The sequence below is a fragment of the Klebsiella sp. BIGb0149 genome (genome assembly GCF_004362605.1).
Taxonomy (GTDB): Bacteria; Pseudomonadota; Gammaproteobacteria; order Enterobacterales; family Enterobacteriaceae; genus Klebsiella; species Klebsiella terrigena.
Window position 1 is genome coordinate 181,763 of sequence record NZ_SNYG01000005.1, and the last position, 57,671, is coordinate 239,433.

General features: G+C 59.9%; 47 protein-coding genes and 3 tRNA genes (1 of these 50 cut by a window edge). 18 read left to right on the plus strand and 32 right to left on the minus strand.

Annotated features, from left to right (window positions below):
* The 5 genes from eno to rlmD form a co-directional block, all read right to left on the minus strand.
* Positions 1-710: the 5' portion of a phosphopyruvate hydratase gene (eno, locus tag EDF75_RS18195; RefSeq protein ID WP_041146973.1), read on the minus strand. Its footprint begins 589 nt before the window's first position; the window shows 710 of its 1,299 coding nt (coding positions 1-710); its start codon is at positions 708-710; the stop codon falls past the left edge of the window.
* Between the two features lie 80 nt (positions 711-790).
* Positions 791-2,428, minus strand: a complete 1,638-nt coding sequence (gene pyrG / locus EDF75_RS18200) for a glutamine hydrolyzing CTP synthase (protein WP_041146974.1) — start codon at positions 2,426-2,428, stop codon at positions 791-793.
* Positions 2,429-2,652: 224 nt separating this feature from the next.
* Entirely contained in the window at positions 2,653-3,444 is a 792-nt protein-coding gene (gene mazG, locus EDF75_RS18205; protein ID WP_045857532.1) for a nucleoside triphosphate pyrophosphohydrolase, read from the minus strand.
* Between the two features lie 143 nt (positions 3,445-3,587).
* Positions 3,588-5,825 carry a GTP diphosphokinase gene (gene relA / locus EDF75_RS18210; RefSeq protein WP_133600408.1) on the minus strand — a complete coding sequence of 746 codons (2,238 nt, stop codon included), beginning with the start codon at positions 5,823-5,825 and terminating at the stop codon, positions 3,588-3,590.
* 130 nt (positions 5,826-5,955) lie between these two features.
* Positions 5,956-7,296 carry a 23S rRNA (uracil(1939)-C(5))-methyltransferase RlmD gene (gene rlmD / locus EDF75_RS18215; RefSeq protein ID WP_133600409.1) on the minus strand — a complete coding sequence of 447 codons (1,341 nt, stop codon included), beginning with the start codon at positions 7,294-7,296 and terminating at the stop codon, positions 5,956-5,958.
* Positions 7,297-7,353: 57 nt separating this feature from the next.
* Between rlmD and barA the strand changes: the two genes are divergently transcribed.
* Positions 7,354-10,107, plus strand: a complete 2,754-nt coding sequence (barA, locus tag EDF75_RS18220; RefSeq protein ID WP_133600410.1) for a two-component sensor histidine kinase BarA — start codon at positions 7,354-7,356, stop codon at positions 10,105-10,107.
* A gap of 50 nt (positions 10,108-10,157) precedes the next feature.
* On the opposite strand, the gene EDF75_RS18225 is transcribed toward barA, so the two are convergent.
* From EDF75_RS18225 to syd, 8 genes are all read right to left on the minus strand, one after another.
* Positions 10,158-11,297, minus strand: a complete 1,140-nt coding sequence (locus tag EDF75_RS18225) for a glycerate kinase (protein ID WP_133600411.1) — start codon at positions 11,295-11,297, stop codon at positions 10,158-10,160.
* A 70-nt stretch (positions 11,298-11,367) separates the two neighbouring features.
* A complete protein-coding gene (gene gudD / locus EDF75_RS18230; protein WP_133600412.1) occupies positions 11,368-12,708 on the minus strand; it encodes a glucarate dehydratase in 1,341 nt (446 codons plus the stop codon).
* A gap of 19 nt (positions 12,709-12,727) precedes the next feature.
* Positions 12,728-14,068, minus strand: coding sequence for an enolase C-terminal domain-like protein (locus tag EDF75_RS18235; protein WP_133600413.1), 1,341 nt, complete (start codon positions 14,066-14,068; stop codon positions 12,728-12,730).
* Between the two features lie 2 nt (positions 14,069-14,070).
* The gene (gene gudP / locus EDF75_RS18240) at positions 14,071-15,423 is read right to left on the minus strand and encodes a galactarate/glucarate/glycerate transporter GudP (RefSeq protein WP_133600414.1); all 1,353 of its coding nucleotides are present in this window, start codon (positions 15,421-15,423) and stop codon (positions 14,071-14,073) included.
* A gap of 474 nt (positions 15,424-15,897) precedes the next feature.
* Entirely contained in the window at positions 15,898-16,341 is a 444-nt protein-coding gene (locus tag EDF75_RS18250) for a flavodoxin (protein WP_133600415.1), read from the minus strand.
* 2 nt (positions 16,342-16,343) lie between these two features.
* Positions 16,344-17,138 (minus strand): tRNA pseudouridine(65) synthase TruC, encoded by a 795-nt coding sequence (gene truC, locus EDF75_RS18255; RefSeq protein WP_045857518.1) that lies wholly within the window; start codon positions 17,136-17,138, stop codon positions 16,344-16,346.
* The gene (locus tag EDF75_RS18260) at positions 17,138-17,467 is read right to left on the minus strand and encodes a YqcC family protein (RefSeq protein ID WP_133600416.1); all 330 of its coding nucleotides are present in this window, start codon (positions 17,465-17,467) and stop codon (positions 17,138-17,140) included. The genes truC and EDF75_RS18260 overlap by 1 nt, the downstream gene beginning before the upstream one ends.
* A gap of 631 nt (positions 17,468-18,098) precedes the next feature.
* Positions 18,099-18,644 carry a SecY-interacting protein gene (syd, locus tag EDF75_RS18265; RefSeq protein ID WP_133600417.1) on the minus strand — a complete coding sequence of 182 codons (546 nt, stop codon included), beginning with the start codon at positions 18,642-18,644 and terminating at the stop codon, positions 18,099-18,101.
* Between the two features lie 68 nt (positions 18,645-18,712).
* On the opposite strand from syd, the gene queF reads away from it, so the two are divergent.
* The 5 genes from queF (at position 18,713) to EDF75_RS18290 (ending at position 25,442) form a co-directional block, all read left to right on the plus strand.
* On the plus strand, positions 18,713-19,558 hold the full coding sequence (queF, locus tag EDF75_RS18270) for an NADPH-dependent 7-cyano-7-deazaguanine reductase QueF (RefSeq protein WP_133600418.1): 846 nt from the start codon (positions 18,713-18,715) through the stop codon (positions 19,556-19,558).
* 114 nt (positions 19,559-19,672) lie between these two features.
* Positions 19,673-21,040 carry a nucleotide 5'-monophosphate nucleosidase PpnN gene (gene ppnN / locus EDF75_RS18275; protein ID WP_133600419.1) on the plus strand — a complete coding sequence of 456 codons (1,368 nt, stop codon included), beginning with the start codon at positions 19,673-19,675 and terminating at the stop codon, positions 21,038-21,040.
* Between the two features lie 593 nt (positions 21,041-21,633).
* The gene (locus EDF75_RS18280; RefSeq protein WP_133600420.1) at positions 21,634-22,923 is read left to right on the plus strand and encodes an HAAAP family serine/threonine permease; all 1,290 of its coding nucleotides are present in this window, start codon (positions 21,634-21,636) and stop codon (positions 22,921-22,923) included.
* A gap of 57 nt (positions 22,924-22,980) precedes the next feature.
* A complete protein-coding gene (locus EDF75_RS18285) occupies positions 22,981-24,348 on the plus strand; it encodes an L-serine ammonia-lyase (RefSeq protein ID WP_133600421.1) in 1,368 nt (455 codons plus the stop codon).
* A 155-nt stretch (positions 24,349-24,503) separates the two neighbouring features.
* Entirely contained in the window at positions 24,504-25,442 is a 939-nt protein-coding gene (locus EDF75_RS18290; protein WP_095098670.1) for a sulfonate ABC transporter substrate-binding protein, read from the plus strand.
* A gap of 37 nt (positions 25,443-25,479) precedes the next feature.
* On the opposite strand, the gene EDF75_RS18295 is transcribed toward EDF75_RS18290, so the two are convergent.
* From EDF75_RS18295 to ssuD, 8 genes are all read right to left on the minus strand, one after another.
* The gene (locus EDF75_RS18295; protein WP_133600578.1) at positions 25,480-26,703 is read right to left on the minus strand and encodes an acyl-CoA dehydrogenase family protein; all 1,224 of its coding nucleotides are present in this window, start codon (positions 26,701-26,703) and stop codon (positions 25,480-25,482) included.
* Positions 26,704-26,713: 10 nt separating this feature from the next.
* Positions 26,714-28,135, minus strand: a complete 1,422-nt coding sequence (locus tag EDF75_RS18300; RefSeq protein ID WP_133600422.1) for an MFS transporter — start codon at positions 28,133-28,135, stop codon at positions 26,714-26,716.
* Between the two features lie 171 nt (positions 28,136-28,306).
* Positions 28,307-29,185: a MetQ/NlpA family ABC transporter substrate-binding protein gene (locus EDF75_RS18305; protein WP_133600423.1), complete on the minus strand. Its 879-nt coding sequence runs from the start codon at positions 29,183-29,185 to the stop codon at positions 28,307-28,309.
* Positions 29,182-29,880, minus strand: coding sequence for a methionine ABC transporter permease (locus EDF75_RS18310; RefSeq protein WP_133600424.1), 699 nt, complete (start codon positions 29,878-29,880; stop codon positions 29,182-29,184). The genes EDF75_RS18305 and EDF75_RS18310 overlap by 4 nt, the downstream gene beginning before the upstream one ends.
* On the minus strand, positions 29,877-30,896 hold the full coding sequence (locus tag EDF75_RS18315) for a methionine ABC transporter ATP-binding protein (RefSeq protein ID WP_133600425.1): 1,020 nt from the start codon (positions 30,894-30,896) through the stop codon (positions 29,877-29,879). The genes EDF75_RS18310 and EDF75_RS18315 overlap by 4 nt, the downstream gene beginning before the upstream one ends.
* Positions 30,893-32,299, minus strand: coding sequence for an LLM class flavin-dependent oxidoreductase (locus tag EDF75_RS18320; RefSeq protein ID WP_133600426.1), 1,407 nt, complete (start codon positions 32,297-32,299; stop codon positions 30,893-30,895). The genes EDF75_RS18315 and EDF75_RS18320 overlap by 4 nt, the downstream gene beginning before the upstream one ends.
* 40 nt (positions 32,300-32,339) lie before the next feature.
* Entirely contained in the window at positions 32,340-33,734 is a 1,395-nt protein-coding gene (locus EDF75_RS18325; RefSeq protein ID WP_133600427.1) for an FAD/NAD(P)-binding protein, read from the minus strand.
* A 44-nt stretch (positions 33,735-33,778) separates the two neighbouring features.
* Positions 33,779-34,951: an FMNH2-dependent alkanesulfonate monooxygenase gene (ssuD, locus tag EDF75_RS18330; protein WP_133600428.1), complete on the minus strand. Its 1,173-nt coding sequence runs from the start codon at positions 34,949-34,951 to the stop codon at positions 33,779-33,781.
* 271 nt (positions 34,952-35,222) lie between these two features.
* Between ssuD and EDF75_RS18335 the strand changes: the two genes are divergently transcribed.
* On the plus strand, positions 35,223-37,166 hold the full coding sequence (locus EDF75_RS18335) for a sigma-54-dependent Fis family transcriptional regulator (protein WP_133600429.1): 1,944 nt from the start codon (positions 35,223-35,225) through the stop codon (positions 37,164-37,166).
* Positions 37,167-37,322: 156 nt separating this feature from the next.
* Positions 37,323-38,078 carry a flap endonuclease Xni gene (gene xni, locus EDF75_RS18340; RefSeq protein WP_045857486.1) on the plus strand — a complete coding sequence of 252 codons (756 nt, stop codon included), beginning with the start codon at positions 37,323-37,325 and terminating at the stop codon, positions 38,076-38,078.
* 117 nt (positions 38,079-38,195) lie between these two features.
* Here the strand turns inward: xni and fucO are convergent, their stop codons facing one another.
* On the minus strand, positions 38,196-39,344 hold the full coding sequence (gene fucO, locus EDF75_RS18345) for a lactaldehyde reductase (RefSeq protein WP_133600430.1): 1,149 nt from the start codon (positions 39,342-39,344) through the stop codon (positions 38,196-38,198).
* A gap of 27 nt (positions 39,345-39,371) precedes the next feature.
* On the minus strand, positions 39,372-40,019 hold the full coding sequence (gene fucA, locus EDF75_RS18350) for an L-fuculose-phosphate aldolase (RefSeq protein WP_133600431.1): 648 nt from the start codon (positions 40,017-40,019) through the stop codon (positions 39,372-39,374).
* A 566-nt stretch (positions 40,020-40,585) separates the two neighbouring features.
* Between fucA and fucP the strand changes: the two genes are divergently transcribed.
* The 5 genes from fucP to fucR are packed head-to-tail and all read left to right on the plus strand — an operon-like array spanning position 40,586 to position 46,372.
* Complete coding sequence (fucP, locus tag EDF75_RS18355) at positions 40,586-41,896, plus strand: L-fucose:H+ symporter permease (RefSeq protein ID WP_133600432.1); 1,311 nt, start codon at positions 40,586-40,588, stop codon at positions 41,894-41,896.
* Between the two features lie 30 nt (positions 41,897-41,926).
* Positions 41,927-43,702 (plus strand): L-fucose isomerase, encoded by a 1,776-nt coding sequence (gene fucI, locus EDF75_RS18360; RefSeq protein ID WP_133600433.1) that lies wholly within the window; start codon positions 41,927-41,929, stop codon positions 43,700-43,702.
* A 52-nt stretch (positions 43,703-43,754) separates the two neighbouring features.
* Positions 43,755-45,173: an L-fuculokinase gene (gene fucK / locus EDF75_RS18365; RefSeq protein WP_133600434.1), complete on the plus strand. Its 1,419-nt coding sequence runs from the start codon at positions 43,755-43,757 to the stop codon at positions 45,171-45,173.
* Position 45,174: 1 nt separating this feature from the next.
* Complete coding sequence (gene fucU / locus EDF75_RS18370; protein ID WP_095098716.1) at positions 45,175-45,597, plus strand: L-fucose mutarotase; 423 nt, start codon at positions 45,175-45,177, stop codon at positions 45,595-45,597.
* 58 nt (positions 45,598-45,655) lie between these two features.
* A complete protein-coding gene (fucR, locus tag EDF75_RS18375) occupies positions 45,656-46,372 on the plus strand; it encodes an L-fucose operon activator (RefSeq protein WP_041147009.1) in 717 nt (238 codons plus the stop codon).
* Positions 46,373-46,435: 63 nt separating this feature from the next.
* Here fucR and rlmM read toward each other — a convergent pair whose 3' ends face one another.
* From rlmM to gcvA, 3 genes are read right to left on the minus strand one after another with little or no spacing between them, the layout of a single operon-like run.
* Positions 46,436-47,536, minus strand: a complete 1,101-nt coding sequence (gene rlmM / locus EDF75_RS18380; RefSeq protein ID WP_095098722.1) for a 23S rRNA (cytidine(2498)-2'-O)-methyltransferase RlmM — start codon at positions 47,534-47,536, stop codon at positions 46,436-46,438.
* Entirely contained in the window at positions 47,529-47,924 is a 396-nt protein-coding gene (locus EDF75_RS18385; protein WP_041147011.1) for a DUF423 domain-containing protein, read from the minus strand. Before EDF75_RS18385 ends, rlmM begins: the two co-directional genes overlap by 8 nt.
* A gap of 19 nt (positions 47,925-47,943) precedes the next feature.
* On the minus strand, positions 47,944-48,861 hold the full coding sequence (gene gcvA, locus EDF75_RS18390) for a glycine cleavage system transcriptional regulator GcvA (RefSeq protein WP_041147012.1): 918 nt from the start codon (positions 48,859-48,861) through the stop codon (positions 47,944-47,946).
* Positions 48,862-49,295: 434 nt separating this feature from the next.
* Between gcvA and csdA the strand changes: the two genes are divergently transcribed.
* A complete protein-coding gene (gene csdA, locus EDF75_RS18395; RefSeq protein ID WP_133600435.1) occupies positions 49,296-50,501 on the plus strand; it encodes a cysteine desulfurase CsdA in 1,206 nt (401 codons plus the stop codon).
* Positions 50,501-50,941: a cysteine desulfurase sulfur acceptor subunit CsdE gene (csdE, locus tag EDF75_RS18400; protein WP_133600436.1), complete on the plus strand. Its 441-nt coding sequence runs from the start codon at positions 50,501-50,503 to the stop codon at positions 50,939-50,941. Before csdA ends, csdE begins: the two co-directional genes overlap by 1 nt.
* Before the next feature lie 19 nt (positions 50,942-50,960).
* Here csdE and tcdA read toward each other — a convergent pair whose 3' ends face one another.
* Together tcdA and mltA are read right to left on the minus strand one after the other, a co-directional pair.
* A complete protein-coding gene (tcdA, locus tag EDF75_RS18405; RefSeq protein ID WP_133600437.1) occupies positions 50,961-51,767 on the minus strand; it encodes a tRNA cyclic N6-threonylcarbamoyladenosine(37) synthase TcdA in 807 nt (268 codons plus the stop codon).
* Positions 51,768-51,835: 68 nt separating this feature from the next.
* Entirely contained in the window at positions 51,836-52,933 is a 1,098-nt protein-coding gene (gene mltA, locus EDF75_RS18410; protein WP_041147016.1) for a murein transglycosylase A, read from the minus strand.
* A 214-nt stretch (positions 52,934-53,147) separates the two neighbouring features.
* On the opposite strand from mltA, the gene EDF75_RS18415 reads away from it, so the two are divergent.
* The 3 genes from EDF75_RS18415 to EDF75_RS18425 all read left to right on the plus strand — a co-directional run bounded on the left by EDF75_RS18415 (position 53,148) and on the right by EDF75_RS18425 (position 53,471).
* A tRNA-Met gene (locus EDF75_RS18415) sits at positions 53,148-53,224 on the plus strand.
* Between the two features lie 48 nt (positions 53,225-53,272).
* A tRNA-Met gene (locus tag EDF75_RS18420) sits at positions 53,273-53,349 on the plus strand.
* 45 nt (positions 53,350-53,394) lie between these two features.
* Positions 53,395-53,471 (plus strand) — tRNA-Met (locus EDF75_RS18425).
* Between the two features lie 165 nt (positions 53,472-53,636).
* Here the strand turns inward: EDF75_RS18425 and cobS are convergent.
* The 4 genes from cobS to cbiB are packed head-to-tail and all read right to left on the minus strand — an operon-like array spanning position 53,637 to position 57,452.
* The gene (gene cobS, locus EDF75_RS18430; RefSeq protein WP_123708654.1) at positions 53,637-54,380 is read right to left on the minus strand and encodes an adenosylcobinamide-GDP ribazoletransferase; all 744 of its coding nucleotides are present in this window, start codon (positions 54,378-54,380) and stop codon (positions 53,637-53,639) included.
* Complete coding sequence (cobU, locus tag EDF75_RS18435; protein ID WP_133600438.1) at positions 54,377-54,922, minus strand: bifunctional adenosylcobinamide kinase/adenosylcobinamide-phosphate guanylyltransferase; 546 nt, start codon at positions 54,920-54,922, stop codon at positions 54,377-54,379. Before cobU ends, cobS begins: the two co-directional genes overlap by 4 nt.
* Positions 54,916-56,439: a cobyric acid synthase gene (locus EDF75_RS18440; protein ID WP_133600439.1), complete on the minus strand. Its 1,524-nt coding sequence runs from the start codon at positions 56,437-56,439 to the stop codon at positions 54,916-54,918. The genes cobU and EDF75_RS18440 overlap by 7 nt, the downstream gene beginning before the upstream one ends.
* Positions 56,440-56,492: 53 nt before the next feature.
* Positions 56,493-57,452: an adenosylcobinamide-phosphate synthase CbiB gene (gene cbiB / locus EDF75_RS18445; RefSeq protein WP_133600440.1), complete on the minus strand. Its 960-nt coding sequence runs from the start codon at positions 57,450-57,452 to the stop codon at positions 56,493-56,495.
* Between the last annotated feature and the right edge of the window lie 219 nt (positions 57,453-57,671).

Genomic DNA, 57,671 nt, shown 5'->3' on the forward strand with positions numbered 1-57,671 from the left:
AGCTCGTAGCCAGCAGCTTTAACCGCTTCAGCGATAACTGCCAGAGCTTCAGCGTTAGAGCCCAGGTTCGGCGCGTAGCCGCCTTCGTCACCCACTGCAGTGTTCATGCCTTTAGCTTTCAGAACTTTAGCCAGGTTATGGAACACTTCAGAACCCATACGTACGGCTTCTTTCAGGGATTTAGCGCCAACCGGCTGAATCATAAATTCCTGGATGTCGACGTTGTTGTCCGCGTGCTCGCCGCCGTTGATGATGTTCATCATCGGAACCGGCATGGAGTATTTGCCCGGAGTACCGTTCAGCTCAGCAATGTGTTCGAACAGCGGCTGACCTTTAGCAGCTGCTGCTGCCTTGGCGTTCGCCAGGGACACGGCCAGGATTGCGTTCGCACCGAAGTTAGATTTGTTTTCAGTACCGTCCAGATCGATCATGATCTTGTCGATGCCAGCCTGGTCTTTGGCGTCTTTGCCAAGGATTGCCTGAGCGATCGGGCCGTTAACCGCGCCAACAGCTTTCAGTACGCCTTTGCCCATGAAACGGGATTTGTCGCCATCGCGCAGTTCCAGCGCTTCGCGGGAACCAGTAGAAGCACCTGACGGAGCTGCTGCCATACCAACGAAACCACCTTCCAGGTGTACTTCGGCTTCAACAGTCGGGTTACCACGGGAGTCGATGATTTCACGACCGATGACTTTAACGATTTTGGACATTAGATTTTCCTCAGTACAAGTTAAACTAAAACTCCAGACAAACAATGCACCCGGATGGGTGCATTGCCGTTCTAACTCTTTTACTTCGCCTGACGCTTCTGGTACTCGCTTGCCGCTTTCACAAAACCAGCGAACAGCGGATGACCATCACGCGGCGTAGAAGTAAACTCCGGGTGGAACTGGCAGGCAACAAACCACGGATGGTTCGGCACCTCGATGATCTCGACCAACTGATCGTCCCCGGAACGGCCCGCAACGCGCAGGCCCGCATTTTCAATAGGTTTCAACAACATGTTGTTGACTTCATAACGGTGACGATGGCGCTCGGTGATTGTCGGCTCGCCGTACAGCTGGCGTACCAGGCTATCTTCGTCCAGCTGGCACTGCTGCGCGCCCAGGCGCATGGTGCCACCGAGATCGCTTCTCTCGGTACGAACTTCGACGTTGCCTTCTTCATCACGCCATTCGGTAATCAGCGCCACAACCGGGAACTTACAGTCTGGCACAAATTCCGTGGAGTTGGCGTTCTCCATCCCCGCTACGTTGCGCGCGAACTCAATCAGCGCAACCTGCATACCCAGGCAGATACCCAGATATGGAATATTGTTTTCACGCGCAAAGCGCGCGGTGGCAATCTTACCTTCAACGCCGCGGTAGCCGAAGCCGCCCGGGATCAGGATAGCATCTAAATTCTTCAGAATTTCGACGCCGCGCGTTTCCACATCCTGCGAATCAATCAGCTTGATGTTAACGGTCACGCGATTTTTCAGACCGCCGTGTTTCAGCGCTTCAATCACCGATTTGTAGGCATCCGGCAGCTCAATGTACTTACCGACCATACCGATGGTGACTTCGCCTGCCGGGTTAGCTTCTTCGTAGATAACCTGTTCCCATTCGGCCAGGTTTGCTTCCGGACAGTTCAAGCTGAATCGTTTACAAATATAATCGTCCAGGCCCTGAGATTTCAACAGGCCCGGAATTTTATAAATGGAATCGACATCTTTCAGAGAAATAACGGCCTTTTCCGGGACGTTACAGAACAATGCAATTTTAGCACGTTCGTTCGCCGGGACCGCCCGATCGGAGCGGCAGATCAGAATATCTGGCTGAATACCGATAGAAAGCAGCTCTTTTACGGAGTGCTGAGTCGGTTTGGTTTTGACTTCACCGGCTGCTGCCATGTACGGCACCAGGGTCAAATGCATAAACAGGGTATGCTCGCGGCCAATTTCTACCGCCATCTGACGGATAGCTTCGAGGAACGGCAGGGATTCGATATCACCGACGGTACCGCCGATTTCAACCAGCACCACGTCGTGACCTTCGCCACCGGCAAGCACGCGCTCTTTAATCGCATTCGTAATGTGCGGAATAACCTGTACGGTTGCGCCCAGGTAATCACCACGGCGCTCTTTGCGCAGGACGTCGGAGTAAATACGACCCGTAGTGAAGTTATTGCGGCGGCTCATTTTGGTGCGGATGAAACGCTCGTAATGGCCCAGGTCCAGGTCGGTTTCAGCGCCGTCTTCAGTAACGAACACTTCCCCGTGTTGGATAGGACTCATGGTACCCGGATCGACGTTGATGTACGGATCCAGTTTCATCATGGTCACGTTAAGCCCACGGGCCTCGAGAATAGCTGCGAGGGATGCTGCGGCAATGCCTTTACCCAGAGAGGATACGACCCCGCCGGTCACAAAAATATAGTTCGTTGTCATGCTGAACCTGAGAAGTTAGGGTGAAACGATGGAATAACCAGGACGGGAAAGTAGTATACCCGAACACGACGAGCGCCACAAACTTTCATTACTCCGTCTCCTTTCCAGGTCATGACAAACATAGGGAGTGAGAAAATAGCCCCTTTTGGGTAAATGTTTTTGACGCAAATCAAGCGCTTGTCATTTAAAAAATCACACAAATAGCGCTTGATCACGAAAACTCGTTAGAGATCAGTTTCCTGCCGCTTTACCTCTTGCCACACTTCTTCCATGGTATCGAGGTCCACGCCGGTCATCTCCAGCCCGCGCGCGCTCACAATGCGCTCAACTTCGCGGAAGCGACGCTCAAATTTCAGGTTGGCTTTTTGCAGCGCAACCTCAGCTTTGACGCCTAAATGACGGGATAAATTGACCGTCGCAAACAGCAGGTCGCCGACTTCCTCCTCCAGTTTAGCTTCATCTACCACCGCCTGCTGCACTTCGTGCATCACCTCATCGATCTCCTCGTGCACCTTGTCCAGCACCGGGCCGAGCGAGGTCCAGTCAAAGCCCACTCCCGAGCAGCGCTTCTGTATTTTATGCGCGCGCATCAGCGCCGGCAGGCTGTGCGGAATATCATCCAGCGCGGAGTGTTGGGATTTTTCCGCCCGCTCGGCGCTTTTTATCTCTTCCCAGCGCGCCAGCACTTCGCTGCTGGTACCGGCGCTGGCATCGCCGAAGATATGCGGATGGCGGCGCTCCAGCTTGTCGCTGATAGCCGCGCAAACGTCGTCAAAGGCAAAGCGCCCCTCTTCCTGCGCCATCTGGGCGTAGAACACCACCTGGAACAGCAGGTCTCCCAGCTCGCCGCGCAGATCGTCAAAATCTTCGCGGGCGATAGCGTCCAGCACTTCGTAGGTTTCTTCGAGGGTATAGGGGGCAATGGTGGCAAAGGTCTGCTCTTTGTCCCACGGGCAGCCGGTTTCCGGGTCGCGCAGGCGTTGCATAATGCCGAGCAGGCGGTCGATTTGAGTCATGGTGATTCCTTGCAAAATTACGCGTATTTCCCCTCACCCACCCCGTTTAGTCAGAGAGCCGCAGCCCGATGCCGGCAGCGCCGGGGCCGAGCCAGAGGCAACCTCTCCCTGCCGGGAGAGGCTGGTGATGAAAGGGAGAGAAATTAGCCGCCGTGCAGACGGCGGGCATCAATAACGTCCGGCACCTGATTCAGCTTGCCGAGCACGCGGCCCAGCACCTGCAGGTTATAGATTTCGATATTCATATCGATGGTGGCCAGCTGCTGTTTGGTATCGCTGCGGCTGGCAACGCCCAGCACGTTGACCTTCTCGTTGGCGAGGATGGTGGTGATATCGCGCAGCAGCCCGCTACGATCGTTGGCGACCACCCGCACCACCAGCGAGTAGCCCGCCGAATAGCTCTCTCCCCAGACCGCATCAACGATCCGCTCCGGCGCGTGCGACTGCAGCTCCGCCAGCTGATCGCAGTCCGCCCGGTGCACCGAGATCCCGCGCCCCTGGGTGATAAAGCCGACGATCTCATCGCCGGGGATCGGCTGACAGCAGCGCGCGATGTGGTGCATCAGGTTGCCGACGCCTTCCACAACTACCCGACCGTTGTCTTTGCTGCGATTCTGCGGCGCCCAGCTCTTCTGCTGCAGCTGCTTCAGCGCCGCCGCATCCTGCTCGGCAGCGCTCGGCTTATTGAACTGCGCCTGCAGGAAGTTGACCATCTGGTTAAGGCGAATATCGCCGCCGCCGATGGCCGCCAGCAGCTCATCCAGCTCGTTGAAGTTGTAGCGCGGCAGCAGATGCTTTTCTGCGTCCTTGAGGGTGATGCCGAGATGCTCAAGCTCATCGTCAAGGATCTGCCGCCCGGCGATAATGTTTTTGTCGCGATCCTGCTTGCGGAACCAGGCGTGAATTTTCGAGCGCCCGCGGCTGGTGGTAACGTAGCCGAGGTTCGGATTCAGCCAGTCGCGGCTTGGATTGGGCTGCTTCTGGGTAATGATTTCAATCTGATCGCCCATCTGCAGCTGATAGGTAAACGGCACAATGCGTCCGCTGATTTTCGCCCCGATGCAGCGATGGCCGACGTCGCTGTGGATGTGGTAGGCGAAATCGAGCGGCGTCGAGCCGGCGGGTAAATCGACGACGTCGCCTTTTGGCGTAAAGACGTAAACCCGGTCGTCAAAGACCTGGCTACGCACTTCATCCAGCATTTCGCCAGAATCCGCCATCTCTTCCTGCCAGGCGATCAGCTTACGCAGCCAGGCGATACGATCTTCGTAACCGCGGCCGCCGCCCACCGCCGCGCCAGCGCCCTCTTTGTACTTCCAGTGTGCGGCGACGCCCAGCTCGGCATCCTCATGCATCTGGCGAGTACGAATTTGAATTTCTACCGTTTTGCCGCCGGGACCGAGCACCACGGTATGAATAGACTGGTAGCCGTTCGGTTTTGGGTTAGCGACGTAGTCATCGAACTCATCCGGCAGATGACGATAGTGGGTGTGGACTATCCCCAACGCGGCGTAGCAGTCCTGCAGGCGCTCGGCGACAATGCGCACCGCCCGCACGTCAAACAGCTCATCAAAGGTGAGATGTTTTTTCTGCATTTTGCGCCAGATGCTGTAGATATGCTTCGGCCGGCCGTACACTTCGGCCTTAACGCCTTCCGTTTTCATTTCTGAGCGCAGGTGGCCGACGAATTCGTCAATGTAGTGTTCGCGGTCGATTCGCCGCTCGTGCAGCAGCTTCGCGATGCGCTTATATTCGTCCGGATGCAGATAGCGGAAGCAGTAATCCTCCAGCTCCCACTTCAGCTGGCCGATACCTAAGCGGTTGGCCAGCGGGGCGTAGATATTGGTGCACTCTTTTGCCGCCAGCACACGCTCATCTTCAGGCTCGTCTTTGACTTCCCGCAGGTGGGCGATACGTTCGGCGAGCTTGATGACCACGCAGCGGAAATCGTCGACCATCGCCAGCAGCATGCGGCGAATGTTGTCCACCTGTTCTGAGGAGACGGAGTCGGTATGGGTGGCCTTGAGCTGGCGGATGGCCGCCATATCGCGTACGCCGTGGATCAGGGTCACCACCGATTTACCGACGCTCTCCTGCATCACCTCTTCGCTGACGACCTCACCGTCCGCCAGCGGGAACAGCATCGCCGCCCGCAGCGTATCGATGTCCATGCTCAATGTGGAGAGGATTTCTACCATCTCCACGCCGCGCCATAGCAGGATATCCGCACGCGGATGCCCCTGCGTTTGCTCGCGACAATAGTCCCAGGTTTCGGCTAAGCGTTCACACGATTGCTGGCTGGAAATTCCCAGACTCGCGATCCATTTATTCGGGTCAAATTCACCAGCTTTATTTAGATGTGCACTTCTTACCGCAACCATTGTCCTCTCCTTAAGGGACCTGGCCTGCCGAAGTCGGCAAGCCTCAACTTTTACACGTCATCCTGCAAATCGTGTCGCGTCGGCGCCTGTCGCTCACCTCAGTTTCTGGGCTAAGCGGGCCGCTGAGGATTTACTCTACTGCCGCCTCGATGCGATTCGTATGATTTTGTGCAAGCTTGTGCTCAAACAGCACCATTGATTCCAGATGCCCGGTATGCGGGAACATATCCAGCATCGCCAGGCGTTGGATTTCATACCCCGCCGCTAAAAGCAGTTCGCTATCGCGCGCCAGCGTCGCCGGGTTGCAGGAGACATAGACTACGCGCTGCGGGGCCAGTTTTATAATATGCTGCATCACGCCCGCCGCGCCGGCTCTTGCCGGGTCGAGCAGGATTTTATCAAAGCCGCGCTTCGCCCAGGCCTGGCGCGTGACGTCCTCTTCCAGATTCTCATGGAAGAATGTGACGTTATGCAGATGGTTAAGCGCGGCGTTCTCGCGCCCCTTTTCCACCAGAGCGGGTACGCCCTCAACGCCCACAACCTGCGCGGCGCGCTGCGCCAGCGGTAGGGTAAAATTGCCCATTCCGCAGAACAGATCCAGCACCCGGTCCTGCGGCTGAATATCCAGCCACTCGAGGGCCGTGCGCACCATCAGCTGATTAACGCCATCGTTAACCTGAATAAAGTCGCGCGGACTGAACACTAAGCGTAGTCCGTCTGACGTATACCATGGCGCTTCGCCGCTAATATGTTCAAGTATCTCGCTTTGCGGCGCGAGGTACAGGGAAAGACCGTGAGATTGCGAAAATCGTTCCAGTTTTTCTTTATCGCCGGCGGGCAGCGCTGCGGTGTGACGCAATACCATCAGCGGCCCGTTATCGGCCTGCACCAGCTCAACGTGGCCCAGCTGGCGCACGGATTTCAGGCTGCTCAGACATTCGCGTACCGCCGGCAGCAACGCCTCAAGAGTGGGCACCAAAACGGGGCACTGCACCACTTCGACAACGTCGCTGGAGCTGGCCTGGCGAAAGCCCATGCGTAATTGTTGGGTCTTTGGCTGATAATTCAAGCTCAGGCGCGCGCGTCGACGATAGCCCCACGGCGAAGCGGCTATAATCTCATCGACATCGCGTTTCATCAGGCGACCGAGCGCGGCGCGTTTGCTTTGCTGCTGCAGCTCAACGCTGGCATGCTGCTGCTGGCAGCCGCCGCAGACGCCAAAATGCGGGCAGCGCGGCGTCTGGCGCTGCGGGCTGTCGTTGAGGCGGCGTTTTACCGTGGCGTGCGCGTACTGTTTTTTCTCGTCAACCAGCACGACCTCGGCCTGCTCCTGCGGCAGCAGGCCGCGAACAAACAGCGCTTTTCCCTGGTGACGCGCAACGCCCTGACCAAAGGGATCGAGGTCATTGACTGTAACGGTTATGATCTGGCGCGTCGTCACACGCCGTTTTGCAGAGTAGAATTGCGCCATCGTAGAGATTTGTCTCAATCAAATATACTGACTCTTATTCTCCCATAACGGAACCGCATGACCAACTACAGCCTACGTGCTCGCATGATGATTCTTATTCTGGCACCCACCGTACTTATTGGTTTGCTGCTCAGTATTTTCTTCGTCGCGCATCGCTATCACGACCTGCAGCGGCAGCTGGAAGACGCCGGAGCCAGTATTATCGAGCCGCTGGCGGTCTCCAGTGAATATGGCATGAATCTGCAAAACCGCGAATCTATCGGGCAGCTGATAAGCGTCCTGCACCGCCGCCACTCGGATATTGTGCGCGCAATTTCGATCTATGATTCGCAAAATAAGCTCTTTGTGACGTCCAATTTTCAGCTTAACCCCAGCGAGCTGCGGCTGGAAAAAGGGGCAAAGTTCCCCCGCCAGCTCAGCGTGACCCGCAAAGGCGACGTGATGATTTTGCGTACCCCTATCATCTCGGAGAGCTATTCGCCCGATGAGTCGCCGGTGACCGATGCCAAAATGCCCGGCAATATGCTGGGCTACGTGGCCCTCGAGCTGGATCTGAAATCGGTACGCCTGCAGCAGTACAAAGAGATTTTTATCTCCAGCGTGATGATGCTGTTTTGTATCGGGATTGCGCTGATTTTCGGCTGGCGGCTGATGCGGGACGTCACCGGGCCGATCCGCAATATGGTGAATACCGTTGACCGCATTCGCCGCGGGCAGCTGGATAGCCGCGTCGAAGGTTTTATGCTCGGCGAGCTGGATATGCTGAAGAACGGCATCAACTCCATGGCGATGTCGCTGGCGGCCTACCATGAAGAGATGCAGCACAATATCGATCAGGCGACGTCCGATCTGCGCGAAACCCTCGAGCAGATGGAGATCCAAAACGTGGAGCTGGATCTGGCGAAAAAACGCGCTCAGGAAGCCGCGCGTATCAAGTCAGAGTTCCTCGCCAATATGTCCCACGAGCTGCGTACGCCGCTGAACGGCGTGATTGGCTTTACCCGCCTGACGCTGAAAACCGATTTAAACACCACCCAGCGCGATCATCTGACCACCATCGAGCGCTCCGCCAACAACCTGCTGGCGATCATCAACGACGTGCTCGACTTCTCCAAACTGGAGGCCGGGAAGCTTATTCTCGAGAGCATCCCGTTCCTGCTGCGCAATGCGCTGGATGAGGTGGTGACCCTGCTGGCGCACTCGGCGCACGATAAAGGGCTGGAGCTGACGCTCAATATCAAAAATGACGTGCCGGATAATATTATCGGCGACCCGCTGCGCCTGCAGCAGATCATCACCAACCTGGTGGGCAACGCCATCAAGTTCACCGAGCACGGGAATATCGACGTGCTGGTGGAGCAGCGCGCCATCAGCAACTCCCGGGTGCAGATCGAGATCCAAATTCACGATACCGGGATCGGCATTCCGGAGCGCGACCAGTCGCGGCTGTTCCAGGCTTTCCGCCAGGCCGATGCCAGCATTTCTCGCCGCCACGGCGGCACCGGGCTGGGGCTGGTCATTACCCAGCGGCTGGTGAAGGAGATGGGGGGCGATATCTCCTTCCACAGCCAGCCTAATCGCGGCTCGACCTTCTGGTTCCATATCAGCCTCGACCTTAACCCGAACGCCATTCCCGACAGCCCGCTGACCGACTGCCTGCGGGGGAAAACGCTGGCCTATATCGAAGCCAACGCCGCGGCGGCCCAGTGCACGATGGAGCTGCTGGCCAACACGCCGCTGGAAGTGGTATATAGCCCGACGTTTTCCGCTCTGCCGGAGGCGCATTACGATATTCTGCTGGCCGGCATTCCGGTTTCCATGCGCGACCTTAACCAGCAAAAGGATAAGCTCACCAAAGCCTGTTCGATGGCCGATAATTTACTTCTCGCGCTCCCCTGCCACGCGCAGATCAACGCCGAAGCGCTGAAGCGCGAGGGCGTGGCCGCCTGCCTGCTTAAACCGCTGACCTCAACCCGGCTCCTGCCTGCGCTGACGGCCTCCTGTCGGACACAGCCCGCGGTGATGCTGACGCATACGGACAGCAGCAAGCTGCCGATGACGGTGATGGCGGTTGACGATAATCCGGCCAACCTGAAGCTTATCGGCGTGCTGCTGGAAGACCTGGTCCAGAACGTTACGCTCTGCGAGAGCGGCCAGCGCTCCGTAGAACTGGCCAAGCAGATGCAGCTGGATCTGGTGCTGATGGATATTCAGATGCCGGACATGGACGGCATTCGCGCCTGCGAGCTCATCCGCCACCTCCCTCACCATCAGCAAACGCCGGTCATCGCGGTCACGGCCCACGCCCTGGAGGGACAGAAAGAGAAGCTGCTGAGCGCCGGCATGAACGATTACCTGGCAAAACCGATTGAAGAGGACAAGCTGCACAGCCTGCTGCTGCGCTATCAGCCGGGGATGCACGCCGCCGCGCCGCTGGCGGCCGAAGTGGTTGAACCCCCGGTCGATCATAACGTTACCCTCAGCTGGCAGCTGGCGCTGCGGCAGGCGGCGATGAAGCCGGACCTGGCGCGGGAGATGCTGCAGATGCTGATCGCCTTTATGCCAGAGGTGCGTAACAAGGTTGAAGAGCAGCTGGTGGGCGAGGAGCCGGAAGGGCTGCTGGATTTAATTCATAAGCTTCACGGAAGCTGCAGCTACAGCGGCGTGCCGCGGCTGAAGAAGCTGTGTCAGACTATCGAGAGCCAGCTGCGCGCGGGAACCGCCGCCGAAGATCTGGAGCCCGAGCTTCTGGAACTGCTGGATGAGATGGATAACGTCACGCGGGAAGCCTGCAAGCTAATGGGCATCTAGCCCCGGCAGCTCTGCGGGCCCGGGCAGCGGCCCGGCCCCGCGGAGCGCGGCTACAGCTTTTGCCCCATTTTCAGTATCGCCGCCACGTTGCGCGCCGTCATGCGCACGTTATCGGCGGCATTTTCCAGCGCCTCTTCGAGGGTGCAGACCGAATAGAGCACGCTGAAAACCGCATCCAGCCCGTGCTGATGTACAACGCCCACGTCCGCAGTCAGGCTACCGGCAATGCCAATCACCGGGATGTTGTAGCTTTTTGCCACCTTAGCCACCCCAACCGGCACCTTGCCGTGGATAGTCTGGCTGTCAATGCGCCCTTCGCCGGTGATAACCAGGTCAGCGTCCGCCACCCGCTCAGCGAGGTGCAGGGCGTCGGTCACAATCTCAATCCCCGGGCGCAGCTTCGCCCCGCAAAACGCGTAGAGCGCGGCGCCCATTCCGCCCGCCGCACCGCCGCCCTCAAGGTGCAGGACATCAATGCCGAGATCGCGATGAATAATTTGCGCGAAATGCGCCAGCGCGCGATCGAGGCGGGCGATCATCTCCTCCGTCGCCCCTTTCTGCGGGCCAAATACCGCCGTCGCGCCTTCCGGGCCGGTGAGCGGGTTGGTCACGTCGCAGGCCACCTCGATGCGGCAATCCGCCAGCCGTTGATCCAGCTCGCGGAGGTCAATCTTCGCCAGCTGCTCCAGCGCCGCACCGCCGGCCGATATCTGCCGGTTATCTTTTGTCAGCAGCTTTGCGCCCAGCGCCTGCACCATCCCGGCACCGCCGTCGTTAGTGGCGCTGCCGCCGATACCGATAATAATTTGCTTCACGCCGCTATCCAGCGCGTGGCGGATCAGCTCCCCGGTCCCCCAGCTGGTGGTGAGCAGCGGATTGCGGCGCGCCGGCGGTACGCTTTCCAGGCCGCTGGCCGCCGCCATTTCGATATAGGCGCAGCGTTCGTCGCCGGAAAGGCCGTAAAAAGCGTTCACCGGCTCGCCGAGAGGGCCGGTAACGACAGCCCGCACCAGATGCCCCTGAGTGGCGGCGACCATCGCTTCGACGGTCCCCTCCCCGCCGTCGGCGACCGGTAGCTTGAGGTATTCTGCATTGGGATAAATCTCCCTGAACCCCTGCTCTATCGCGGTCGCTACGTCCAGCGCGCTCAGGCTCTCCTTGTATGAATCTGGAGCAATGACTATTTTCATAAGCTGTCCTTAACATGAACACAAGCCAGATAGCAAAAAGCGACCGGCCCCCGCAGGAGCCGGTTTGTCCTTAGCGCACCATGCACGGGCGCTTGTTATTAAACGTCCACTCTGGGATCAGGTACTGCATCGCCATCGCATCGTCGCGAGCGCCCAGGCCGTGCTTTTTATACAGCTCATTGGCCAGCATAACGCGGTCCATGTCGAGCTCTACGCCAAGGCCTGGCGTCGAGGGTACCTGCACCATACCACCTTTGATCTCAAAAGGTTGTCGGGTCAAACGCTGGTTCCCTTCCTGCCAGATCCAGTGGGTATCAATGGCGGTGATCCTGCCCGGTGCCGCCGCCGCGACGTGGGTGAACATCGCCAGCGAGATATCAAAATGGTTATTGGAGTGCGAACCCCAGGTCAGGCCAAACTCATGGCACATCTGGGCAACGCGCACCGATCCCTGCATGGTCCAGAAGTGCGGATCGGCCAGCGGGATATCAACCGACTGCAGCGACAGGGTGTGTCCCATCTGCCGCCAGTCGGTGGCAATCATATTGGTCGCCGTCGGCAGACCGGTGGCGCGGCGGAATTCAGCCATCACCTCACGGCCGGAGTAGCCCTGCTCGGCCCCGCACGGATCTTCCGCGTAGGCCAGCACCCCTTTCAGCTGTTTACCAATGGCGATGGCTTCGTCGAGCAGCCAGGCGCCGTTCGGGTCAAGCGTCACCCGCGCCTGCGGGAAGCGCTTCGCCAGCGCGACGATGGACTCGGCCTCCTCCTCGCCAGCCAGCACGCCGCCTTTGAGTTTGAAATCGTTGAAGCCATACTTTTCGTAGGCCGCTTCCGCCAGGCGCACGACGGCGTCCGGGGTCATGGCCTCTTCGTGGCGCAGCCGGTACCAGTCGCACTTCTCATCCGTCTGGCTCTGGTAGGCCAGCGGCGTGGCCTGGCGGTTGCCGACGAAGAACAGATAGCCAAGCATTTCCACTTCGCTGCGCTGCTGCCCGTCGCCCAGCAGCGAAGCCACGTTCACCCCAAGGTGCTGCCCAAGCAGATCCAGCAGCGCCGCTTCAATCCCGGTCACTACATGAATAGTGGTACGCAGGTCAAAGGTTTGCAAACCGCGGCCGCCGGCATCGCGGTCGGCAAACTGCTGGCGAACGGCGCCCAGCACGTTTTTATATTCGCCGAGCGTTTTGCCGACAACCAGCGCCGCGGCATCCTCCAGGGTCTGGCGAATTTTCTCTCCGCCAGGAATTTCGCCCACCCCGGTGTGACCCGAGTTATCTTTAATAATCACGATATTGCGTGTGAAGTACGGCGCGTGCGCGCCGCTGAGGTTCATCAGCATGCTGTCGTGACCGGCCACCGGGATAACCTGCATAGAAGTGACTACCGGCGTTGAGAATTGCGTCGTCATGATTGAATCCTTTTCTAAATTAATCGCGGCCGAAAACGGGACGTTTGCGGTCAAATTTCCAACCTGGGATCAGGTACTGCATTGGGGCGGCGTCATTACGCGCCCCTCCGGGCAGCGTCTTATAGGCCTCGTGCGCCTTTTGCACCTGCTCCCAGTCCAGTTCGACGCCCAGACCCGGCGCGTCCGGTACGGCAATCCTGCCGTTTTCAATCTGCAGCGGATTTTTGGTCAGGCGGCAGTCGCCCTCCTGCCAAATCCAGTGGGTATCGATGGCGGTCGGATTGCCCGGCGCCGCCGCGCCGACGTGGGTAAACATGGCCAGTGAAATATCGAAGTGGTTATTTGAGTGGCAGCCCCACGTCAGCCCCCAGTCATCGCACAGCTGCGCGACCCGCACCGCGCCGGACAAGGTCCAGAAGTGCGGATCGGCGAGCGGGATATCCACCGCGTTGAGCATCACCGCGTGCCCCATTTCACGCCAGTTAGTGGCAATCATATTGGTTGCGACCGGCAGCCCGGTGGCGCGGCGGAATTCCGCCATCACCTCGCGACCGGAAAAGCCCTGTTCGGCGCCGCAGGGATCCTCGGCGTAGGTCAGCACGTCCTGCAGGCCTTTGCAGAGCCTGATGGCTTCATCCAGCAGCCAGGCGCCATTCGGATCGACGGTAATACGCGCATCCGGGAAGCGTTTTTTCAGCGCGCGAGCGGTGTCAATCTCCTGCTCGCCCGGCAGCACGCCACCCTTAAGCTTGAAATCTTTAAAGCCGTAGCGGTCCTGGGCGGCCTCAGCGAGGCGGACCACCGCTTCGCCGCTCAGCGCCTCCTGATGCCGCAGGTGGTACCAGTCGTGCTGGCCAGGGGTGGTCTCCAGGTACGGTAGATCCGTTTTATTGCGATCGCCGATATAGAAGAGATAGCCCAAAACGGTGACCGCGTCGCGCTGTTTGCCCGGCCCCAGCAGTTCGCACACCGGAACATTCAGCGCCTTGCCCAGCAGATCCAGCAGAGCAGCCTCCAGCGCCGCCACCGCGTTAACCCGCAGTTCGAAGGTCCAGGCGCCTTTACCGAAGGTGTCGAAATCCGCCGCCTGATTGCCTTTATGCACCTGCTGAACCACTTTGTTCAGGCGCGCAATTTCCTGCCCCAGCACCTGCGGAATAGCGTCTACCAGCGTCTGATAGATAACCTCGCCGCCGGGGGCCTCGCCGATACCGGTGTTGCCCGCGCTGTCGGTGAGTACCACAATATTGCGGGTAAACCAGGCGCCGTGCGCGCCGCCAATATTCAGCAGCATACTGTCATGCCCGGCAACCGGGATCACCTTCATGTCGGTGACGATCGGAGTCGATTGCGTATTCATCGTTAGCGCTCCCCTACAGGTTTCAGTTCTATGCGTTTAATATCCCCCACCAGCACCAGGTAGCTCAGCACCGCCACCAGCGCATGTATCCCGACATAAATCAGCGCCCCGTTGAACGAGCCCGTCGTCCCGACGATGTAGCCGATGGCAATCGGCGTGACGATACCGGAGATATTGCCGAACATGTTGAACAGACCGCCGGAGAGACCGCTTATCTCTTTCGGGGCGGTATCCGCCATCACCGCCCAGCCCAGCGCGCCGATGCCCTTGCCGAAGAAGGCCATCGCCATAAAGCCGATAATCATCCATTCCGCGTTAACGTAGTTACAGAACACCATTACCATCGACAGCAGCATACCAAGCACGATGGGGGTCTTGCGGGCAATATTCAGCGAGCCGGTGCGGCGCATCAGCCAGTCGGAGATAATGCCGCCCAGGACGCCGCCAACAAAACCGCAGATGGCCGGAACGGAGGCGACAAACCCGGCTTTCAGAATCGACATGCCGCGCGCCTGCACCAGGTAAACCGGGAACCAGGTGATAAAGAAGTAGGTCAGCGCGTTAATGCAGTACTGGCCAATGTAGATCCCGACCATCATTCGCGATCCGATCAGCTGTTTGATCTGTCCCCATTTTTCACTGAATGGAGCTTTCTGCGCGCTTTTCTTCTGATCCATATTGATCAGCGCGCCGCCTTCGGCAATGTACTCCAGCTCTTTCTTGTTGACGCCCGGGTGCTGATTCGGCTCGTGGATCACTTTCAGCCACACGAAGCTAATCACGATCCCCAGTCCTCCCATAAAGAAGAAGACGTGCGACCAGCCGACTTCGTGGGTCAGCCAGCCCATGATCGGCGCGAAGATAACGGTGGCAAAGTACTGGGCGGAGTTAAAAATAGAGACCGCGGTGCCCCTCTCCTGCGCCGGGAACCAGGCCGCGACGATGCGGCTGTTGCCGGGGAAGGATGGCGCTTCCGCTAAGCCGACGAGGAATCGCAGGGTAAACAGCGCGACGATGATGCCAAAACCGCTAAAGATATCGACGAAGCCCTGCAGGAGGGTAAACATCGACCAAATGAAGATCGACCAAAAATAGACCCGTTTTGAACCAAAGCGATCGAGCAGCCAACCGCCTGGGATCTGACCAATCACGTAGGCCCATGAGAACGCTGAGAAAACGTAGCCCATGCCCACCGCGTCGAGGCCAATATCTTTGGCCATTTCCGAGCCGGCAATCGACAACGTCGCGCGGTCGCCGTAGTTAAAAGAGGTGACGATAAACAGCATCACCACTATCCAGTAGCGGGCGTTGGTGCGTTTTTCCGCGCCGCTCGCCGCCTGACTTAATGTACTCATTGTTGCACTCCTGAATCATAGCAATTAGCTACGTTCATTCTGAACAGCACAACCTGTAGGGTAATCAGAATGACGTGTTAGTGTTTTCGTTTTATCTGGCATTTTGCTTTTTCAAACTGGCAGGAAAAGTATAAAAAGAGGACATGGCCGGCTCACCGTGCACATACACAGCTTTGCGGGACGTGCTGAAATCGATTTATGGCTTATGCCTAATCAGATGGGGGGTAGTTCACGGAAATGAAAAGCAACCGCCGGTTAGCGCTGCCGGCGACGGTGCAAACGGCAGGAGTGTGAAATGTCTCTCTTGACCCGGTGAAAACAGGCGGAAAAAACCGCTTTCGGCGAGTGGTTTTTAGGCAGATGCCTGAACCCCTGCCGGGCGAGCGCGGGTACGATCCCGTTGGGCGTTTATCCGACGCTGGCCTTCAGAAGGGACGCCCTCTGCGTAGGGAGAGAGCGTCACTTTTCACCCGCCTATTCGAGCAGGGTCGCCCACTGTTCAACCCACGGGTTGGAAACGCCTTCAGGCTCCGGGTCTTCGCTGGCGTCGATCGTCAGCATTTCGCCGACGCGCTTTGCGCCCTGCTCCTGCAGCAGCGCATCAAAGGTTTTGCCGCCGCCGCAGAAGTTAGCGTAGGTGCTATCGCCGAGCGCAATGATTCCGTAGCGCAGGTGCGGCTGGTACATATCCTTAATGCCTTCGTACAGCGGGACGATGCTATCCGGCAGATCGCCCTGTCCGGTCGTTGACGTCACGACCAGAACGTATTTGCCGCTGTAGGGTTCCCAGTCCTGAACATCCGGGTCTTCGAACACCTTCGCCTTGTGGCCAAGGCCGCTCAAAATGGCTTCAGCTTCTTCAGCGACCAGCAGCGCGTTACCGTACATCGTACCGACAAAAATCCCGACTTCTGCCATCTTTATCTCCCTGGATTGACCTCAATCCGTTCATCCTGACCGCTGTCGTCTGCAAACTCAACCCTTTCATTTAACGGCAGAAGGCCTCGCCAGCCAAACTGCGACAGCGCCCGCATCCACACGTCGTCCAGGCTGGCGCGAATGACCAGCGGCTCGCCGGTAAACGGATGGGTTAACGAGAGCTGGCTGGCGTGCAGCATCAGGCGGTCGCAGGCAAAGTTTTCCACCGCGCTGCGGTTCTGGCGCAGATCGCCGTGCTTGCTGTCGCCGATAATCGGGTGGCGCAGGTGTGACAGATGGCGGCGCAGCTGGTGCTTACGTCCCGTTTTAGGCTCCAGCTCAACCAGGCTATAGCGCGTCGTCGGATAGCGTCCGGTGGCGACCGGCATTTCCACCGTCGCCAGGCCCCGATAGTGGGTCACCGCCGGCTGCGGGCCTTTATCTTCGCGCGCGAACTTATCGGCTATTTTATCCAGCTCTTCAACCAGCGGATAATCGAGCAGCGCCTCTTCGGTGAGCCAGCCGCGGGCAATGGCGTGGTAGCGTTTTTGCATCTGGTGCTGCTCAAACTGCTGCGACAGCCGCCTTCCCGCCTCGCTTGATAGCCCCATCAGCAGCACGCCGGAGGTCGGCCTGTCGAGCCGATGGGCGGTAAAGACGTGCTGGCCAATCTGATCGCGCACCGTTTGCATGACCACCACTTTCTCATCGCGATCCAGCCAGCTGCGGTGGACCAGCCAGCCGGAGGGCTTATTGACCGCCACCAGCCACTCATCCTGATAGATAATTTCCAGCATCAGGCGTCGTCGCTCGCAAAAAGGGTATCCAGCAGCAGCAGCTCCGCCAGCACGCGATCGCGCAGCGGGTGGGCGGCATCAAGGGCCATCTCATAATAAGGGGCGACGGCAAAACTCTGCGGCAGCGGCTGCTCAGCGTCCAGCAGCTGATGCATACGCGGGATCAGCACCCACTGCAGCCACTCCAGCGGCTCCATGGTATCCATGCAGAACGGGCTGTCGCTGGCAAAGGCGCTGCTTTGCGGCGCGCTTTCCTGCCAGTACTGCGTTTCGCGCAGCAGCGCTTCAATCGCGTGCAGGCGCTCGCGCACGCTGAGGTGAAGAGTCATGGGGAAACCTCGATGTGTTGTAAACCGGCGCAGAATAGCAAATTCAGAAGAGAAATAAAAAAAGGGAGCACTGTATAAACAGTGCTCCCGGTTCGTTTCGCAGCAATCCGGCTACATTGGTGCTCCCTGCTCGTCCGTGAAAACTTTTCCTGAGGTCTCCTGACCATGTTCATCCATAAACCAGTGCGTCCTGCTTTCACACCACCCCGATGTGAAATTACCTATCCTTAAGTCTATCCCGATCTTCCTGATCCACCGTTCATCATGAGCGGCTCACGTTCTCCATCCTGGAGGTGTCCTTTACGCCATCCTGCGTTATCCTGTGCTTCATCCTGAAGCCTGTCCTTGCTACGCCTTCCCGGCGGGTCCTGCAGAAGCGTCATCATCCTGATGTTCACTTCATTTCGCAACTTCCTGTCGACGTACATAGGATCACTGATTCCGCCTCGTCTTACAACCCTTCATACGACAATCTCTTAAGATTAGTCACCACTAAAAAAGACGATATAAAACCTAACCACCTGAATTAAAATGATTTGTTAAAAATTAAATAGTTGAAAAATGACTTAAATGATGACGATCTCTTACAGGTCTTGTAAGAGATCTCTCACAAACGGGCAGGCACAATGGGTTACAGAACCGGATCGAGCTGGTTAAGAAAACTCGCCAGGGAGGCAGAAAGGGTCGTACGCCTTCGCGTGCCGAGAGTCTCTTTGAGGACTTCACCGCTGACGTTACAAACGGAGATAACGTCCAGCTCGCTGTCCAGCGTGGCGATAAACAGCGTCGGCGACAGCTTCAGGCGTTTTTGCACCACCAGATGGCCAATCAGATTTTCCTGCATGCGCTGGAAGTCATCCGGGCTCCAGGCCTGCAGCAGGGTCATCGTTTCACCGGCAAAGCGCGCCTGCATATCGCCGGCAAACTGGGTGGTATAAAAACTATGAGCCGGCGGTTGTACCACAATATCGAAGGCCCTTTCAACCGCGCTGATATTGGCGGGGAGAGAAAAGGGCTGCGGCTGCCAGAAAACGGCGTCGCCGTCCGTCGCGCTGATGCAGGGCGACGGGATGCCGTAAAGCTCTTCGCTGCGCGGCAGGCTTGCGCGCTGCTGCTGCCAGGCGTCGCAATAACGTTGGGTAAATGCTTGCAGCGCTTCTGCGGTCTGATTGTCCACCGGTTTCTCTCTTCACGTTAGCCAGGATACACTTAGCGAATAGTGTACCCGCTTTACTATGGTGAAACATGTCTTCTTATGAGAATCATCAGGCTCTGGCTGGCCTGACGCTCGGTAAATCAACCGATTACCGTGATACCTACGACGCATCCCTGCTGCAGGGCGTGCCGCGCAGCCTGAACCGCGATCCGCTGGGCCTGCACGCCGATAGCCTGCCCTTCCACGGCGGCGATATCTGGACGCTGTACGAGCTCTCCTGGCTGAACGCAAAAGGTCTGCCGCAGGTGGCGGTGGGCCACGTCGAGCTGAGCGATACCAGCGTGAACCTGGTGGAGTCGAAGAGCTTTAAGCTCTATCTCAACAGCTTCAACCAGACCCGCTTTGCCGACTGGCAGGAGGTGCAGGCGACCCTGACGCGCGACCTTAGCGCCTGCGCGCAGGGTGAGGTGACGGTTGCGCTCTATCGCCTCGACGAACTCGAAGGCCAGCCGGTGGCCCATCTGCACGGCACCTGCATCGACGATCAGGATATCGAAGTTGATAACTATGAATTCAGCACCGACTACCTGCAGGACGCCGCCGGCGACCAAATCGTCGAAGAGACGCTGGTGAGCCATCTGCTTAAATCGAACTGCCTGATCACCCACCAGCCGGACTGGGGCTCGGTGCAAATCCAGTATCGCGGGCCAAAAATCGATCGCGAAAAGCTGCTGCGCTACCTGGTCTCGTTCCGTCATCACAACGAGTTTCACGAGCAGTGCGTCGAGCGGATCTTCAACGACCTCCTGCGCTTCTGCCGGCCGCAGTCGCTCTCCGTCTACGCCCGCTACACCCGCCGCGGCGGCCTCGACATCAACCCGTGGCGCAGCAACGCGGACTTTGTTCCGGCTATCGCTCGTCTGGCGCGCCAGTAGCAAAGAATTTTCACAACTTTGCGTGCCTTCACGCGTACGCAAGGTTGTGAAAACGCCGCAGGCAGGGCTATTGTAATCACAGGAAGACGATAATCGTCCTGTTAAGGAGTTCACTTGATTACACATGTTAGCCCGCTTGGTTCAATGGATATGCTGTCACAGCTGGAAGTGGATATGCTTAAACGCACCGCCAGCAGCGACCTGTATCAACTCTTTCGTAACTGTTCGCTTGCCGTGCTCAACTCGGGGAGCCTGACCGATAACAGCAAAGAGCTGCTGTCTCGTTTTGAAAACTTCGATATTAACGTGCTGCGTCGCGAACGCGGCGTGAAGCTGGAACTGATCAACCCGCCGGAAGAGGCGTTCGTTGACGGGCGTATTATCCGCTCCCTGCAGGCCAACCTGTTTGCCGTGCTGCGCGACATCCTGTTCGTTTACGGGCAGATTCATAATACCGTTCGTCTGCCGAACCTCGACCTCGAAAGTTCGGTGCATATCACCAACCTGGTGTTCTCGATTCTGCGTAACGCCCGCGCCCTGCACGTCGGCGAAGCGCCCAATATGATCGTCTGCTGGGGCGGCCACTCGATTAATGAGACCGAATATCTCTACGCCCGCCGCGTCGGGACCCAGCTCGGCCTGCGCGAGCTGAATATCTGCACCGGCTGCGGCCCTGGCGCGATGGAAGCGCCGATGAAAGGCGCCGCGGTTGGCCATGCCCAGCAGCGCTACAAAGACAGCCGCTTTATCGGCATGACCGAACCTTCGATTATTGCCGCCGAGCCGCCGAACCCGCTGGTGAACGAGCTGATCATCATGCCGGATATCGAAAAGCGTCTTGAGGCCTTCGTGCGCATCGCCCACGGTATCATTATCTTCCCGGGCGGGGTGGGCACGGCGGAAGAGCTGCTCTATCTGCTGGGCATTCTGATGCACCCGGACAACAAGGCGCAGGTGCTGCCGCTGATCCTCACCGGACCAAAAGAGAGCGAGAACTATTTCCGCGTGCTGGATGAGTTCATCGTCCACACCATGGGCGAATCGGCGCGTCGCCACTACAAGATTATCATTGACGATGCCAGCGAAGTGGCGCGTCAGCTGAAGAAAGCGATGCCGCTGGTCAAAGAGAGCCGCCGGGAAACCGACGACGCCTACAGCTTTAACTGGTCGATTCGTATTTCGCCGGACCTGCAGATGCCGTTCGATCCGACGCACGAAAACATGGCCAACCTCAAGCTCTACCCGGACCAGCCGGTAGAGGTGCTGGCTGCGGATCTGCGCCGCGCCTTCTCCGGGATCGTCGCCGGGAACGTCAAAGAGGTCGGCATCCAGGCGATTGAAAAATTCGGCCCTTATAAGCTGCACGGCGATGCGGAGATCATGCGCCGGATGGACGATCTGCTGCAGGGCTTTGTCGCCCAGCACCGCATGAAGCTGCCGGGCGGCAGCGCCTACATCCCTTGCTATGAAATAGGCTCCTGAGCCCTGTTGTAACCCTTCCCGGGCGGCGGCTGACGTCCTGCCCGGGCAGCCCAACCCGAACTCCAGCACTCCAGCACTCCAGCACTCCAGCACTCCAGCACTCCAGCACTCCAGCACTCCAGCACGATAATCTGCCGACCCACCGGCTTCGCCGCGCGCCCTGTCAGAAATCTATTTCCTTTGTGAATGTTTTGTAGCTTTTTACAAAGCCAATCGTTTGCCTTTCCAAAAACAGCAACAAATATCACCACAAAAAAGATATTTTAGAGCTAAAACATCGAGAACATCCCATTTTTACAGCAAAAACCTCGTTATTACGCCGCCATGCTTTTATCGCATATGCTGCGAATGATAGCCTTCGCGCCACAAATATCTGGCTGAACATCAGAAACAGACTGTTGGACTAAAAATACCCACTCTGAAAGTGGATTATTGCAATTGAGATCGCGATCACTGATAGATTTCCAATATGAATGTATCTTTCCGCCCCACTTGTTACGGAGAAAATCACGAAAAAACCGTAAACAAACGAATTTAATATTACTTAATTGATTTTATTTATTATTTTTTGTCGCTTCCTCCAGGAGATACAGATGGAAACCACGCAAACCAGCACTATCGTTTCGGGCGAAACCCGCAGCGGATGGCGCAAAACCGATACCATGTGGATGCTGGGCCTGTACGGCACGGCTATCGGCGCAGGCGTTCTGTTCCTGCCGATCAACGCCGGCGTCGGCGGTCTGATCCCGCTGATCATCATGGCTATTCTGGCTTTCCCGATGACTTTCTTTGCCCACCGCGGGATGACCCGTTTTGTGCTTTCCGGTAAGAATCCGGGCGAGGACATCACCGAAGTCGTAGAAGAACACTTTGGCGTGGGCGCAGGTAAGCTGATTACCCTGCTCTACTTCTTCGCTATCTACCCGATTCTGCTGGTGTATAGCGTTGCGATTACCAATACCGTCGAGAGCTTTATGCTGCACCAGCTGCAGATGACGCCGCCGCCGCGCGCGATTCTCTCGCTGATCCTGATCGTCGGCATGATGACCATCGTGCGCTTCGGCGAGCAGATGATTGTGAAAGCAATGAGCGTACTGGTGTTCCCGTTCGTGGTCGCCCTGATGATTCTGGCGCTGTACCTGATCCCAGAGTGGAACGGCGCGGCGCTGGAAACGCTCTCCCTGAGCAGCGCAACTTCTACCGGCAACGGCTTGTGGATGACCCTGTGGCTGGCGATTCCGGTCATGGTCTTCTCCTTTAACCACTCACCGATCATCTCCTCCTTCGCCGTGGCGAAGCGTGAAGAGTACGGCCAGGGCGCTGAGAAGAAATGCTCCAGCATCCTCGCCCGCGCGCACATCATGATGGTGATTACCGTTATGTTCTTCGTCTTCAGCTGCGTGCTGAGCCTCTCCCCGACGGACCTGGCGGCGGCGAAAGATCAGAACATCTCGATTCTCTCTTACCTGGCGAACCACTTTAACGCCCCGCTGATTGCCTGGATGGCGCCGATCATTGCGATGATTGCCATCACCAAATCCTTCCTCGGCCACTATCTTGGCGCCCGTGAAGGCTTTAACGGCATGGTGATTAAATCCCTGCGCGGTAAAGGTAAATCCATCGAAATCAATAAGCTGAACAAAATCACCGCGCTGTTCATGCTGGTCACCACCTGGATTGTGGCGACGCTGAACCCGAGCATTCTCGGCATGATCGAAACCCTCGGCGGCCCGATTATCGCGATGATTCTGTTCCTGATGCCGATGTACGCGATTCAGAAAGTCCCGGCGATGCGCAAATACAGCGGCCACGTCAGCAACGTCTTCGTGGTGCTGATGGGCCTGATTGCTATCTCCGCTATTTTCTACTCCCTGTTCAGCTAATCTCCCCCTCGCGCCGCCTGCCGGCGGCGCGCTTTCCGACAGCTCTGGATGTGCATCATGATCAGCGTATTCGATATCTTTAAAATCGGCATTGGCCCTTCCAGCTCCCACACCGTGGGGCCAATGAAAGCGGGCAAACAATTCACCGACGACCTTATCGCACGCGGGCTGCTTGCCGACGTCACCACCGTCATCGTCGACGTATACGGCTCCCTTTCCCTGACCGGCAAAGGCCACCATACCGACATTGCGATTATTATGGGTCTGGCGGGCAACATGCCCGATAGCGTCGACATTGACGCGATCCCTGCGTTTATTCAGGACGTCAACACCCACGGGCGCCTGATGCTGGCAAACGGCCAGCAGGAGGTCGACTTTCCGGTCGACCGCTGCATGAATTTTCATGCTGACAACCTGTCGCTGCATGAAAACGGCATGCGCATTACCGCCCTCGGCGGCGACAAAGTGCTCTATAGCCAGACCTACTACTCCATCGGCGGCGGTTTTATCGTCGACGAACAGCACTTCGGCCAGAGCAACGACGCGCCGGTTGCCGTGCCTTATCCCTACCAAAATGCGGCTGATTTGCAGCGGCACTGCCGCGAAAGCGGGCTCTCGCTTTCCGGCCTGATGATGCAAAACGAGCTGGCATTGCACAGCAAAGAAGAGCTGGAGCAGCACTTTGCCGCCGTCTGGGAAGTGATGAGCGGCGGTATTGAGCGCGGCATCAGCACCGAAGGGGTTCTGCCGGGCAAGCTGCGGGTCCCGCGCCGCGCCGCCGCGTTACGCCGGATGCTGGTCAGCCAGGACAATACCAACAGCGATCCGATGGCGGTCGTTGACTGGATTAATATGTTCGCCCTGGCGGTGAACGAAGAGAACGCCGCTGGCGGCCGCGTGGTCACCGCGCCGACCAACGGCGCCTGCGGGATCGTGCCGGCGGTACTGGCCTACTACGATAAGTTTATCCGCAAGGTTAACGCCAACTCGCTGGCGCGCTACCTGCTGGTGACCAGCGCAATTGGCTCGCTGTATAAGATGAACGCCTCGATTTCCGGCGCCGAAGTGGGCTGCCAGGGCGAGGTCGGCGTGGCCTGTTCGATGGCGGCGGCCGGCTTAACCGAGCTGCTGGGCGGCAGCCCGGGCCAGGTGTGCATCGCCGCCGAAATCGGTATGGAGCACAACCTGGGCCTGACCTGCGACCCGGTTGCCGGCCAGGTTCAGGTGCCGTGCATCGAGCGTAACGCCATCGCCTCGGTGAAGGCCGTCAACGCCGCCCGGATGGCGCTGCGCCGCACCAGCGAACCGCGCGTGTGCCTCGATAAGGTTATCGAGACGATGTACGAAACCGGCAAGGATATGAACGCCAAGTACCGTGAAACGTCGCGCGGTGGCCTGGCGATGAAAATCGTGACCTGCGATTAAGCCCTCTCCAGCCCGGCAGCCGCGCCTGCCGGGCACTCTCCCGCACTCCCCGCCGCGCCAACCGCCACTTTTGTTATATAGACTAAGATTTAGTTATTTATTGGTTATAAGGGCAATTTGTTACCTTACGGTTAACCGCTACAGGAGAACAAATCATGTCCAAAAGGTTCCATCTGGCCCTGCTGCCGCTGGTGCTCGGCCTCTCTGCTTCCGCGCTGGCACAGGCGCCGGAAACCGTTAACATCGGCTATCAAAAAGCCAATATTTTCGCCCTGCTGAAATATCGCGGAACCCTCGATGAGACCTTCAAAAAACAGGGCATCGCCGTGCGCTGGATAGAGTTTCCTGCCGGTCCGCAGATGCTGGAAGGGCTAAACGTCGGCAGCATCGACCTGGCGGCCACCGGCGACGCTCCGCCGGCATTCGCTCAGGCGGCGCGGGCGGATCTGGTTTATCTCGCCCACTCCCCGGCGAACCCCAAAACCGAAGCCATCGTGGTGCCGGAAAACTCGACGATCCACAACGTGGCCGACCTGAAAGGCAAGCGCGTGGGGCTGAATAAAGGCTCTGACGTCAACTACCTGCTGGTGGCCGCGCTGGAAAAAGCCGGACTGAGCTATAAAGATATCACGCCGGTCTATCTGCCTCCGGCCGATGCCCGCGCCGCCTTCCAGCGCGGCGCCATTGATGCCTGGGTTATCTGGGACCCGTACCTTGCCGAAGTCGAAACCAACGCCAGGGCGCGGCAGATCCGCAACGCTGAAGGGCTGGTGCCGCACTACACCTTCTATCTCGCCAGCCGCAAATTTGCCGAAAACCACCCGGATACGGCAAAACAGGTGGTGGATGAGTTACGCCAGCTCAGCGACTGGGCTAACGCTCATCAGGACGACGCCGCCGGGATTTTGGCGACCTCAACCGGGCTGGATAAGGCTATCTGGCTGAAAGCGCTCGCCCGCCTGCCCTACGGCGCCGAACGCATGACGCCTGCGGTCTATAACGAACAGCAGGCGCTGGCGGATACCTTCACCCGCGTTGGCCTGCTGCCGGTCAAAGTAGACGTACGCAGCGCCACCTGGTCGCAGGATAAATAGTGATTAACGGCGACGGTTTTCTCCGTCGCCTCCTTCCTTACCCCTGCGTTTTCTCGCCGTTGCCTATCTGCCAGATAAAGGTCGGCGCTTCGCCGTTGACCAGCCAGTTGCCGATATTGCGCGCTTTATAGATAACCGGATTATGCGACGCCACCGTGCGCGCGTTGCGCCAGTGGCGATCGAGCGCTTTGCCTACCCGGGTGTCCGACGCGCCGAGGGCGTTAAACAGCTCGGTCGCCGCGCGCGGTATCCAGTCGCTGGCAATCACCTGCGCCTGCGCCGCTTCAACCTCCGCCAGACGATTACGCTGCGCAATCAGCGCCTCGTCGCCGCTGGCGTGAACGATATAGGCCTGCTGTAAAGATTCCGCCGCCTGCAGCACCGCCGCGCGGGTCGCCCACGCCCAGCTGCTGATTTGCCCTACCACCTGCAGCACCTGAGGATCGTCGCGCGGCACGGCGGCATTGCCGTGGCTGTACATACGGGAGCGTTTTTTCACCCCTTCGGCGGCATCGCGTTCTACCGCCAGGCCGATACCCGCCAGCGTCGCCAGTAAGATATGCTGATAGAAGGCTGTCTGGTAGCGAAAGCGCTCGGCAAAATCGTAGACATGTTCCTGCTCAACCTGCGCCTGCCGGAAGCGGGTGGTGCCGCTGCCGGTCAGACGCTGGCCAAAGCCGTCCCAGTCGTCCTCTCGCTCCACCCCGCTTTGCCTGGTACTGACCAGCGCTATCACGTCGCCGTTGTTGTCGCTGCGGCGGGCAAAGACGTCAATCCAGTCGGCGTACAGCGTCCCGGTGCTGTAAAACTTCTCGCCGCTGAGCCGCCAGCCGCGCTCGTCCGGCGTCACCTGAGTATTCACCTCCCCAAGCTTTACCGCCCCCGTTTCGGTCCAGCCGCTGCCCACCAGCTCCCCGTCGCGAAAACGCTGGAACCAGCGATCGCGCTGCGCGGAATCGGGCTGATTCAGACGGTCCTCAACAAAGGCAAAATGAGCGCGCAGCGCCTGCGGCAGGTTTGAATCAGCCTCGGCCAGCTCAATCAGCAGGGCAATCAGCTGCGGCAGCGACGCGCCCCAGCCGCCCTTTTCCCGCGGAATGCGCAGCGTGCCGAATCCCGCCTCCTTCAGCCAGCGAATCGGCTCCTCGGGCAGAATACGCTGCTGCTCGCGGCTGGCCGCCCCTTGCGCAATGAGCGAGAAAATCGGCCGAAAGGCCGCCGCCAGCTGTTCGTAATCGGTACCGGTAGAAAGTAGTGTCATCATCTGTTCCTTAATGGTGGCTGTCGTCAATGTCGTGACGCGTCGGCTCGTGGCGAACCGCAAGCAGGAAGAAGATCGGAATCAGGGCGGCCAGCGATACCACCCAGAACATTTGCGTGCCGAGGGAGGCCTGCAGCAGCGGCAGCACGAACAGCGCCAGCGCGCTGCCGATCCCGGAGAGCGCCCGGCTGAAGCCGACGCCGGTGGCGCGAATCGAGGTTGGATAGGAGAGCGCCGGATAGATCATCAGCTGCGCGCCGGGGCCAAAGCCCTCGGCAAACAGCCACAGCCCAAGCATCGCAATCGCCAGCACCACGCCGACGGTGGCCTGCGGCTGGCCCACCAGAGCAAGCACAATCAGGGCGATAAACTGCAGCGCGAAGCCGGCAATCGCCACGTGGCGCGACGGATATTTCCACGCCAGATGCATTCCCAGCAGACCGCCGGTAAAGGCAAACAGCGCGTTCAGCCCCAGCGAAGCGGAGATGGTTTCAAACACGCCGGCCCCGAGAAACTGCGCGAGGATCGACGGCAGGAAAAAGGCGATGGCGGTGTACTCAAAGGAGATACAGATATTCATCACCCCGGCAACGATGGTGCGCTCGCGGTACGGCTTTTCAAACAGCACGCGGAAGCTCACCTTCGGCGGCGGCGCGGGGCGTTCAGCCGGCGCTTCATGGGCGGCAATGCCGTAAGAGTCGCGCAGAATGCGCACCGCCGAGGCCAGGTCTCCCTGGTTTGCCGCCCACAGCGGCGATTCATTCATAAATTTTCTGCGCACGGCGATAATCAGCAGCGCCGGAACCGCGCCAAACAGCAGCGAGGCGCGCCACAGCCAGTCGAGATGCTCCTTTGGCAGCAGAAAATAGAGGCCGAAGATAATCAGAAAACAGACCGTCGAGGCGGCGTACCACATCGGGCACCAGGCGGCGAGGCGCGAGGCCTTGTTGCCTTTGCCGGTAAAACGGGAGAATTCAGCGAGGTAGGACATGGCGACCGGCAGATCGATACCGACGCCGATGCCCATCAGGAAACGGGCGCCGATCAGCACCCAGACGTTGGGCGCCAGCCCCGCGGCAATAGCCGAGACGACAAAAAACAGCATATCGGCCATAAACACCGAATAGCGGCCATATTTATCCGTCAGCCAGCCGCCGATCAGGTTGCCAAAAATGGTGCCGACCATAATGGATGAGGTGACCAGGCCGGTCAGCAGCGGCGAGAGCTGGAATTCACGCACCACGTCGTCGATGCCGTAGGAGAGCGTGGTTAAATCATAGGCGTCAAGGAAGACGCCGCCGAGAGCGAGGAAGACAATCATCCGCGCATATTTAGCCCGATCCTTGCCCGAATTAATTAGCCGCGCCACATCCCCGACGCTACTCACCGGCGCGGAGGCCACACCGGGATTATCAACAGACAGCGTACTCATGTTTTCACCTTATTATGTTGTGCAGACGATCGCAGTTATAGGCCGACCGCTGATAAAGTGGAACCAACAAATACGCATATAAAAATCAATATATTCAATAAGTTAACTGAATAAAACGGCAAAATCAGGACGAGCTTTCGCCCGTCCTGCGAGATCGCTCAGCAGCGCAGATTATTCGGCGGAAACCGGCACCAGCACGTCTTTCACCAGCGGATCGTCGGTGGTTTTCAGCCAGCTCTGAATTCGCGGGTCGGAAAACGCCTGTTTTAATTTGACGATATTCTCCTGCGACAAATAAGGCGTCCCGATGACCAATTGCGAAGCGAAGGTGCGCGGCGCCGGCGGGAATAAAATGCCTCTGTCACGCGATACTTTTCCGGCATCAAACTGCGAGACATAGCCGATTGCCGCATCCACCGAATTGAGCGCCCGCGGCATGGTTAACAGGTCCAGCTCTTTGAAATTAAACTGATGCGGGTTGCCGACGATATTTTTCAGCTTCGCCGTGCGCGGCTCCACCGCCGGGTCGAGCGTAATCAGGCCGATACGCTGCAGCAGCCACAGCGCCTGCCCCTGGTTGGCGCCATCATCCGGCACCACGATCGTCGCCCCATTCGGCAGATCCTTAACCGATTTATAGCGATCGGAGTAAATGCCAAAAGCCCACTGGAACACCGGCACCGTGGTGGAAAGCGCGAAGCCGTTAGCGTCCACCACCTGCTTCAGCCACCACTGATGCTGATAGATGGTTCCGGCGTACTCCCCCTGCGCCACCGCGCGATCCGCCTGCACCGGATCCTGTACCCCCACCGCCTCGAGCTTCAGGCCGTAATCCGGCGCGATATGCTCGCCGATGTACTCGATGATCCGCTGCTCGCCGGCCATCGCCGGTTCATAATGAATTTTCAGGGTGGTGCCGAACACCACCTGCTGCGACCGGGCCTCTCCCCGCCACCACCAGAAGGCGACGGCCAGCGCCACAATCACTACCAGCGCCGCCAGCCACGGCCAGCGGCGGGCCTTACGTAACTCAAACTGTTCTGTTGTCATGAAGAGATCCCCTGCGTGTGGCGAAGTTTGTTGACCAGACGGTCACCGAAAAATTGAATCAGCTGGATAGTGGCGATCAGCGCGATAATGGTGGCGATCATGATGTGATTGTCGAAGCGCTGGTAGCCGTACACCACCGCCAGATAGCCGATCCCTCCCGCGCCGATGGTGCCGGCAATGGCGGAATATTCGATCATCGACACCAGGTTGAGCGTCACCGCCGCCACCAGCGCGGGCAGGGCTTCGCTCAGCTGGGCGCTGCGGATAATCTGCCAGCGCGAGCCGCCGCAGACGATCCCCACGGCGGTGACCTCCGCCGGCAGCTCGCGCAGCGCGTTTTCCACCAGCCGGCCGAAAAACGGCACTCCGGCGGCGATCATCGGCACCACGGCGGCAGGAATGCCGATCGTTGTCCCGGTGAGCCAGAAGGTGAAGGGAATAATCGCCGCCATCAGCACCAGAAACGGCAGGGAGCGCCCCATATTCACCACCCAGTTCAGCACCCGGTACAGCACGGCGTGCGGGAACAGGCCCCGCGACGAAGCGTTGAATAGCACCACGCCGACCGCTCCGCCGAGGGTCACCACAAATAGCATTACAATGGCCACCATCAGCCAGGTTTCGCCGTAGGCGGGCAGCAGCAGCGTATGGATCTCGCTCCAGGGGGTATCCTGGCTGATTACCGAAGGTTTCATACCGCCTCCTTGAGTTCCGGCGCGCCGTCAAGCACCTCCGCCGCGATACCGAGCTGCGCCAGCAGCGCCAGCATCCGCGACGCCGACAGACGCTCGCCCTGAAAGCGCACCCCCGCCTGCAGCCGCCCCGCCAGCCGGCCGTTGATCACCTCAACGTGGCCGCCGAGCAGGTCGATCTGCAGCGCAAACTGCTGGCTCAGGCGGCTGATCCAGTCGGTGGCCACCGGCACATCCCAGCGGTAGCTCAGGCGCAGCAGCAGATCGCTATGGGCCGCCACCGGAGAGAGCGGCAGCAGCTGCTGGCCCAGCAGAGAATCCGGGCGCGCCAGCAGCTCTTTCACCTCGCCGAACTGAAGGATCGCGCCGTCGCGAATTTCAGCGACCGCATCCGCCGCCGCGCGTACCGCGTCCATCTCGTGGGTAATCAGCACGATCGCCAGGCGATACTCATCGCGCAGGCGTTTAAGCAAATTGAGCACCGCGGCGGTGGCCTGCGGGTCCAGCCCGGAGGTGGCCTCATCCGCCAGCAGCACCGAAGGACGCAGCGCCAGGGCGCGGGCGATGCCGATGCGCTGGCGCTGGCCGCCGGAGAGCTGGGCCGGCCAGGCGTCGGCTTTATCGCTCAGGCCGACGCTTTCCAGCAGTTCGCCGACCCTGGCTTTAACGTCCCGCTCCACCACCCCGAGGTACTCCAGCGGCAGAGCGATATTTTGCCAGGCCGTTTTGCGGTTCAGCAGCGCCGAGGACTGGAAAACGGTGCCGATCGCCCGCCGCTCGCGGCGCAGCGCCTCGCCGCTGAGCAGCGACAGGTCGTTGCCGTTAACCCGGATGCTGCCGCTGTCGGGGCGCTCCAGCAGGCTGATGCAGCGCGCAAGGGTCGATTTACCCGCGCCGCTTGGCCCCACCACCGCGGTGATGGAGCCGGTCGGCACCCGCAGCGACAGCCCTTTCAGCACCTCGCTGACCCGCCCCCCCGCCGTGCGGTAGCTTTTATGCAGGTCGTCTATCTCAATCATGTCACCTTCTCCCCCGCCCCGGTGTCGATGCGCACGCCGCGCCGGTAGCCGGCTCCCGGATGCGGGGCCACCAGGCGCGGCCCGGCGCCGAACAGTTTTTCGCGCAGCGTGCCTTCGCGGTACTCCTGCTTGAAGACGCCGCGCTTTTGCAGCTCGGGGATCAGCAGATCCACCACATCGCGGAAGGTTTCGTGGGTCACGGCGTAGGCGAGGTTAAAACCATCGACATCGGTCTCCTCAACCCACGACTGCAGCTCGTCGGCCACGGTTTCCGCGCTGCCGACGATCAGCGGGCCGAAGCCGCCAATCCCCACCCAGTCGGCCAGCGCCTGCACCGTCCACTGACGGTCCGGATCGGCGGTGGAAAAGGCCTCGACCGCCGACTGAATGGCGTTGGTATGCAGATATTTCAGCACCTGATCCGGCTGGTACTGGCCGAAGTCGATCCCGGTCCAGCCGGAGATCAGCGCCAGCGCCCCTTCATAGCTGACGTAGGATTTATACTCCTGCCATTTGGCCTGCGCCTCGCGGTCGGTTTCGCCGACGATCACCGTTTGCAGGTTAAAAATCAGGATGCTGCGCGGATCGCGCCCGGCCTCCGCGGCGCGGCGGCGAATGTCGGCCACGGTCTTTTTAAGCAGCGTTTTTGACGGCGCGGCGACAAACACGCACTCGGCGTGCCCGGCGGCAAACTGCTTCCCGCGGCTCGACGCCCCGGCCTGATAGAGCACCGGAGTGCGCTGCGGCGAGGGTTCGCAGAGGTGGATCCCCGGCACCGAGAAGAAGTTGCCCTGATGGTTGATCGGATGGATTTTCTGCGGATCGCTGAAGATCCCCCGTTCGCGATCGCGCAGCACCGCCCCGTCTTCCCAGCTCCCTTCCAGCAGCTTATAAACCACGTCGAGATACTCATCGGCGTAGTCATAGCGCGCATCGTGATCGGTCTGCGCCTGATGGCCAATATTGCGCGCCCCGCTTTCCAGGTATGAGGTCACGATATTCCAGCCCACCCGGCCTTTGGTCAGATGGTCAAGGGTCGACAGGCGGCGGGCAAACGGATACGGATGCTCAAACGACAGCGATGCGGTCAGGCCAAAGCCGAGGTGCTCCGTCACCAGCGCCATCGGGGTAATCAGCGCCAGCGGATCGTTCACCGGCACCTGCGTCGCCTGGCGAATGGCGGCATCGCCGTTGCCGTTCAGCACGTCGTAGATGCCCAGCACGTCGGCAATAAACAGGCCGTCGAACTTACCGCGCTCCAGCAGACGCGCGAGGTCAACCCAGTAGTCCAGATCCTTGTACTGCCATGAGCGATCGCGCGGATGGGTCCACAGCCCCGGCGACTGGTGGCCGACGCAGTTCATATCAAAAGCATTAAGACGAATTTCGCGTTGTGATGACATAGCACTTCTCCACGGTGCGTCCCGATCGAGGGGCGCACGCTTAATCATGAATAACGAAAGAACTCTCGATCCCCAGTGTCGCCAGCGCTTCGGCGGCGACCGCGGCGGCATGGTCGGCGACCTGCGGCAGACCCATCAGCTCGCCAAAACGTCCGCGGGCCGCCGGGCCGGAAATCAGTACCTTTGGCGTCACCGCGCCCTCGCGGCCAATCGCCCGGGAGCGTGAGTCGACGTCGAGCCCGAGCCCCAGCGCATCGGCGCGGATCAGCCCGTCCCGCGCCAGGTCGCGCAGCAGCGGCTGGCTGTCGATCAGGCCGCCGTGCGCGGGGCCGGTGGTCAGAATCAGGCGATCGACGGTCAGCGATTGCGGCTCGCCGTGGCGCGGACTCAGGGTCAGGGTCAGCCGGCTGGCATCGCCCTCCAGCGCCGTCAGCCTTGCCGCCTGCACCTTCAGGCTGCCGTCGCGCTGGCGCTGGCTAAGCACATCCGCGACCTGCGGGGCGATGCGGTAGCGATGCACATCCCAGTAGCTGCGCAGGTGGCGCAGAAAGCGCTGGCGGTCGGCCAGGCTCAGCCCCTGCCAGATGCTCTGCCCCTGGTTACGCACCGCGTCCAGCACCACCTGCCAGGGCTGGCCCTGTTCGGCGGCGTGACGGATATCTTCCCGCACCCGCCGCAGCCGCTGGCGCAGCGTGCCCTGGCGATAGTCGCCGGGCCACGGCTCGGCGGCGCCGCTGATGTTCCCGCGGGGCAGCAGGCCGTGGCGCGAAAATGCCGTCACCGGGCCGCGATGCCCGAGCCGCGCCAGGGTGGCGATGGTGTCGGCCATGGTCAGCCCGGTGCCCATCACCGCCACCCGCGCATCCGGCGCCACGTCGGCAAGCGCGTCCGCACGCCACGGATTGGCAATCAGCGCAGGATGGTCGTGGAAAGGGGCCGCCAGGCGCGGCAGCGCCGGCGGCGGATGGCTCACCGCGAGGATCAGCAGATCGCTTTTCAGCAGCCGGCCGCTGGCGGTGGTGACGCCGCGCGGGTCATAGGCCAGCGCCTGCTCACGCAGGTGGGCCAGCCGTCCCGCGCTCGCCCGCAGCGCATCGGCAAAGCGCTGGCTGACGTAGCGGCCAAACTGGCCGCGCTGCGGATAGAGCGCGCCGTCCTCACGCCGCGCCTGCGGGTCGTCGGCGAATGCCGGCTGGCCGCGATACCAGCGGTCGAAAGCGCCCTCCTCCTCGCCCGCCAGCTGCATCCGCGCGGCGGGGACGTTGATGCGATGGGAGGGCTCGGCGGTGGAGTAGGCCACCCCCGCGCCGGGCACGGCGCGAGGCTCCAGCAGCGTCACCCGCAGCCCGTGCGGGGCCAGGCGCAAAAGCTCAATCGCCACGGCGGCGCCGCTGAACCCGCCGCCGATAATGACCACCTGCGGTTCAGCGCTCATCGGCAATCCCCCTCTGGAGGCAGAAAAGCATGTCCACCTCCCGCTCAGCTGGCGCTGACCTGTTTAACCGGCCGCTTATCGCCGCCGATGGTTTCGCCAAACGGGCCGGTATTCACGCCGCGCGCTTTGGGCAGGGCGTTGCCGGCAAGCGGCAGCAGCGGCATGACCAGGTCGGCAAAGCGGTGGGCCTCTTCGAGGTGCGGATAGCCGGAGAAGATAAAGTTGGTGATGCCGAGGGCCTGATATTCGCGAATGCGATCCGCGACCTGCTGCGGGCTGCCGACCAGCGCCGTGCCCGCTCCGCCGCGCACCAGGCCGACGCCCGCCCACAGGTTCGGGGCGATGCGCAGGTTGTCGCGGGAGCCGTTGTGCAGGGCGCTCATCCGCGCCTGGCCTGCGGAATCCATGCGGGCAAAGATCTTCTGCGCCTGGGCGATGGTGTCATCATCCAGATGGGCAATCAGGCGGTCAGCGGCGGCCCACGCCTCCTCCTCCGTTTCGCGGACGATGACGTGCAGGCGAATGCCGTACTCCAGAGTGCGGCCGCGGGCGGCGGCGCGCTCGCGCACGATGGCCAGCTTCTCCGCCACCAGCGCCGGCGGTTCACCCCAGGTCAGATAGCTATCGATTTGCTCAGCGGCGACGTCAATGGCCTCCTCTGAAGATCCGCCGAAGTAGAGCGGCGGGCCGTTTTCCTGCACCGGCGGGAAGAGAACTTCCGCCCCCTCAACCTGAATATGCTCGCCGTGATAATCCACCTTCTCGCCTTTCAGCAGGCGCGAGTAAACGTCCAGAAACTCGCGTGTCACCTGGTAGCGCTGGCTATGGTCGAGGAAAATGCCGTCGCCCTTGTTCTCTACCGGATCGCCGCCGGTGACCACGTTGATCAGCAGCCGGCCCTCCGACAGGCGGTCAAGGGTTGCCGCCATGCGCGCCGCCAGCGTCGGCGGCTGCAGCCCCGGGCGTACCGCCACCAGATAGCGCAGGCGGCGGGTTAACGGCGCCAGCGCCGCGGCGACCAGCCAGGAGTCTTCGCAGCTTTTACCGGTGGGGATCAGCACGCCGTAGTAGCCGAGGCTGTCGGCGGCCAGCGCAACCTGCTGTAAATACGCTAAATCAACGGGGCGTCCGCCTTCGGTGGTGCCCAGATAGCGGCCGTCGCCGTGGGTGGGTAAGAACCAAAACACGTTGATCTTATCGCTAGCTTTCTGCGTCATTATCCATTCCCTATATAACCATATTCGATATTCATCGAAGAGTTGTTTAAATTTGGTTATATGAGTGTTAGCGATAATCGTGCCAACGCGACAATGAAATTTAAGTCAATAAAATCAAATGATTAATAAAATCCAGTTCCCGCCTGGCTGTTGCAAATGCGTCAGCGGATGGGACGATGCTGCCGCTTTTGCAACAAAACCACAGGGTTTGCCCGTGTTTATCGCCGCCGACAGAGGATAAGTTCAAGGCGTTATTTAGCGGAGGACTACCATGCTCAATCCTGACCCCCCGGCCGATACCCCGGTGCTGATCGACCCGGCATCAAAGGCCTTTCAGAACCTGTTGGATAAACTGGCGCCCACCGAGGCCACCGTGCTGATCGTCGGTGAAACCGGCACCGGTAAAGAGGTGGTCGCCCGCTACCTGCATCACCACAGCAGCCGCCGCCAGCAGCCTTTTCTCGCCGTAAACTGCGGCGCGCTCACCGAGAGCCTGGCGGAGGCGGAGCTCTTCGGTCACGAGAAAGGGGCGTTTACCGGCGCGGTGCAGAGCCATCCCGGCTGGTTTGAGGCCGCCGAGGGCGGCACGCTGCTGCTCGATGAGATTGGCGAATTAAGCCTGCCGCTGCAGGTGAAGCTGCTGCGCGTGCTGCAGGAGCGCGAGATTACCCGCGTCGGCTCGCGCAAGGCGATTAAAGTCAACGTGCGGGTGATTGCCGCTACCCACGTGGATTTGGCGCAGGCGATCCGCGAACGCCGCTTCCGTGAAGACCTCTACTACCGCCTGAATATCGCCATCGTCCCGCTGCCGCCGCTGCGCCAGCGCCGGCAGGATATTCCCCTGCTGGCCAACCATTTCCTGTCGCTCTACGCCCGCCGGCTGGGACGCCCGACCCGCTATCTGGCGCCGGAGGCGCTGGACCGGCTGATGGACTACCCGTGGCCCGGCAATATCCGCGAGCTTGAAAACACGCTGCATAACGCGGTCCTGCTCAGCAGGGAAGAGGAGATTACGCCGGCCCAGCTGCGCCTGACCACGCTGCACGCCGCGCCGCTGACGGCAACGGATCTTGAGCTGGACGACTTTATCCACCAGCAGCTCGCCCAGCCCGGCGACGCGCTGTGGGAGCGCATGACCGGCGCGCTGATCCGCGGCGCTATGGCCCACTGCGACGACAATCAAAGCCAGGCCGCCGCCCTGCTGGGGATCAGTCGCCACACCCTGCGTACCCAGCTGGCCAATATTGGCGTGATTAAGAGCCGCCGCCGGGTAGAGTCGGCGTCGCGCCGGCTGGCCGAAACCGCGTCCGTCGACCGCGAGCTGCGCATCGGCTATCAGCGCTTCGGCAACCTCGGCATTTTAAAGGCCCGACAGAGCCTCGAAAGCGCCTTCTCCAGCCTCGGCGTCAGCGTGCTGTGGAGCGAGTTTCCGGCCGGGCCGCAGCTGCTACACGCCCTCGCCTGCAATGAGATCGATTTCGGCACCACCGGCGAAGCGCCGCCGGTCTTTGCCCAGGCCAGCAGTGCCGAGCTGGTGTACGTCGCGTGGGAGCCGCCGGCGCCGCAAAGCGTGGCGATGGTGGTGCCGCAGCATAGCGAGATCCGCACGCTCGGCGATCTGCGCGGCAAGCGTATTGCGCTGAATAAGGGCTCAAACGTGCACTGGCTGCTGCTGCAGATTCTGGAAGAGGCCGGTCTGGGCCTCAACGACGTGAAGGTGGTCTACATCCCGCCGAAGTACCCTCTCACCGCCAGCGATTATCTGGCGGTAGACGCGTGGATGATGTGGGACCCGCTGCTCAGCGACGCCGAACATACCGGGGAGCTGCGGGTGGTCGCCAGCGGCGAGGGGCGGGTGCACAACCATCAGTTCTATCTTTCGCGCCGCGATTACGTCAATCACAACGGCGACATCATGCAGCGTCTGCTGCACGAGCTGACGCAAACCGGGCAGTTTATCGATAGCCGGCGCGAAGAGGCCGCCGGGCTGCTTGCCGCCGAATTAGGCATTAACGTCGATTCGCTGGCCCTCGCCCTCGCGCGGCGCAGCCATCGCCCGCGGATGATGGATCTGAAGGTCATCCGCGCCCAGCAGACCATCGCCGACCGCTTTTATGCCCTCGGGCTGATCGGCAAACCGGTTTCCGTGCGCGAAGCGGTGTGGTACGGGGAAGCGGCCCACAGCGACCTGAGCCTGCTGCTGCACGCGGATTAAGCCGCTTTACGAGGCGCGTTCCCGATTATCCCCGCGCCGATAGCCTCCTCCGCACGGCAATGATACCCTTACATTTATGAGAACACGGCTCGGGCACGGCGCCCGACCAGGCCGGCGGACCGCTCATCTGCCGGCATAAATGATAAGGAGAGACCTGTGGCCGTTCATCTGTTAATCGTCGACGCGCTCAATCTGATTCGCCGCATTCACGCGGTGCAGGGTTCACCCTGCGTTGACACCTGCCTGCACGCGCTGGAGCAGCTGATCGTCCATAGTCAGCCAACGCACGCGGTGGCGGTATTTGATGATGAAGATCGCGCCCACAGCTGGCGGCACCAGCGCCTGGCGGAATATAAGGCCGGCCGCGCGCCGATGCCGGAGACGCTGGAGGCCGAAATGCCCGCGATCCGCGCGGCGTTTGAGCAGCGCGGAATACGCTGCTGGGCCCTGGCGGGCAGCGAAGCCGACGATCTCGCCGCCACCCTGGCGATGAAGGTCGCCCAGGCCGGGCACCAGGCCACCATCGTCTCCACGGATAAAGGCTACTGCCAGCTGCTTTCGCCCACGGTTCGCATCCGCGACTACTTCCAGAAGCGCTGGCTGGACGCCCCTTTTATTGCCAACGAGTTTGGCGTGACCCCGCAGCAGCTGCCTGACTACTGGGGGCTGGCGGGCATTAGCAGCTCGAAGGTACCGGGCGTGGCGGGTATCGGCCCCAAAAGCGCCGCCCAGCTGTTAACCGAGTTTACCGATCTGGAGGGGATTTACGCCCGTCTCGACGAGGTCGCGGAGAAGTGGCGCAAGAAGCTGGAAGAGCATAAAGAGATGGCGTTCACCTGTCGTGAAATCGCCCGCCTGCAGACCGATTTACAGCTCGACGGCAATCTGCAGCAGCTGCGGCTGACGGCGTAGTCGGTGTCGCTGGCATAGTCGGTATAGCTGGTATAGCTGGTATAGCTGGTATAGCCGCCGTTTAGCCGGAAAGGGCGATAGCCAGCATCGCCCTTGACACTCCGGCAGCGGCAGCGTTTACCAGGCGCTATGGTAGAGCTCGATAATCTCCGCCAGGCTGGCTTCCCGCGGGTTGCCTCCGGTGCAAACGTCATCCAGCGCCGCCTGCGCCAGCACCGGAATATCCTCTTTACGCACCCCGACATCGCGCAGATGCGGCGGGATCCCCACGTCGCGATTGAGCTTACACACCGCCTCTACCGCCGCCTGGCGTACCTCCTCTTCGCTTCTGCCTTCAACTTTCTCGCCCATCGCCCGGGCGATATCGGCAAACTTGCCTCCACAGTAGGCGGCGTTGTAGCGCATCACGTGAGGCAGCAGAATGGCGTTGGCCACGCCGTGCGGCGTGTTGTAAAACGCGCCTAAAGGATGCGCCATGCCGTGCACCAGCCCGAGGCCGACGTTGGAAAAACCCATCCCGGCAATATACTGCCCCAGCGCCATCGCCTCGCCGGACCGGCTCTCGCCCGCCACCGAGCCGCGCAGCGCGCCGGCGATAATCTCTATCGCCTTCAGGTGCAGGGCGTCGGTTAACGCCCAGGCCGCCCGCGTCGTGTAGCCCTCAATGGCGTGGGTCAGCGCGTCAACGCCGGTGGCGGCCTTCAGCGCCGGCGGCATCCCGTCCATCATGTCGGCATCGATAAACGCCACCTGAGGAATATCGTGCGGATCGACGCAGACAAATTTACGCCGCTTTTCCTCATCGGTGATCACGTAGTTGATCGTCACCTCCGCCGCGGTTCCGGCGGTGGTCGGAATAGCCATTATCGGCACGCTCGGCGCGCGGGTTGGCGACAGCCCTTCCAGGCTACGCACGTCGGCAAATTCGGGGTTAGCGCTGATGATCCCCACCGCCTTACAGGTATCCTGCGGCGAGCCGCCGCCGATGGCGATCAGGTAGTCCGCCCCGCTCTGCCTGAAGACGCGCAGCCCCTCCTGCACCACCGCAATCGTCGGGTTGGGGATCACGGCGGAAAAGATCTCCCACGCCAGGCCGGCGGCATCCATGCTCTCCGTCACCCGGCTAACCGCGCCGCACTGAACCAGCGTCTTATCGGTGACAATCAGCGCCTTACGATAGCCGCGACGCTTCACTTCGTCGGATAATGCCGCTATCGCCCCTCGGCCAAACCACGCCGTTTCGTTCAAAATCATTCTGTTCGCCATCGCCCGTCTCCTGTTTGTCGTGCGGGATCACTCTTCGATACGTAGCCCATAGGTTTTGAATTTTTCCAGCACGATGGCTATCGCTTCGTCATCCAGTACCGGCACGGGATCGATAATCGCCAGCGTGCTGAGGTACAGCTGGGCCAGCACCTCCACCTCATGCGCCAGCCACAGCGCTTTTTCCAGACTCTCTTCACAGGCAATCAGCCCGTGATGCTGCAGCAGGGTCGCCTTGCGGTTTTTTAGCGCGACGGCCACATATTCGGAGAGCTCGCGCGTGCCGAAGGTGGCGTAGGGCGCGCAGGGGATGGAGTTGCCGCCGGCGGCGGCAATCATGTAGTGGATCGCCGGAATGGGCCGGTTAAGGATCGATACCGCGGTACAGTGCACCGCGTGGTTATGCACCACCGCCTGCGCGTCGGGGCGGGTCTGGTAGGCCGCCATATGAAAGCGCCACTCGCTTGACGGCAGCTTGCCCTGCTCATGCTGGCCGCTGGCGTCAATCCAGACGATGTGGGATTCGGTGAGCTTTTCGTAGGGGATGCCCGTCGGCGTAATCAGCATGCCGCCTTCATAGCGCACGCTCACGTTGCCTGCGGTCCCCTGATTCAGCCCCAGCCGGGTCATTTCCAGGCAGGTATCAATAATCTGCCGCGCCAGCGTATTTCGTTCCATTATTTACCTCTCTCAGCGTTTCAAAACGGACCAACAGAATCCTCACGTAACATCATCCCGGCTCTGTCGAATTAATCGGATATTTGCTTACCATCATCATATTGAATAACCAGAATGGAATTGCCATCAGCGTATTATGTGACCGCCATCAATTAATCCCCGCGAATAAATAAAGAACCGATTATTTTCCCCAAAGAAAACTGCCCGTTATTATTTTTCTTTTTTTAAACGGGCATTTCTCTCTGTCTTTAACAATTGCCCGTTTGCGCCGCAATAAATTAAATCGGGCAGCGCCGCTGTGGCTTTTAAATTAAATAATCTCAAACGGTCATTGTTTTAGATAAATTAAAGTGATGCCAATCACATAAAGCCATTGTCTCCGGGCCAAATGTGACCGCCATCATATTAAAAGACGTTGTTTATTTGAAAATGAGTTCATGAGTTCATTCACGAGAGCATTTTATTCACCGCCGCTTAACCGGAACTCACCTTACTTTACCGGCTGGAGAGAGTGACCAGCCGCATGCTAAAGATGCTGGACACGCTTCTGAACTGATGAGGATGCTATGGGAAACACAACAATACAAACGCAGAGTTTTCGTGCGATAGATGTCGGACAGAGTAAGCGCTATATAATTCCATTCGCCCTGCTGTGCTCACTATTTTTCCTGTGGGCCGTTGCCAATAACTTAAATGATATTTTACTGCCGCAGTTCCAGCAGGCTTTTACGCTAACAAACTTTCAGGCCGGGCTGATTCAATCAGCCTTTTATTTTGGCTATTTCGTCATTCCGGTCCCCGCTGGGATCCTGATGAAAAAGCTCAGCTATAAGGCCGGAATAATTACCGGGCTATTTCTCTACGCTCTCGGCGCGGCCCTATTCTGGCCGGCAGCGGAAATAATGAATTACACTTTATTTCTGATTGGTCTTTTTATTATTGCCGCCGGCCTGGGATGTCTTGAAACCGCCGCCAACCCTTTCGTTACGGTCCTTGGCCCGGAAAGCGGCGGGCATTTCCGCCTCAACCTGGCGCAAACTTTTAACTCCTTTGGCGCCATTATTGCCGTCGTCTTTGGGCAAAGTCTTATTTTGTCTAACGTGCCGCATCAATCGCAGGAAGTGCTCGATAAAATGGCGCCCGATCAGCTCAGCGCCTATAAGCACAGCCTGGTGCTCTCGGTTCAGACGCCGTACATGATTATCGTGGCAATCGTGCTGCTGGTTGCCGTACTGATCGCGCTGACAAAATTTCCTTCTCTGCAAAGCGACGACCACGTTGATAGCGAACAGAGCTCTTTGACCGCCTCCTTCGCCAGGCTGGTGCGCATTCGCCACTGGCGCTGGGCGGTTCTGGCGCAGTTCTGCTACGTTGGCGCGCAAACGGCCTGCTGGAGCTATTTGATTCGCTATGCTATCGAAGAGATCCCCGGCATGACCCCCGGCTTCGCCGCGAACTACCTGACCGGCACCATGGTCTGCTTCTTCATCGGCCGCTTTAGCGGCACCTGGCTCATCAGCCGCTTTGCCCCGCATAAAGTGCTCGCCGCCTACGCCCTGCTGTCGATGGCGCTGTGCCTGATTTCCGCGCTCAGCGGCGGGCATATCGGCCTGCTGGCGCTAACCCTGTGCAGCGCGTTTATGTCGATTCAGTACCCCACCATTTTCTCTCTGGGGATCAAAAATCTGGGGCAGGACACCAAATACGGTTCGTCGTTTATCGTCATGACCATTATCGGCGGCGGGATCGTCACGCCAGTAATGGGATTTGTCAGCGATGCGGCGGGCAATATTCCGACCGCCGAACTGGTCCCGACGCTGTGCTTCGCCATCATCTTTATTTTTGCCCGTTTCCGTTCACAAACGGCAACAAACTGAACATTTCCCGAATAACGTGAGGAGTCTGGAATGAAAAAAATCAGCTTACCGAAAATAGGCATTCGCCCGGTCATTGACGGACGTCGCATGGGCGTACGCGAGTCGCTGGAAGAGCAAACCATGAATATGGCGCAGGCCACCGCCGCGCTGATCGGCGAGAAGCTTCGCCACGCCTGCGGCGCGCAGATCGAGTGCGTCATTGCGGATACCTGCATCGCCGGCATGGCGGAGTCCGCCGCCTGTGAGGAGAAGTTTAGCCGCCACAACGTCGGCGTGACCATTACCGTCACCCCCTGCTGGTGCTACGGCAGCGAAACCATCGATATGGACCCGATGCGCCCGAAAGCCATCTGGGGCTTTAACGGCACCGAGCGCCCGGGAGCGGTCTATCTCGCCGCCGCGCTGGCCGCCCACAGCCAGAAAGGTATTCCGGCCTTCTCGATCTATGGTCACGACGTTCAGGACGCGGACGACAGCTCGATCCCTGCGGACGTCGAAGAAAAGCTGCTGCGCTTCGCCCGCGCCGGGCTGGCGGTTGCCGCCATGAAGGGCAAAAGCTATCTCTCCGTCGGCGGCGTATCCATGGGGATTGCCGGCTCCATCGTCGATCATAACTTCTTCGAATCCTGGCTAGGCATGAAGGTGCAGGCGGTCGATATGACCGAGCTGCGTCGGCGCATCGACCAGAAAATCTATGATGAGGTGGAGCTGGAAATGGCGCTGGCGTGGGCGGATAAAAACTTCCGCTACGGCGAGGACCAGAACGCCCGGCAGTACAAACGCAATGCCGAGCAGAGCCGGGCGGTCCTGAAAGAGAGCCTGCTGATGGCGATCTGTATCCGCGACATGATGCAGGGCAACGCGAAGCTGGCGGAGAAGGGTCTGGTAGAAGAGTCGCTGGGCTATAACGCCATTGCCGCCGGTTTTCAGGGCCAGCGCCACTGGACCGATCAATACCCGAACGGCGATACCGCCGAGGCGCTGCTGAACAGCTCGTTTGACTGGAACGGGGTGCGCGAGCCGCTGGTTGTCGCGACCGAAAATGACAGCCTCAACGGGGTGGCAATGCTGCTGGGCCACCAGCTCACCGGCACCGCCCAGGTCTTTGCCGACGTCCGGACCTACTGGTCGCCGGATGCGGTCGAACGGGTGACGGGCCAGCCGCTTACCGGGCTGGCGGAACACGGCATTATCCACCTGATCAACTCCGGTTCCGCGGCGCTGGACGGCTCCTGTAAACAGCGCGATGCCGAGGGCAATCCGACCATGAAACCGCACTGGGAAATCTCGCAGCAGGAGGCCGACGCCTGCCTCGCGGCCACCGAGTGGTGCCCGGCGATCCACGAGTATTTCCGCGGCGGCGGCTTCTCCTCGCGCTTCCTCACCGAAGGCGGCGTCCCCTTTACCATGACCCGGGTGAACATCATTAAAGGCCTCGGGCCGGTCCTGCAAATCGCCGAAGGCTGGAGCGTCGAGCTGCCGAAAGAGATGCACGACCAGCTGGACGCTCGCACCAACTCCACCTGGCCAACCACCTGGTTTGCGCCGCGTCTGACCGGCAAGGGCCCGTTCTCCGATGTCTATTCGGTGATGGCGAACTGGGGGGCAAACCACGGCGTGCTGACCATTGGCCACGTCGGCGCGGACTTTATCACCCTCGCCTCCATGCTGCGTATTCCGGTCTGCATGCATAACGTGGAAGAGGCGAAAATCTATCGCCCTTCAACCTGGTCTGCGCACGGTATGGATACTGAAGGTCAGGACTACCGCGCCTGCCAGAACTATGGCCCGCTGTACAAACGTTAATACGTTTCCGCCCTTTCATCGCGAAAGGGCTTTTTTTGTTTCAGGAGCAATGATGAAACAAGAGGTTATTCTGGTCCTCGACTGCGGGGCAACCAACGTCCGGGCCATCGCTGTCGATCGGCAGGGGAAGATTGTCGCCCGCGCATCGACCCCCAACGCCAGCGATGCCGCGGCGGAAAACGGCGCGTGGCACCAGTGGTCTCTGGAAGCGATCCTGCAGCGCTTCGCCAGCTGCTGTCAGACGCTCGCGGCGGAGCTCGCCGCCTGCCGCATTCGCGGTATTACGGTCACCACCTTTGGCGTGGACGGCGCGCTGGTCGATGAGCGCGGCGCCCTGCTCTACCCGACGATCAGCTGGAAATGCCCGCGCACCGCAGCGGTGATGCACGACATCGGTCGAATAATGCCGGCGCAGCGGCTGCAGGAAATCTCCGGCGTCGGGGCCTTCAGCTTCAATACCTTATATAAGCTGGTGTGGCTGAAAGAGAACCACCCGCAGCTGCTGGAAAAGGCGCATGCCTGGCTGTTTATCTCATCGCTTATCAACCACCGCTTAACCGGCGAATTCACCACCGATATCACTATGGCGGGTACCGGCCAGATGCTGGATATTCACCGGCTGGAGTTTAGCCCCGAGATCCTGCAGGCGGCGGGGATCCCGCGCCGGCTGTTCCCTACGCTGGTGGAAGCGGGAGAGAAGATCGGCACCCTCCAGCCCGATGCCGCCGCGCTGCTGCAGCTCCCCGCGGGGATACCGGTATTCTCCGCCGGGCACGATACGCAGTTCGCGCTGTTTGGCGCCGGTGCGCAGCAGGACGAACCGGTGCTCTCCTCCGGCACCTGGGAAATTCTGATGGTGCGCAGCGCCGAGGTTAATACCCCGCTGCTGAGTCAGTACCCCGGCTCAACCTGCGAGCTGGACAGCCGGCCCGGACTGACCAACCCCGGGATGCAGTGGCTGGCGTCCGGCGTGCTGGAGTGGGTGCGCCAGCTGCTGTGGACGCCGGAGACGCCGTGGCAAACGCTGATTGAGGAAGCGCGCCTCATTCCCGCCGGCGCCGAAGGCGTGAAGATGCGCTGCGATCTGCTGGCCTGCCGGGACGCGGGCTGGCAGGGCGTAACGCTGAATACCACCCGCGCGCACTTTTATCGCGCCGCGCTGGAGGGCTTAACCGCCCAGCTGCAGAGCCACCTGCGCACCCTGGAGAAAATCGGCGGCTTTAAGGCCCGCGAGCTCCTGCTGGTGGGCGGCGGCAGCCGCAACGCGCTGTGGAATCAAATAAAAGCCAACGCGCTGGGTATGCCGGTTAAGGTCCTGGATGACGCGGAAACCACCGTTGCCGGCGCGGCGATGTACGGCTGGTTTGGCGCCGGCGAGTTTGCCAGCCCGGAGCAGGCCAGAGCCGAAGTGCGCTACCGGTACCGCTACTTTTATCCACAAACCGAACCTGAACTGATAGATGAGGTATGACATGCTAAAAACGATCTCGCCACTCATCTCCCCCGAGCTGCTGAAGATCCTGGCCGAGATGGGCCACGGGGATGAAATTATTTTTTCCGACGCCCACTTCCCGGCCCACAGTATGGGGCCGCAGGTCATTCGCGCCGACGGCCTGCAGGTCAGCGACCTCCTGCAGGCGATCGCGCCGCTGTTTGAACTCGACGGCTACGCGCCACCGCTGGTGATGATGGCGGCGGTAGCGGGCGACGCGCTCGACCCCGGCGTTGAGCAACGCTATCGCGATGCGCTCTCCCGGGAGTCGCCCTGTCCGGAAATCACCCGCATCGATCGCTTTGCGTTCTACGAGCGGGCGCAAAAAGCCTTTGCGATCGTTATCACAGGGGAGCGCGCCAAGTACGGGAATATTCTTTTAAAAAAAGGAGTAACGCCGTAATCTCATGCCGGAGCGCCCGCCTGATGCGGGCGTTTATTGACTGACAGGGTGAGAGAAAATGAAAGCGGCACGCCAGCAGGCGATCATAGACCTGCTGATCAACCATAGCAGCCTGACGACTGAAGCCCTATCGCTGCAGCTCGCGGTCAGTAAAGAGACGATTCGTCGCGACCTCAGCGAGCTGCAGTCGCAGGGCAAAGTGCTGCGTAACCACGGGCGCGTCAAGATCATTCATCGCCAGAGCCAGGACAGCGGCGATCCGTTTCATATCCGCCTCAAAAGCCACTATGCCCACAAAGCCGATATCGCCCGCGAGGCCCTTGCCTGGATAGAAGAAGGGATGGTTATCGCCCTCGATGCCAGCTCCACCTGCTGGTATCTGGCCCGTCAGCTCCCCGACGTCAACCTGCACGTGTTTACCAACAGCCAGCCCATCTGCCAGGAGCTCAGCAAGCGCGAGCACATCCAGCTCACCTGCTCCGGCGGCACCCTGCAGCGTAAATACGGCTGCTACGTGAGCGCTTCGCTTATACCGCAGCTCAGGTCCCTGGAGATCGATCTGTTCGTTTTTTCCTGCGAAGGCATCGATAGCAACGGCGCGCTTTGGGATTCAAATACGGTTAACGCCGAGTTCAAATCCCTGTTGCTCAAGCGCGCGGCGCAGTCTTTACTGCTGATCGATAAGAGTAAGTTTAATCGCTCGGGCGAGGCCAGCATTGGCCATCTCGATGACGTGACGCACATCATTTCTGATGAGCCCATCGCGGCGAAATAGCCGGCAGGAGAAGGGAGAAGAGAGCCCGGATAACGGCGCCGCTATCCGGGATACGACGCCAAATTAGCGTTCGTCGCGCCGACCGCCAACCGCAGCCCACAGGCGGCGAATATGAACGGTCACTTCTTCACGATCGTGATACAGCTGGCGCGCCTGAATCTGCGCGTTAATGCCGTGCTCATCCAGCTGCTCCTGGATGTAGGCCAGATTGCGCGACAGCTCTTCATAGCGCTTTTTCATCGGCAGCTTCAGGTTGAAGATAGTCTCGCGGCACCAGCCGTTGACCAGCCACTGCGCCATCAGCGCCGCAACCTTAGCCGGTTTTTCCACCATGTCGCACACCATCCACGAGATGTTGTTACGCGTCGGACGGTAGCGGAAGCCGTCTTCGCGCAGCCAGGTCACCTGCCCGGTATCCATCAGGCTCTGCGCCATCGGACCGTTATCGACCGACGAAACCCACATGTTGCGCTTCACCAGCTGATAGGTCCAGCCGCCGGGACAGGCGCCAAGATCCACCGCATACATGCCGTTGCCCAGGCGCTCGTCCCACTCATCGGCCGGGATAAAGACGTGGAACGCCTCCTCCAGCTTCAGCGTAGAGCGGCTCGGCGCATCGGCAGGGAATTTAAGCCGCGGGATCCCCATATAGAACGGGGAGTTGTTGTTGGAGTAGGAGTAGCCGGTATAGCAGCAGCCCGGGGCGATAAAGAACACGTGCACCACCGGACGCTTCGACGTTTCGTAGCTGGTCAGCACGCCCGCTTCACGCAGGGCCGCGCGCAGCGGAACCGTAAACTTACGGCAGAACTTCATCAGCTCTTTGCTTTCATTGGTATCGGCCACTTCCACCCGCAGGTCGCCGCCCTTCTCCACTACGCCCTGCAGCATGCCGACAATCGGCGTGATGCGATCTTCCGGCGGCAGGTCGCGCAGCAGCTCGCCCACCACAAACATCTGGCGAGCAAAAACCAGCGAGCTGAACGGCAGCTCGCGCGCCAGCTTGTCGCCATCTTCCATCTGATAGCATTCAAAAACCACGTACCCGGCGTTATCTTTAACGCGGGCAAAACCAAACACCTCAAGGCGGGATGCCTTATCGGTAATTTCTGCTGCGCACTCCTTCTCAAACCCGGGGCGACAATAGAGGACAACCTTATTCATGAACAACGCCCTTACGTTTCAGACGAATTGCACCAATTAACATTAAAACCCAGCCGGCGAGGAAGCTGACGCCTCCCACCGGCGTAACGAACGCCCACAGGCGTAAATGCGACAGCGCCAGGCAGTAAAGGCTGCCGCTGAACAAAACGGTACCCAGCGCCATAAAGACGCTGCTCCAGTAAAACCAGATGCTGATGCGGCGCTGCATCGCCACCGCCAGGCCAAAAATGGCCAGCGTATGGAAGGCCTGGTACTCAAGGCCGGTATGGATCCAGCCCATTTCCGCAACGCCCAGCGACCGGCTTAACACGTGCGCGCCGAAGGCGCCCAGAGCAACAAAGATAAAACCGCTTATCGCGGCGAATATCAGCATAAAACGGCTGGTCATGTTATTACCCTACAATCATTTATTGTTCGTAACGAAAGCGAAATTTTTCTTGTTCACTTGCCGCTTTCGCCAGTATCCACTGCCGGAAGGCGGCTATTTTACCCAGTTCAGCCTGACTGTCATGACAAACCAGATAAAAGGCATTTTTACTGACCAGAACATCATTAAACGGACAGACCAGGCGGCCGGCTTCAATTTCGGACTGGGACATCACGTTATTGGCGAGCGCGACCCCCTGTCCGTGAATGGCCGCCTGCAGCACCATTGCGCTGTGGCTGAAAATCGGCCCCTGCTGGACGTTAATATGGCTTAGACCCAGCTGGCGGGTATAAGTTTGCCAGTCGCGACGGGAAGCATCGTGCAATAGCGTATGTTGCGCCAGATCCGCAGGCGTTTTCAACGCTTTGTCACCGGTCAGCAGCACCGGCGAGCACACCGGCAGCAGATACTCGGCGTACAGTTTTTCGACGCGCAGCCCCGGCCAGTTGCCGCGGCCGTAGAAAATCGCCACGTCAACGTCATCCGCCAGCTTGTCCTCCTGACGGTCCACCGCCTGGATTCTGACGTCGATTCCCGGATAAGCTGAGTTAAAGCTTGAAAGGCGCGGGACAAGCCACTGAATCGCAAAACTGGGCAACAGGCTGACCGTTAACGCCCCTTTTGCGCTACGCGCCTGCAGTTTACGCGTCGCCTCCGTCAGCTGCGAAAAAATATCTTTAATATCCTGAAAATAGCTCTGGCCCTCTTCCGTCAGCAGCAGCGATCGATTGCGCCGCCGAAACAGCTTCAGCCCAAGAAAGTCCTCTAGTGACTTGATTTGGTGACTTACTGCGGCCTGGGTCACAAAAAGCTCATCGGCTGCGCGAGTGAAGCTTAAATGACGTGCGGCTGCATCAAAAACACGTAATGCATTCAGAGGTGGTAATCGCTTTGACATGGTTATTCTGGCTTAGATGTTAAGGCAATTTAACAAACAGGAAACAACGTTTAACCTATTAGTTTTTTTTATCTGAGCCATTATAATTTGTCCGTTGAGGTTCTACCAGCAAATACCTATAGTGGCCGCACTTCCTGAGCCGGAACGAAGAGCTTTTTTTGGAATGCGTGTTCCAACAAGCTTTTGGCTTACGGTTGTGATGTTGTGTTGTTGTGTTTGCAATTGGTCTGTCTTTGCGGACCATGGTGGCTAAGCTACCCCCTTTTCACTTCCTGTACATTTACCCTGTCTGTCCATAGTGATTTAATGTAGCACCGCAACGCGCGGTGCTTTTTTTTGCCCTGAATTTCCCCTCTCTTCCTTATCCGGTGCTTGTCAGCCTTGCCCTGACGGATAAATTGCGCGACGATCGTCGAATTGCAACGAGGAGCTCCATGAACGCATTCAATCCCGCTCAGTTTCGCGCGCAGTTTCCGGCTCTGGCCGATGCCGGCGTTTACCTTGACAGCGCGGCGACGGCGCTAAAGCCGCTGGCCACCATCGAGGCCAGCGATCGGTTCTATCGCCTCAGCGCCGGCAACGTGCACCGCAGCCAGTTTGCCGCCGCCCGGCGTCTGACCGAACGTTATGAAGACGCCCGCGAGCGCGTCGCGGCGCTGCTTAACGCGCCGTCGGGCAAAGATATCGTCTGGACCCGCGGCACCACCGAAGCCATTAACATGGTGGCCCAGAGCTACGTTCGCCCGCGCCTGCGGCCCGGGGACGAAATCATCGTCAGCGAAGCGGAGCATCACGCCAATCTGGTTCCCTGGCTGATGGTGGCCGAGCAGACCGGCGCCCGGGTGGTGAAGCTGCCCATCGGAGCCGATCGCCTGCCTGACGTCGCGAGCCTGCCTTCCCTGATCACGCCGCGTAGCCGGGTGCTGGCCATTGGCCAGATGTCGAACGTAACCGGCGGCTGCCCGGACCTGGCGCTGGCGATCCGCCTCGCGCATGAAGCCGGAATGGTGGTGATGGTCGACGGCGCCCAGGGCGCGGTGCATTTCCCGGCCGACGTCCAGAATCTGGATATCGACTTTTACGCCTTCTCCGGGCATAAGCTGTACGGCCCGACGGGGATTGGCGCGCTGTACGGTAAAAGCGAACTGCTGAACGCCATGTCGCCGTGGCTCGGCGGCGGTAAAATGATTACCGAAGTCACCTTCGACGGGTTTAAAACCCAGCCCGTCCCCTATCGGCTGGAGGCCGGCACGCCAAACGTCGCCGGGGTCATTGGCCTGAGCGCGACGCTGGAGTGGCTGCAGGAGACCGATATCGCCCAGGCTGAAAGCTGGAGCCGCAGCCTGGCGACGCTGGCTGAAGATGAGCTGGCGAAACGTCCGGGCTTCCGCTCCTTCCGCAGCCAAAGCTCAAGCCTGCTGGCGTTTGATTTCGCCGGCGTTCACCACGGCGATATGGTGACGCTGCTGGCGGAGTCCGGCATCGCGCTTCGCGCCGGGCAGCACTGCGCCCAGCCGCTGCTGGCGGCGCTTGGCGTCAGCGGCACCCTGCGCGCCTCGTTTGCGCCTTATAATACCCAGGATGACGTTTACGCGCTGGTGCATGCCGTTGACCGCGCTCTGGAAATTTTGGTGGACTAATGACGACTCCCGATCCGCAGAACCATCCGTTTGGCACCGCCATCACTGAAGCGATGCTGCGGCAAACCTTCGCCCCGCTGAACCAGTGGGAAGATAAGTACCGCCAGCTGATCCTGTTAGGCAAAAAGCTGCCGCCGCTGGCGGACGAGGCGAAAGCCCGCACGACGGAGATTGCCGGCTGTGAAAACCGCGTCTGGCTGGGGCATACCCTGCGCGACGGTCGGCTGCATTTCTTCGGCGACAGCGAGGGGCGGATCGTTCGCGGCCTGCTGGCCGTGCTGCTGACCGCCGTTGAGGGGAAAAGCGCCGCCGAGCTGCTGGACCACGATCCGCTGGCGCTGTTCGACGAGCTGGGGCTGCGCGCGCAGCTGAGCGCCTCTCGCGGCCAGGGCCTCGCCGCGCTGGGCGCAGCGGTGCTCGCCGCGGCCCGCGAGGCTTAACCTGCAATAAGAACGGCGCTTAGCCCTGACGCCCGGCTTTCGCCAGCATCTTCTTCAGCGCATGGGATACGGCGACAAAGCCAAAGGTGGCGGTAACCATCGTTGCCGCCCCAAAGCCCGACGCGCAGTCCATCCGTTTGGGGCCTTCCGCGCTGCTTTTCATGGCGCATACGCTGCCGTCAGCCTGGGGATAAACCAGCGCCTCGGTCGAGAACACGCAGTCGATGCCGAGCTTGCCCTTACTATTTTTCACCACCCCGAACTGGCCCTTCAGGCGCTCGCGCAGCTTCGCCGCCAGCGGGTCCTGGATGGTTTTCGCCAGGTCAGCCACCTGAATCTGCGTCGGGTCAATTTGCCCGCCCGCGCCGCCGGTGGTCACCAGCGGCACCTTATAGCGGCGGCAGTACGCAATTAACGCCGCCTTCGGCCGCACGCTATCGATAGCGTCAATCACGTAGCTGAAGCCCGCGCCCATATATTCGGCCACGTTCTCCGGCGTCACGAAATCGTCAATCACCGTCACCTGACATTCAGGGTTGATCAGCCGGATACGCTCCGCCATCACCTCGGCTTTCGCCAGCCCGACGTTGCCGCCCAGGGCATGAATCTGCCGGTTGGTGTTGGTGACGCAGACGTCGTCCATATCGATAAGGGTAATGGCGCCGATCCCGGTTCTTGCCAGCGCTTCTGCAGCCCAGGAGCCGACGCCGCCGATGCCCACGACGCAGACATGCGCGTCGGCAAAGCACTGCAGCGCTTTTTCACCATATAAACGCGCCGTACCGCCGAAACGCTGGCGCCAGGCGTCGCTAATTACAACAGACATAAAACCTCAGAATAAAATGGCCGCTTCCCCGACGCGCGCGTGCCGTCGGGGAAGCGGAGAAAGGAGAGTTAGCCGCTAAAGACGTTGCCCGTGCCTGGGGCGTTTTTCAGCACCCAAACGCGGCCATAATGGTTATACCAGCCCGCGCGATGCCCGGCATCCGCGCCGATACCCTGATAGATATCGAAGTGCTGGCCTTTAATCGCGCCGCCGACGTCCAGCGCAACCATCAGGCGCAGCTCGTACTGACCGTTAAACTTGCCTTTATTATCCAGCAGCGGGACTTCCGCCAGCAGGGTGGTTCCCGGCGGGATAATGCTGCGGTCAGAGGCGACCGACGCGCGGCCAATCAGCGGCACCGCGCTGGCGCCTTTCACCGGGGCGAAGGATTGCGGTTTAAAGAAGACGAAGGACGGGTTCTCTTCGAGCAGCGCGCGCACTTCGGCTTCGCTATGGGTTTCGCCCCATTCGCGGATCGCCTGCATCGACATATCTTCTCTCTTCACTTCACCGCGATCGATAAGCACCTTGCCGATGCTGCGATACGACCAGCCGTTCTTCCCGGCATAGCTGAAGAAGTTCAGCGGCGAGCCGTCGCCAAAATCGATATAGCCGCTGCCCTGGACATCCATAATGAAGTTGTCCATCAGCGAATTGCTGTAAGCCAGAATATAGCTGTCGCTCAGCCCGCCGGCGTAGATGCTGGCGCGGGACGGAAGCTTGCCGCGCTTCGGCGGCATGCGGTAAATAGGATACTGGAACTCACCCTGGCGGGTGTGGCGCGCCTGCACCACCGGGGTGTAGTAGCCGGTAAACTGCACGTTGCCGTAGCTATCGGCGCCCTGCATCTGCCAGGCGTCAATCCCGTACTGGCTCAGCGTGCGGGTATCGCCGCCGGCGCTTAGCCACTGCTGCAGGGAGTTATAGACGTTGCTCTGGCTATTATAGAGGCGCGGAGAGGCGCTGCGGATCTGCCTGACCTGTTCGGAGAAGTCGCCCGCGTTAATCGGCGTGCCGACCGCATCAGGCTGGTTAACCAGTGAAAACGGCTGGGTGAGCTTTCCTTCATTATACTGCTGACCGCGATCGGTCGGTTTCGAGGAGCAGCCGGCGAGCATCGCCAGTATTGCTCCGGTTGCCACATACTTTGCCCAACATCCTTTCATGGTATCTCTTCTTTTGCCGCTTAGTACCGGTTCGTGATGAGGGAAGATAACAAACCGCCAGGGCTATTGAAATGCGCTAAAGCAGCACAAATACAAAATCGGCTAAAAAACGCGCTAAAAACGGTTCTTTCTACACCATTCATTACAAAATTATCGATTTAGCTGAAAAAGGGTTGCATCAAAACGTTAGCAGAGTATAGTGCGCATCCACGGACGCGGGGTGGAGCAGCCTGGTAGCTCGTCGGGCTCATAACCCGAAGGTCGTCGGTTCAAATCCGGCCCCCGCAACCAATTAAAATCAGAGAAGTAAGCTTTACTCGATGGAAGAGTAAAGACGGACGCGGGGTGGAGCAGCCTGGTAGCTCGTCGGGCTCATAACCCGAAGGTCGTCGGTTCAAATCCGGCCCCCGCAACCAATTAAAATCTGATGCAAAGTTTACTCGATGAAGAGTAAAGACGGACGCGGGGTGGAGCAGCCTGGTAGCTCGTCGGGCTCATAACCCGAAGGTCGTCGGTTCAAATCCGGCCCCCGCAACCAACACAATAAACACCCTTCCGGGTGTTTTTTTGTTTCTGCGCTTCCTGCACGATAGCTTCAGCCCGCCGGTTCACGACCCCGAACGACCTTTCTTCGCGCCAATACTCAGATCCGGCCTCATTGCCAGCTGCGCCATCGCCGCGTGCAGCCATGGCGTAGCGCGGCTCACAGCAGCGCCAGCAGGAAGACCAGCTCGCCGAGCTCAATGGCCGCCCCCAGCGTATCGCCGGTTTGCCCACCGAGGGTGCGCTTTAAGAGCTGGCCGAGAATGAAAATCGCCGCCGCGCTGACCGCCAGCGCCGCCACTCCGCTCATGCCAGGCAGCAGCACCGCCGCGAGAATAACCGCGAGCCCCAGGGTTACGCAGGTTTGTCGCCCGCTCACCTTACCGATGAACACGTTGCCCAGCCCCTCTTCCCGCGCATAGCGCTGGCGGTACATCAGCAGCACGCTGGCTCCCCGCCCTACCGCGCAGGCTGCCGCCAGCGCCGCCAGCATCGGCGTGCCGCGCAGCGCCAGCTCGCTGACCACCAGCACCTTCGCCAGCAGCACAAAAATCAGCGCCAGCCCGCCGTGGGTTCCCAGCCGGCTGTCGCGCATAATCTCCAGCATCCGTTCACGACGGCGGGCAGAAAACACCCCGTCGCAGGTATCGGCCAGTCCGTCGAGGTGGAAGCCGCCGGTGAGCAGCGCCAGCGCCAGTACGGCAAACAGCGCCGCCAGCGGGATGCCGCACCACGCCTGCACGGCGAGAAATACCAGGCCGCTCAGCAAGCCCAGCAGCGCGCCGACCACGGGAAAGGTGACAATGCCGCGAACGTAGCGGTCAATATCCAGCCCCTGCGACCAGCGCTCCGGTACCGGTAAACGGCTGAGAAAAGAGAGCGTTGCCCAGAATAGTTTGATCATTTTATTTTGACTCCAATACCTGATACCACCAGCCAGACCTCATCTGCAGCCGCCGCCAGGCGCTGGTTAACCCGGCCGGCGATATCGCGAAAATGCCGCGCAAGGCGATTCTCGGGGACAATCCCCATTCCCACTTCGTTGGTGACCACCACGATCTTCGCCGCGGAGCGCTGGCAGGCGGCGATCAGCGAATGGATCTCGTCGTCGATCGTCCGCTCCATGGCCGCATAATCCCAGCCATCGGGATCGCTGTCGCCGCCGCAGGCAAACAGCAGGTTGGTCACCATGGTGGTGATACACTCCAGCAAAATAGCTTCGTTGGGATCGCCGTGCGGGGTAATCAGCTTATCAAGATGCTGCCAGCGCTCGACGGTGCGCCAGTGCGCCGGTCGGCTATCGCGGTGATGCTGGATCCTCGCGGCCATCTCCTCATCAAAAATCTGCGAGGTGGCGAGATACAAAACCTGCGCTGAGCCGGCGATCAGCGCTTCGGCGTGACGGCTTTTCCCGCTGCGCGCGCCGCCGGTGACCAGAATCAGCATGATGGCTCCTGATGCTGCTGCATAATGTGGTAAATTTTTTCAATATCAATATGTTGACGCATTGCATCCGCCAGAATATCGAACTGCTGCGATTTGTACTGCGCGTAGTGGAGGGTGCTATCCAGCGCCGCCAGACCTTTGCGCAGACGCAGGCCGTTGACCAGCGCGCGGGTGAACTCATCGCTGTCGAACAGGCCGTGCAGGTAGGTACCAAACGCCAGCCCGTCGTCCGTCATCGCCCCGTCCGCCACCGGCCGTCCCTCTTTTTCCAGCTGCAGCAGCGGCCGGCAGTCGCCTTGCCGGGTCGTTTCGCCCATATGAATTTCGTAGCCGCGCACGCGCAGCGCGGAGGCGCCAGCCAGCCAGCCCGGAAGCGCGGCCGCCATCGTCGCCTCAACCAGCGTCGTGGTTTTATGGCGGGCAAACTGCGTCACGGTATTGAGCAGCCCCAGGCCGGGTAACATGCCCAGCCCGGACTCCACGTCATCGAAGATGGTCTCACCAAGCATCTGGTAGCCGCCGCAAATCCCCAGCACCGGGATCCCCTGCTGATGCGCCTGCAGCACGCCCTGCTCCATCCCGCTTTCGCGCAGCCACTGCAGATCGCCCAGCGTATTTTTGCTGCCGGGCAGGATCACCAGGTCACTCGTCGTCAGATCCTGGGGATGACGGACGTAGCGCACGCGGACGTCCGGCTGCGCCGCCAGCGCGTTGAAATCGGTGAAGTTGGACGTATGCGGCAGCTGAACCACCGCAATCTCAATCTCCCGCTGCGCGGTGCTCAGGTATTTTCCCTTCTGCAGCGCCACGCTATCTTCATCTTCCAGATCGACCTCCAGCCACGGCAGCACGCCCAGCACCGGAACGCCGGTCAAAGCTTCAATTTGTTCGATGCCCGAGTACAGCAGCGCCACATCGCCGCGGAACTTATTGATGATCACCCCTTTCACCCTGGCGCGCTCCTGCTCCTCAAGCAGCGCCAGAGTCCCGTAGATGGCGGCAAACACGCCGCCCCTGTCGATGTCGGCAACGAGGATCACCGGACACTGCGCCATCTCCGCCATGCCCATGTTGACGATATCGCGATCGCGCAGGTTGATCTCCGCCGGGCTGCCGGCGCCCTCCAGTACCAGCACGTCATACTCCTGCGCCAGGCTGCGGTAAACCTCAAGGATCTGCTCGCGCAGGCGCGGCTTGTACTCTTGGTAGCTCACCGCGTCCATATGGGTCGCCACTTTTCCCATCAGCACCACCTGCGCGTTGAGATCGCTGGTCGGCTTTAACAGTATCGGGTTCATGCGCACGTCCGGCGCGATGCCCGCCGCTTCGGCCTGAAAGATCTGCGCCCGTCCCATCTCTTTGCCATCGGCGGTGATGCCCGAGTTCAGCGCCATGTTCTGTGATTTAAACGGCGCCGTGCGCAGGCCGTCCTGGTAAAAAATTCTGCACAGTCCCGCTACCAGCACGCTTTTTCCCACATCGGATGCCGTACCTTGCAACATGATTGCCCGCGTCATAAGGCCTCCTTTATCGCGTTCTGTCGCCTTCGCATTAACACTCACCTTTCGCTTTACGCCGCGCCGGCCAGCAGATAGCGCGCCAGCATAAACAGCGCCAGCGCCAGTGTTGATGCCACCCACATCAGCCGGATCGTGCGGGGGATGTCGTCGACTGAAATGTCGCGCACGTCGTCGCCAATCCACGGCTTTTCTACCCGCTGGCCAAAATAGTTGTTTGGGCCGCCCAGCCGGATCCCCAGCGCGCCGGCCACGCTGGCTTCTGACCATCCGCAGTTGGGGCTGCTGTGGTTATAGCGATCGCGCCAGCCGATACGTACCGCTCTGGGACCATCGTTGCGGCATAAGAAGGCCGCCATACTCAGCAGCAGCCAGCTCAGACGAGCGGGAATAAGGTTGGCGACATCGTCAAGGCGGGCGCTGACCATGCCAATGGCGCGATACTTTTCGTGCTTGTAGCCCACCATTGAATCGAGGGTATTCACGGCTTTGTAGGCCATAGCCAGCGGCGCGCCGCCGATCAGCAGGAAGAAGAGCGGGGCAATAATGCCGTCGACGGTGTTCTCCGCCACCGTCTCCACCACCGCGCGGTTAATCTGCTCCGGCTGGAGCTGAGACGTGTCCCGCCCGACGATCCACGAGAGCTTCTCGCGGCTCTGCGCCAGGTCACCCTCGCGCAGCGGACGCTCAACGTCGCGGGCGGAGGTCGCCAGGCAGCGGCCGGCCAGCAGCGTAAAAATCATCCACACCTCAATCACCCAGCCAAGCCAGGGATGGATGCTTTCCGCCAGCGTCAGTACGCCCCAGGAAACGCCCCACGTCAGCCCTACCACCGCCAGCCACATCAGCCCTCCGCCGATGCGTAGCGTCCTGTCGCTGCGGCAGTAGCGCCTGACGACGCGTTGCGTGGCGGTAATGAGGTGGCCAATCCAGCGTACCGGGTGGGGCCAGCGCGGGGGGTCGCCGATGATGAGATCGAGGAGCCAGGCAACGCACCAGGCAAGTAGCGTCATCGCGCGGGCCTCGAAGATGCCTGCCGGCGTACGGGAATAGATGAATGGAGTCTTGCCGCCATACCCGGTTCCTGTTCAGGGTGGTCGGAGGGCAAAGGTGCAGCAGCGGTACGCTTTCGCCGGTACGCCTCTGAGCACCCTACTTACCACCGAGGTTGTTGGTGATAACCAACAGGAGAATTTCTGGCTTAGCGTCAGCATCGCAGCGGCGGGGAATTT

Bases quoted from the DNA above. Each gene is read 5' to 3' on its own strand.
- pyrG (WP_041146974.1), bottom strand. From the start codon at position 2,428: ATGACAACGAACTATATTTTTGTGACCGGCGGGGTCGTATCCTCTCTG.
- mazG (WP_045857532.1), bottom strand. From the start codon at position 3,444: ATGACTCAAATCGACCGCCTGCTCGGCATTATGCAACGCCTGCGCGAC.
- relA (WP_133600408.1), bottom strand. From the start codon at position 5,825: ATGGTTGCGGTAAGAAGTGCACATCTAAATAAAGCTGGTGAATTTGAC.
- rlmD (WP_133600409.1), bottom strand. From the start codon at position 7,296: ATGGCGCAATTCTACTCTGCAAAACGGCGTGTGACGACGCGCCAGATC.
- barA (WP_133600410.1), top strand. From the start codon at position 7,354: ATGACCAACTACAGCCTACGTGCTCGCATGATGATTCTTATTCTGGCA.
- EDF75_RS18225 (WP_133600411.1), bottom strand. From the start codon at position 11,297: ATGAAAATAGTCATTGCTCCAGATTCATACAAGGAGAGCCTGAGCGCG.
- gudD (WP_133600412.1), bottom strand. From the start codon at position 12,708: ATGACGACGCAATTCTCAACGCCGGTAGTCACTTCTATGCAGGTTATC.
- EDF75_RS18235 (WP_133600413.1), bottom strand. From the start codon at position 14,068: ATGAATACGCAATCGACTCCGATCGTCACCGACATGAAGGTGATCCCG.
- gudP (WP_133600414.1), bottom strand. From the start codon at position 15,423: ATGAGTACATTAAGTCAGGCGGCGAGCGGCGCGGAAAAACGCACCAAC.
- EDF75_RS18250 (WP_133600415.1), bottom strand. From the start codon at position 16,341: ATGGCAGAAGTCGGGATTTTTGTCGGTACGATGTACGGTAACGCGCTG.
- truC (WP_045857518.1), bottom strand. From the start codon at position 17,138: ATGCTGGAAATTATCTATCAGGATGAGTGGCTGGTGGCGGTCAATAAG.
- EDF75_RS18260 (WP_133600416.1), bottom strand. From the start codon at position 17,467: ATGACTCTTCACCTCAGCGTGCGCGAGCGCCTGCACGCGATTGAAGCG.
- queF (WP_133600418.1), top strand. From the start codon at position 18,713: ATGTCTTCTTATGAGAATCATCAGGCTCTGGCTGGCCTGACGCTCGGT.
- EDF75_RS18280 (WP_133600420.1), top strand. From the start codon at position 21,634: ATGGAAACCACGCAAACCAGCACTATCGTTTCGGGCGAAACCCGCAGC.
- EDF75_RS18285 (WP_133600421.1), top strand. From the start codon at position 22,981: ATGATCAGCGTATTCGATATCTTTAAAATCGGCATTGGCCCTTCCAGC.
- EDF75_RS18290 (WP_095098670.1), top strand. From the start codon at position 24,504: ATGTCCAAAAGGTTCCATCTGGCCCTGCTGCCGCTGGTGCTCGGCCTC.
- EDF75_RS18295 (WP_133600578.1), bottom strand. From the start codon at position 26,703: ATGACACTACTTTCTACCGGTACCGATTACGAACAGCTGGCGGCGGCC.
- EDF75_RS18300 (WP_133600422.1), bottom strand. From the start codon at position 28,135: ATGAGTACGCTGTCTGTTGATAATCCCGGTGTGGCCTCCGCGCCGGTG.
- EDF75_RS18305 (WP_133600423.1), bottom strand. From the start codon at position 29,185: ATGACAACAGAACAGTTTGAGTTACGTAAGGCCCGCCGCTGGCCGTGG.
- EDF75_RS18310 (WP_133600424.1), bottom strand. From the start codon at position 29,880: ATGAAACCTTCGGTAATCAGCCAGGATACCCCCTGGAGCGAGATCCAT.
- EDF75_RS18315 (WP_133600425.1), bottom strand. From the start codon at position 30,896: ATGATTGAGATAGACGACCTGCATAAAAGCTACCGCACGGCGGGGGGG.
- EDF75_RS18320 (WP_133600426.1), bottom strand. From the start codon at position 32,299: ATGTCATCACAACGCGAAATTCGTCTTAATGCTTTTGATATGAACTGC.
- EDF75_RS18325 (WP_133600427.1), bottom strand. From the start codon at position 33,734: ATGAGCGCTGAACCGCAGGTGGTCATTATCGGCGGCGGGTTCAGCGGC.
- ssuD (WP_133600428.1), bottom strand. From the start codon at position 34,951: ATGACGCAGAAAGCTAGCGATAAGATCAACGTGTTTTGGTTCTTACCC.
- EDF75_RS18335 (WP_133600429.1), top strand. From the start codon at position 35,223: ATGCTCAATCCTGACCCCCCGGCCGATACCCCGGTGCTGATCGACCCG.
- fucO (WP_133600430.1), bottom strand. From the start codon at position 39,344: ATGGCGAACAGAATGATTTTGAACGAAACGGCGTGGTTTGGCCGAGGG.
- fucA (WP_133600431.1), bottom strand. From the start codon at position 40,019: ATGGAACGAAATACGCTGGCGCGGCAGATTATTGATACCTGCCTGGAA.
- fucP (WP_133600432.1), top strand. From the start codon at position 40,586: ATGGGAAACACAACAATACAAACGCAGAGTTTTCGTGCGATAGATGTC.
- fucI (WP_133600433.1), top strand. From the start codon at position 41,927: ATGAAAAAAATCAGCTTACCGAAAATAGGCATTCGCCCGGTCATTGAC.
- fucK (WP_133600434.1), top strand. From the start codon at position 43,755: ATGAAACAAGAGGTTATTCTGGTCCTCGACTGCGGGGCAACCAACGTC.
- fucU (WP_095098716.1), top strand. From the start codon at position 45,175: ATGCTAAAAACGATCTCGCCACTCATCTCCCCCGAGCTGCTGAAGATC.
- fucR (WP_041147009.1), top strand. From the start codon at position 45,656: ATGAAAGCGGCACGCCAGCAGGCGATCATAGACCTGCTGATCAACCAT.
- rlmM (WP_095098722.1), bottom strand. From the start codon at position 47,536: ATGAATAAGGTTGTCCTCTATTGTCGCCCCGGGTTTGAGAAGGAGTGC.
- EDF75_RS18385 (WP_041147011.1), bottom strand. From the start codon at position 47,924: ATGACCAGCCGTTTTATGCTGATATTCGCCGCGATAAGCGGTTTTATC.
- gcvA (WP_041147012.1), bottom strand. From the start codon at position 48,861: ATGTCAAAGCGATTACCACCTCTGAATGCATTACGTGTTTTTGATGCA.
- csdA (WP_133600435.1), top strand. From the start codon at position 49,296: ATGAACGCATTCAATCCCGCTCAGTTTCGCGCGCAGTTTCCGGCTCTG.
- csdE (WP_133600436.1), top strand. From the start codon at position 50,501: ATGACGACTCCCGATCCGCAGAACCATCCGTTTGGCACCGCCATCACT.
- tcdA (WP_133600437.1), bottom strand. From the start codon at position 51,767: ATGTCTGTTGTAATTAGCGACGCCTGGCGCCAGCGTTTCGGCGGTACG.
- mltA (WP_041147016.1), bottom strand. From the start codon at position 52,933: ATGAAAGGATGTTGGGCAAAGTATGTGGCAACCGGAGCAATACTGGCG.
- cobS (WP_123708654.1), bottom strand. From the start codon at position 54,380: ATGATCAAACTATTCTGGGCAACGCTCTCTTTTCTCAGCCGTTTACCG.
- cobU (WP_133600438.1), bottom strand. From the start codon at position 54,922: ATGCTGATTCTGGTCACCGGCGGCGCGCGCAGCGGGAAAAGCCGTCAC.
- EDF75_RS18440 (WP_133600439.1), bottom strand. From the start codon at position 56,439: ATGACGCGGGCAATCATGTTGCAAGGTACGGCATCCGATGTGGGAAAA.
- cbiB (WP_133600440.1), bottom strand. From the start codon at position 57,452: ATGACGCTACTTGCCTGGTGCGTTGCCTGGCTCCTCGATCTCATCATC.